The organism is Paractinoplanes lichenicola, from assembly GCF_016785085.1.
Taxonomy (GTDB): domain Bacteria; phylum Actinomycetota; class Actinomycetes; order Mycobacteriales; family Micromonosporaceae; genus Actinoplanes; species Actinoplanes lichenicola.
In genome coordinates, this window is record NZ_JAENHO010000014.1 from 55,684 (window position 1) to 109,848 (window position 54,165).

General features: G+C 71.0%; 59 protein-coding genes, 1 tRNA gene and 1 riboswitch (2 of these 61 cut by a window edge). Of the genes, 30 read left to right on the plus strand and 30 right to left on the minus strand.

From position 1 onward, the window contains the following. The 4 genes from JKJ07_RS39360 to JKJ07_RS39375 all read right to left on the minus strand — a co-directional run. A protein-coding gene (locus tag JKJ07_RS39360; RefSeq protein WP_202997343.1) for a cobyric acid synthase crosses the window boundary here: on the minus strand, positions 1-574 show its beginning. It extends 1,010 nt beyond the left edge of the window; only the first 574 of its 1,584 coding nucleotides appear in the window; its start codon is at positions 572-574; its stop codon lies beyond the left edge, outside the window. A gap of 41 nt (positions 575-615) precedes the next feature. After that, a complete protein-coding gene (locus JKJ07_RS39365; protein WP_202997344.1) occupies positions 616-1,566 on the minus strand; it encodes a cobalamin biosynthesis protein in 951 nt (316 codons plus the stop codon). 235 nt (positions 1,567-1,801) lie between these two features. Next, positions 1,802-2,263, minus strand: coding sequence for a hypothetical protein (locus JKJ07_RS39370; RefSeq protein ID WP_202997112.1), 462 nt, complete (start codon positions 2,261-2,263; stop codon positions 1,802-1,804). A gap of 193 nt (positions 2,264-2,456) precedes the next feature. Continuing rightward, on the minus strand, positions 2,457-3,071 hold the full coding sequence (locus tag JKJ07_RS39375; RefSeq protein WP_202997113.1) for a single-stranded DNA-binding protein: 615 nt from the start codon (positions 3,069-3,071) through the stop codon (positions 2,457-2,459). A gap of 173 nt (positions 3,072-3,244) precedes the next feature. Between JKJ07_RS39375 and JKJ07_RS39380 the strand changes: the two genes are divergently transcribed. From JKJ07_RS39380 to JKJ07_RS39395, 4 genes are all read left to right on the plus strand, one after another. After that, complete coding sequence (locus JKJ07_RS39380) at positions 3,245-4,246, plus strand: alpha/beta hydrolase (protein ID WP_202997114.1); 1,002 nt, start codon at positions 3,245-3,247, stop codon at positions 4,244-4,246. Positions 4,247-4,310: 64 nt separating this feature from the next. Continuing rightward, entirely contained in the window at positions 4,311-6,566 is a 2,256-nt protein-coding gene (locus JKJ07_RS39385; protein WP_202997115.1) for a tetratricopeptide repeat protein, read from the plus strand. Between the two features lie 88 nt (positions 6,567-6,654). Then, positions 6,655-6,727, plus strand: a tRNA-Arg gene (locus JKJ07_RS39390). Between the two features lie 297 nt (positions 6,728-7,024). After that, positions 7,025-7,471 (plus strand): DUF6232 family protein, encoded by a 447-nt coding sequence (locus tag JKJ07_RS39395; protein ID WP_202997116.1) that lies wholly within the window; start codon positions 7,025-7,027, stop codon positions 7,469-7,471. A 7-nt stretch (positions 7,472-7,478) separates the two neighbouring features. On the opposite strand, the gene JKJ07_RS39400 is transcribed toward JKJ07_RS39395, so the two are convergent. Then, positions 7,479-8,387, minus strand: a complete 909-nt coding sequence (locus JKJ07_RS39400; RefSeq protein ID WP_202997117.1) for a helix-turn-helix domain-containing protein — start codon at positions 8,385-8,387, stop codon at positions 7,479-7,481. A 301-nt stretch (positions 8,388-8,688) separates the two neighbouring features. Here JKJ07_RS39400 and JKJ07_RS39405 point away from each other — a divergent pair, with 301 nt between their 5' ends. Then, positions 8,689-8,901: a DUF397 domain-containing protein gene (locus tag JKJ07_RS39405; protein ID WP_307834641.1), complete on the plus strand. Its 213-nt coding sequence runs from the start codon at positions 8,689-8,691 to the stop codon at positions 8,899-8,901. On the opposite strand, the gene JKJ07_RS39410 is transcribed toward JKJ07_RS39405, so the two are convergent. The 6 genes from JKJ07_RS39410 to JKJ07_RS39435 form a co-directional block, all read right to left on the minus strand. Then, positions 8,898-9,497, minus strand: coding sequence for a DUF5753 domain-containing protein (locus JKJ07_RS39410; protein ID WP_202997118.1), 600 nt, complete (start codon positions 9,495-9,497; stop codon positions 8,898-8,900). The genes JKJ07_RS39405 and JKJ07_RS39410 overlap by 4 nt on opposite strands. A 145-nt stretch (positions 9,498-9,642) precedes the next feature. Beyond that, positions 9,643-10,314 carry a DUF998 domain-containing protein gene (locus JKJ07_RS39415; protein ID WP_202997119.1) on the minus strand — a complete coding sequence of 224 codons (672 nt, stop codon included), beginning with the start codon at positions 10,312-10,314 and terminating at the stop codon, positions 9,643-9,645. 30 nt (positions 10,315-10,344) lie between these two features. Next, positions 10,345-11,493 carry an ABC transporter permease gene (locus tag JKJ07_RS39420; RefSeq protein ID WP_202997120.1) on the minus strand — a complete coding sequence of 383 codons (1,149 nt, stop codon included), beginning with the start codon at positions 11,491-11,493 and terminating at the stop codon, positions 10,345-10,347. Between the two features lies 1 nt (position 11,494). After that, on the minus strand, positions 11,495-12,154 hold the full coding sequence (locus JKJ07_RS39425) for an ABC transporter ATP-binding protein (protein ID WP_202997121.1): 660 nt from the start codon (positions 12,152-12,154) through the stop codon (positions 11,495-11,497). 96 nt (positions 12,155-12,250) lie between these two features. Next, complete coding sequence (locus tag JKJ07_RS39430; protein ID WP_202997122.1) at positions 12,251-13,303, minus strand: peptidoglycan-binding protein; 1,053 nt, start codon at positions 13,301-13,303, stop codon at positions 12,251-12,253. Continuing rightward, positions 13,300-13,866: a hypothetical protein gene (locus JKJ07_RS39435; protein WP_236030674.1), complete on the minus strand. Its 567-nt coding sequence runs from the start codon at positions 13,864-13,866 to the stop codon at positions 13,300-13,302. Before JKJ07_RS39435 ends, JKJ07_RS39430 begins: the two co-directional genes overlap by 4 nt. Before the next feature lie 125 nt (positions 13,867-13,991). Here JKJ07_RS39435 and JKJ07_RS39440 point away from each other — a divergent pair, with 125 nt between their 5' ends. Both JKJ07_RS39440 and JKJ07_RS39445 read left to right on the plus strand, forming a co-directional pair. Continuing rightward, positions 13,992-14,648, plus strand: coding sequence for a response regulator transcription factor (locus tag JKJ07_RS39440; protein ID WP_202997123.1), 657 nt, complete (start codon positions 13,992-13,994; stop codon positions 14,646-14,648). Next, positions 14,645-15,748, plus strand: a complete 1,104-nt coding sequence (locus JKJ07_RS39445; RefSeq protein ID WP_202997124.1) for a sensor histidine kinase — start codon at positions 14,645-14,647, stop codon at positions 15,746-15,748. The genes JKJ07_RS39440 and JKJ07_RS39445 overlap by 4 nt, the downstream gene beginning before the upstream one ends. Here JKJ07_RS39445 and JKJ07_RS39450 read toward each other — a convergent pair. Next, complete coding sequence (locus JKJ07_RS39450; protein WP_202997125.1) at positions 15,743-16,600, minus strand: DMT family transporter; 858 nt, start codon at positions 16,598-16,600, stop codon at positions 15,743-15,745. The genes JKJ07_RS39445 and JKJ07_RS39450 overlap by 6 nt on opposite strands. Before the next feature lie 78 nt (positions 16,601-16,678). Between JKJ07_RS39450 and JKJ07_RS39455 the strand changes: the two genes are divergently transcribed. Beyond that, on the plus strand, positions 16,679-17,590 hold the full coding sequence (locus tag JKJ07_RS39455; RefSeq protein WP_202997126.1) for a phosphotransferase: 912 nt from the start codon (positions 16,679-16,681) through the stop codon (positions 17,588-17,590). 211 nt (positions 17,591-17,801) lie between these two features. After that, positions 17,802-19,016, plus strand: coding sequence for a phosphoglycerate dehydrogenase (gene serA / locus JKJ07_RS39460; RefSeq protein WP_202997127.1), 1,215 nt, complete (start codon positions 17,802-17,804; stop codon positions 19,014-19,016). A 60-nt stretch (positions 19,017-19,076) separates the two neighbouring features. On the opposite strand, the gene JKJ07_RS39465 is transcribed toward serA, so the two are convergent. Then, positions 19,077-20,450, minus strand: coding sequence for a hypothetical protein (locus JKJ07_RS39465; RefSeq protein ID WP_202997128.1), 1,374 nt, complete (start codon positions 20,448-20,450; stop codon positions 19,077-19,079). A 311-nt stretch (positions 20,451-20,761) separates the two neighbouring features. Continuing rightward, a complete protein-coding gene (locus JKJ07_RS39470) occupies positions 20,762-21,418 on the minus strand; it encodes a response regulator (protein ID WP_202997129.1) in 657 nt (218 codons plus the stop codon). 220 nt (positions 21,419-21,638) lie between these two features. On the opposite strand from JKJ07_RS39470, the gene JKJ07_RS39475 reads away from it, so the two are divergent. The 5 genes from JKJ07_RS39475 to JKJ07_RS39495 all read left to right on the plus strand — a co-directional run bounded on the left by JKJ07_RS39475 (position 21,639) and on the right by JKJ07_RS39495 (position 25,570). Further along, on the plus strand, positions 21,639-22,115 hold the full coding sequence (locus JKJ07_RS39475) for an AfsR/SARP family transcriptional regulator (protein WP_202997130.1): 477 nt from the start codon (positions 21,639-21,641) through the stop codon (positions 22,113-22,115). A 36-nt stretch (positions 22,116-22,151) separates the two neighbouring features. Beyond that, positions 22,152-22,751 (plus strand): class I SAM-dependent methyltransferase, encoded by a 600-nt coding sequence (locus tag JKJ07_RS39480; protein ID WP_202997131.1) that lies wholly within the window; start codon positions 22,152-22,154, stop codon positions 22,749-22,751. A gap of 102 nt (positions 22,752-22,853) precedes the next feature. Next, positions 22,854-23,288 carry a MarR family winged helix-turn-helix transcriptional regulator gene (locus JKJ07_RS39485; protein WP_236030675.1) on the plus strand — a complete coding sequence of 145 codons (435 nt, stop codon included), beginning with the start codon at positions 22,854-22,856 and terminating at the stop codon, positions 23,286-23,288. After that, positions 23,285-25,009, plus strand: coding sequence for an MDR family MFS transporter (locus JKJ07_RS39490; RefSeq protein ID WP_202997132.1), 1,725 nt, complete (start codon positions 23,285-23,287; stop codon positions 25,007-25,009). The genes JKJ07_RS39485 and JKJ07_RS39490 overlap by 4 nt, the downstream gene beginning before the upstream one ends. A 243-nt stretch (positions 25,010-25,252) precedes the next feature. Continuing rightward, positions 25,253-25,570, plus strand: coding sequence for an antibiotic biosynthesis monooxygenase family protein (locus tag JKJ07_RS39495; protein WP_202997133.1), 318 nt, complete (start codon positions 25,253-25,255; stop codon positions 25,568-25,570). 122 nt (positions 25,571-25,692) lie between these two features. Here the strand turns inward: JKJ07_RS39495 and JKJ07_RS39500 are convergent, their stop codons facing one another. After that, complete coding sequence (locus JKJ07_RS39500; protein ID WP_202997134.1) at positions 25,693-26,385, minus strand: GAF and ANTAR domain-containing protein; 693 nt, start codon at positions 26,383-26,385, stop codon at positions 25,693-25,695. A gap of 129 nt (positions 26,386-26,514) precedes the next feature. Continuing rightward, on the minus strand, positions 26,515-26,712 hold the full coding sequence (locus JKJ07_RS39505) for a hypothetical protein (RefSeq protein WP_202997135.1): 198 nt from the start codon (positions 26,710-26,712) through the stop codon (positions 26,515-26,517). A 325-nt stretch (positions 26,713-27,037) separates the two neighbouring features. Here JKJ07_RS39505 and JKJ07_RS39510 point away from each other — a divergent pair, with 325 nt between their 5' ends. Together JKJ07_RS39510 and JKJ07_RS39515 are read left to right on the plus strand one after the other, a co-directional pair. Beyond that, positions 27,038-27,238, plus strand: coding sequence for a hypothetical protein (locus tag JKJ07_RS39510; protein ID WP_202997136.1), 201 nt, complete (start codon positions 27,038-27,040; stop codon positions 27,236-27,238). Positions 27,239-27,251: 13 nt separating this feature from the next. Then, positions 27,252-27,407, plus strand: coding sequence for a hypothetical protein (locus JKJ07_RS39515; RefSeq protein ID WP_202997137.1), 156 nt, complete (start codon positions 27,252-27,254; stop codon positions 27,405-27,407). A gap of 17 nt (positions 27,408-27,424) precedes the next feature. Here the strand turns inward: JKJ07_RS39515 and JKJ07_RS39520 are convergent, their stop codons facing one another. Further along, positions 27,425-27,667, minus strand: coding sequence for a DUF6158 family protein (locus JKJ07_RS39520; protein ID WP_202997138.1), 243 nt, complete (start codon positions 27,665-27,667; stop codon positions 27,425-27,427). Positions 27,668-27,756: 89 nt separating this feature from the next. Here JKJ07_RS39520 and JKJ07_RS39525 point away from each other — a divergent pair, with 89 nt between their 5' ends. The 3 genes from JKJ07_RS39525 to JKJ07_RS39535 all read left to right on the plus strand — a co-directional run bounded on the left by JKJ07_RS39525 (position 27,757) and on the right by JKJ07_RS39535 (position 29,778). Then, positions 27,757-28,155 (plus strand): hypothetical protein, encoded by a 399-nt coding sequence (locus JKJ07_RS39525; protein WP_202997139.1) that lies wholly within the window; start codon positions 27,757-27,759, stop codon positions 28,153-28,155. An 11-nt stretch (positions 28,156-28,166) separates the two neighbouring features. After that, on the plus strand, positions 28,167-28,487 hold the full coding sequence (locus JKJ07_RS39530) for a DUF3817 domain-containing protein (RefSeq protein WP_202997140.1): 321 nt from the start codon (positions 28,167-28,169) through the stop codon (positions 28,485-28,487). 166 nt (positions 28,488-28,653) lie between these two features. Further along, a riboswitch (cyclic di-AMP (ydaO/yuaA leader) is annotated at positions 28,654-28,803 on the plus strand. Positions 28,804-28,860: 57 nt separating this feature from the next. Next, positions 28,861-29,778: a C40 family peptidase gene (locus JKJ07_RS39535; RefSeq protein WP_202997141.1), complete on the plus strand. Its 918-nt coding sequence runs from the start codon at positions 28,861-28,863 to the stop codon at positions 29,776-29,778. Positions 29,779-29,860: 82 nt separating this feature from the next. Here JKJ07_RS39535 and JKJ07_RS39540 read toward each other — a convergent pair whose 3' ends face one another. Beyond that, positions 29,861-30,865 carry a sigma-70 family RNA polymerase sigma factor gene (locus tag JKJ07_RS39540; protein WP_202997142.1) on the minus strand — a complete coding sequence of 335 codons (1,005 nt, stop codon included), beginning with the start codon at positions 30,863-30,865 and terminating at the stop codon, positions 29,861-29,863. A gap of 587 nt (positions 30,866-31,452) precedes the next feature. On the opposite strand from JKJ07_RS39540, the gene JKJ07_RS39545 reads away from it, so the two are divergent. Next, a complete protein-coding gene (locus JKJ07_RS39545; protein WP_202997143.1) occupies positions 31,453-32,148 on the plus strand; it encodes an SDR family NAD(P)-dependent oxidoreductase in 696 nt (231 codons plus the stop codon). A gap of 11 nt (positions 32,149-32,159) precedes the next feature. Here the strand turns inward: JKJ07_RS39545 and JKJ07_RS39550 are convergent, their stop codons facing one another. Next, positions 32,160-32,858 (minus strand): dTMP kinase, encoded by a 699-nt coding sequence (locus JKJ07_RS39550; RefSeq protein ID WP_202997144.1) that lies wholly within the window; start codon positions 32,856-32,858, stop codon positions 32,160-32,162. A gap of 169 nt (positions 32,859-33,027) precedes the next feature. Here JKJ07_RS39550 and JKJ07_RS39555 point away from each other — a divergent pair, with 169 nt between their 5' ends. The 7 genes from JKJ07_RS39555 to JKJ07_RS39585 all read left to right on the plus strand — a co-directional run bounded on the left by JKJ07_RS39555 (position 33,028) and on the right by JKJ07_RS39585 (position 38,204). After that, the gene (locus tag JKJ07_RS39555) at positions 33,028-33,609 is read left to right on the plus strand and encodes a nucleotidyltransferase (RefSeq protein ID WP_202997145.1); all 582 of its coding nucleotides are present in this window, start codon (positions 33,028-33,030) and stop codon (positions 33,607-33,609) included. 15 nt (positions 33,610-33,624) lie between these two features. Beyond that, positions 33,625-33,873, plus strand: a complete 249-nt coding sequence (locus tag JKJ07_RS39560; protein WP_202997146.1) for a hypothetical protein — start codon at positions 33,625-33,627, stop codon at positions 33,871-33,873. Continuing rightward, on the plus strand, positions 33,870-34,616 hold the full coding sequence (locus tag JKJ07_RS39565; protein WP_202997147.1) for a metallophosphoesterase family protein: 747 nt from the start codon (positions 33,870-33,872) through the stop codon (positions 34,614-34,616). Before JKJ07_RS39560 ends, JKJ07_RS39565 begins: the two co-directional genes overlap by 4 nt. A gap of 39 nt (positions 34,617-34,655) precedes the next feature. Further along, positions 34,656-34,799: a GPGG-motif small membrane protein gene (locus JKJ07_RS39570; RefSeq protein WP_166661129.1), complete on the plus strand. Its 144-nt coding sequence runs from the start codon at positions 34,656-34,658 to the stop codon at positions 34,797-34,799. Positions 34,800-34,973: 174 nt separating this feature from the next. Continuing rightward, positions 34,974-35,855 carry an MHYT domain-containing protein gene (locus JKJ07_RS39575; protein WP_202997148.1) on the plus strand — a complete coding sequence of 294 codons (882 nt, stop codon included), beginning with the start codon at positions 34,974-34,976 and terminating at the stop codon, positions 35,853-35,855. A 20-nt stretch (positions 35,856-35,875) separates the two neighbouring features. Next, positions 35,876-36,592 (plus strand): HD domain-containing protein, encoded by a 717-nt coding sequence (locus JKJ07_RS39580; RefSeq protein WP_202997149.1) that lies wholly within the window; start codon positions 35,876-35,878, stop codon positions 36,590-36,592. Between the two features lie 10 nt (positions 36,593-36,602). Continuing rightward, positions 36,603-38,204, plus strand: coding sequence for a glycoside hydrolase family 13 protein (locus JKJ07_RS39585; RefSeq protein WP_202997150.1), 1,602 nt, complete (start codon positions 36,603-36,605; stop codon positions 38,202-38,204). On the opposite strand, the gene JKJ07_RS39590 is transcribed toward JKJ07_RS39585, so the two are convergent. Genes JKJ07_RS39590 through xylA form a run of 3 tightly spaced genes read right to left on the minus strand, consistent with a single transcriptional unit; the run spans position 38,112 to position 42,196 of the window. Further along, positions 38,112-39,578, minus strand: a complete 1,467-nt coding sequence (locus JKJ07_RS39590) for an MFS transporter (protein ID WP_202997151.1) — start codon at positions 39,576-39,578, stop codon at positions 38,112-38,114. The two genes, JKJ07_RS39585 and JKJ07_RS39590, sit on opposite strands and share 93 nt — an antisense overlap. Positions 39,579-39,587: 9 nt before the next feature. Continuing rightward, positions 39,588-40,988, minus strand: a complete 1,401-nt coding sequence (xylB, locus tag JKJ07_RS39595) for a xylulokinase (protein ID WP_202997152.1) — start codon at positions 40,986-40,988, stop codon at positions 39,588-39,590. Between the two features lie 20 nt (positions 40,989-41,008). Beyond that, positions 41,009-42,196 carry a xylose isomerase gene (gene xylA, locus JKJ07_RS39600; protein WP_202997153.1) on the minus strand — a complete coding sequence of 396 codons (1,188 nt, stop codon included), beginning with the start codon at positions 42,194-42,196 and terminating at the stop codon, positions 41,009-41,011. A 74-nt stretch (positions 42,197-42,270) separates the two neighbouring features. On the opposite strand from xylA, the gene JKJ07_RS39605 reads away from it, so the two are divergent. After that, complete coding sequence (locus JKJ07_RS39605; protein WP_202997154.1) at positions 42,271-43,389, plus strand: ROK family protein; 1,119 nt, start codon at positions 42,271-42,273, stop codon at positions 43,387-43,389. Here JKJ07_RS39605 and JKJ07_RS39610 read toward each other — a convergent pair. Beyond that, positions 43,377-43,856: a MarR family winged helix-turn-helix transcriptional regulator gene (locus JKJ07_RS39610; RefSeq protein WP_236030676.1), complete on the minus strand. Its 480-nt coding sequence runs from the start codon at positions 43,854-43,856 to the stop codon at positions 43,377-43,379. The two genes, JKJ07_RS39605 and JKJ07_RS39610, sit on opposite strands and share 13 nt — an antisense overlap. 50 nt (positions 43,857-43,906) lie before the next feature. On the opposite strand from JKJ07_RS39610, the gene JKJ07_RS39615 reads away from it, so the two are divergent. After that, positions 43,907-45,040, plus strand: coding sequence for a PP2C family protein-serine/threonine phosphatase (locus JKJ07_RS39615; RefSeq protein ID WP_202997155.1), 1,134 nt, complete (start codon positions 43,907-43,909; stop codon positions 45,038-45,040). Between the two features lie 48 nt (positions 45,041-45,088). Here the strand turns inward: JKJ07_RS39615 and JKJ07_RS39620 are convergent, their stop codons facing one another. From JKJ07_RS39620 to JKJ07_RS39630, 3 genes are all read right to left on the minus strand, one after another. After that, complete coding sequence (locus JKJ07_RS39620; protein WP_202997156.1) at positions 45,089-46,798, minus strand: substrate-binding and VWA domain-containing protein; 1,710 nt, start codon at positions 46,796-46,798, stop codon at positions 45,089-45,091. 239 nt (positions 46,799-47,037) lie between these two features. After that, complete coding sequence (locus JKJ07_RS39625) at positions 47,038-48,090, minus strand: lactonase family protein (protein ID WP_202997157.1); 1,053 nt, start codon at positions 48,088-48,090, stop codon at positions 47,038-47,040. Positions 48,091-48,164: 74 nt separating this feature from the next. Further along, on the minus strand, positions 48,165-48,953 hold the full coding sequence (locus tag JKJ07_RS39630) for a hypothetical protein (protein ID WP_202997158.1): 789 nt from the start codon (positions 48,951-48,953) through the stop codon (positions 48,165-48,167). Between the two features lie 112 nt (positions 48,954-49,065). Here JKJ07_RS39630 and JKJ07_RS39635 point away from each other — a divergent pair, with 112 nt between their 5' ends. Next, the gene (locus tag JKJ07_RS39635) at positions 49,066-50,205 is read left to right on the plus strand and encodes an AfsR/SARP family transcriptional regulator (protein ID WP_307834642.1); all 1,140 of its coding nucleotides are present in this window, start codon (positions 49,066-49,068) and stop codon (positions 50,203-50,205) included. Here the strand turns inward: JKJ07_RS39635 and JKJ07_RS39640 are convergent. The 4 genes in view from JKJ07_RS39640 to JKJ07_RS39655 are tightly spaced (each overlapping or abutting the next) and all read right to left on the minus strand, a layout consistent with a single transcriptional unit that may run on beyond the window. Further along, the gene (locus JKJ07_RS39640) at positions 50,182-50,781 is read right to left on the minus strand and encodes a GTP-binding protein (protein WP_202997159.1); all 600 of its coding nucleotides are present in this window, start codon (positions 50,779-50,781) and stop codon (positions 50,182-50,184) included. The genes JKJ07_RS39635 and JKJ07_RS39640 overlap by 24 nt on opposite strands. Then, the gene (locus tag JKJ07_RS39645; protein ID WP_202997160.1) at positions 50,762-51,148 is read right to left on the minus strand and encodes a DUF742 domain-containing protein; all 387 of its coding nucleotides are present in this window, start codon (positions 51,146-51,148) and stop codon (positions 50,762-50,764) included. The genes JKJ07_RS39640 and JKJ07_RS39645 overlap by 20 nt, the downstream gene beginning before the upstream one ends. Further along, entirely contained in the window at positions 51,138-51,557 is a 420-nt protein-coding gene (locus tag JKJ07_RS39650) for a roadblock/LC7 domain-containing protein (RefSeq protein ID WP_184953320.1), read from the minus strand. The genes JKJ07_RS39645 and JKJ07_RS39650 overlap by 11 nt, the downstream gene beginning before the upstream one ends. Then, a protein-coding gene (locus tag JKJ07_RS39655; protein WP_202997161.1) for a nitrate- and nitrite sensing domain-containing protein crosses the window boundary here: on the minus strand, positions 51,558-54,165 show its 3' portion. It continues 326 nt past the right edge of the window; only the last 2,608 of its 2,934 coding nucleotides appear in the window; its start codon lies beyond the right edge, outside the window; its stop codon occupies positions 51,558-51,560.

Sequence of the window (54,165 nt, forward strand, 5' to 3'; positions counted from 1 at the left end):
CGAAGACGCCGCCGCGGTCGATGTCGCCGACCACGATCGCCGGGAAGTTCGCGTGCCGGGCCAGGCCCATGTTGACGAAGTCGCCGTCGCGCAGATTGATCTCGGCCGGGCTGCCGGCGCCCTCACAGATCACGGCGTCATATTCCGTACGCAGCTCGGCCAGGGCGGCGTACGCGGTCTCGGCCAGCCGCGGCTTCATCGAGCGATAGTTGCCGGCGGTGACCGTGTCGATCGCCTCACCGAGCAGCACGACCTGACTCGACCGGTCGCTGCCCGGCTTGAGCAGCACCGGATTGAACCGCAGGTCAGGCGTCACGCCGGCCGCCGCGGCCTGCATCGCCTGCGCCCGCCCGATCTCCCCGCCGCGACCGTCCGGGCCGACGACGACCACCGAGTTGTTCGACATGTTCTGCGCCTTGAACGGGGCCACCTTCACCCCGCGGCGGCGCAGCCAGCGGCAGATGCCCGCGGTGAGAATGCTCTTCCCCGCATCCGAGGTGGTGCCGGCGACCAGCAACCCGCCACGACTTTTCGCAGCGCCGTCAGACCCGCTGCTCATCGCCCCGCTGCTCATCGCCCCGCTGCTCATCGCCCCGCTGCTCATCGCCCCGCTGCTCATCGCCGCACGGCTCCGCGCAGCGCCGCCAGGCTCACCGCTATGCCGGCGGCGGCGAGACCGACCGTGCCCGAGGCGCGGGCGGCCCGGCGCAGGTGAACGGCCGACGGCCGCGGCCCGTCCCCGAGAAAGGGCCTGGTCTCACTACGTCCGAAGTAGACATTTCGCCCACCCAGCCGGACCCCCAGCGCCCCCGCCATGGCCGACTCGCACTGCCCGGCATTGGGCGACGGATGATCGTTGCGATCGCGCCGCCACACCCGCAACGTCTCCCGCGGCGACCCACCCGCCACCGGCGCGGCCGCCACGGTCAAAATCCCCGTCAGCCGCGACGGCACCAGATTGAGCCCGTCGTCGAGCCGCGCCGACGCCGTGCCGAACCGGGCATAACGGGCCGACCGGTGCCCGACCATCGCGTCGAGCGTGTTGGCGGCCCGATAGGCGAGAAGCCCCGGCAACCCGAACAGGCCACCCCAGACCAGCGGCGCAACCACTGCATCGGACGTGTTCTCGGCCACTGACTCCACGGTCGCCCGGGCCAGCTCGAGCTCGTCCAGCCCCGACGGATCCCGCCCGCACAGATGGTTGAGCCGCCCCCGCGCCGCGTCGAGATCGTCGCCGGCCAGGTGCTCGGCCATGATGCGCGATTCCCGCCGCAGGGTCCGCCCGCCCAGGACAGTCCACGTGACGCCGGCCACCAGCGCGGTCCGGGCCAGCGGCGCCCGCTTGGTGGCCGCGGCCGCCACCACCCCGACCAGGGCCGGAGCCCCGACCGCGATCGCCGTGAACGCCGTCCCGGCGACCCGGTTGTCGCGGTAGATCCGCTTCTCGAGGGCCGCCGCGGCCGTTCCGAACCCGGCCACCGGGTGAAACCGACGGGGATCCCCGAACACGGCGTCGAGCAGGTAGCCCGCCGCCAGCCCGGCCGCGTCCGCCGTACCGGGCCGGATTGCCGCTCTCCCCCAGGATCGCCCCGCCGTGCCGGCCAGGCTCGCCGCCGTCCCAGCCACTCGCGCCGCCGTCCCAGCCACTCGACCCGCCGTCCCGGCCACTCGACCCGCCGCCCGAGCCGAAGATCCCGCTCCGCGGGCCGCGTACCCGATCAAGGACCCTGTCCAGGGCCCCGCCCCCGCCCCCGCCACGCCTTGGATCCTTTCAGTGAGCCTTGCTGGTCCGGTCAGTCGATCATGCGCGCAGGTCGCAGACCCATACCGGGATTTCCGGCGACCCCGCGTCGGGGCCGTCCGGGATCGGCACCGGGTCGAACTCACCCCAGACGATCGCGCCCGGCGCCCGGTCCTCCAGGAACTCGACGACGATGGCCCGCAGATCCTCCGTCGCCCGGTATTTCTCGGTGAACGGCAGCTCGTCACGCCCGCACGAGGCCGTCGAGCAGCGCAGCTGCCCCGCCTGCAGGTCGTGCCACACATAGAACGTCGCCGGCCCGGCATGCCCCATGCCGGCGACCTGGCCGCGCAGTTGCGTGACCGTCTCCTCGAAGGCGTTGACCACCTCCTCGGCCGACAGGCCCATGCGCTCGTGCGGCGGTGCGCCGAACCAGCTGGTGTTGGCGGTCTCGGTGTCCTGGTCGTGCGGGGCGAGCACCAGTGTCTCGTCCGCGATCGCGCGGATCTCCTTCAACAGCACGCGCCCCAGTCTGCCGGTCGACCCTGCCCGGGGACCAACCGGGCAGGTCGGCCGGGCGGCCGAATACGTGGGCACGATCGGACCACCCCATTCGGGGGGCCGTGTCATCCGTCCGTCGTACTCGTCCCCGGTGGGAACGATTCAGCCCGGGGCGGTCCGGCCGCCGCGCGACGGCCGGGCCACCGGGCCGGGGTCAGGCGGAGACGGACTCCTTCCTTGTGCGTCGGGCCCGCCGCGCCGGGGCGGGCTGCTCGGCGGTCAGCCGCTCCACCTCCAGCGCGATCTCCTCGTCGGACGGCACGTCACCCGGCCCACTTTCGGAATCGGAGTCGGGAGCGGAGTCGGGAGCGACGTCCGATACCTCGGCGAAGGCCGGCGCCTCATCAACGGCGAACAACTCCTCCGCGGACTCTTCGGGCGTGCTCGCGCCCGGCCCGGCGGTGTTGCGGTTGCGCGTGAAGCTGCCCTGACCCCGGGCGAGGTCATGACCGATCGAATACGCCTCCATCTCGTACGTGATCCGGGGGTTGCCGTCGTCATCCTTCCAGTCGCGGGTGTAGAGCCGCCCGTACACGATCACGGGGTCGCCGACGGAGATCGACGAGATCACTCCCTCGGCCAGCTTGCGCCACGCGGTGACGCGAACCCGCAGGCTGTTGCCGTCGACCCAGCTGTTGCTCTCGCGGTCGAAGCGGCGCGCTGTCGACGCGATCCGGAAGTTGGCGACGACCGAGCCGGAGCTCTCGAAACGCCGCCATTCGGGGGCGGCCAGGACGTTGCCCACGACGACGAGGTTGGTGTCGAACACTTGTGACCTCCAGTTGTGTGTCGGTGAGGCCGGAAGCTTCCCGCTCGGCGGCCGGGCGCGGGGGATCTCGGGGCCGGGGCTGTGGACAACGCGGGGGCCTGTGGACAACGGGCGCGGGCCGGGGCGTTTCTGATATGGCGCGCGAGCGCGTACCGGTCGGTAGCCTGGGGCGCGTGGAGATCGACGTCCTCGGGCCGCCTTACGAGCGGCACACCATCGACCTGGGCCGCGACGACGAGGGCGAGGTGGTGGCCACGCTGGTGCGGCGGCGGGCCGACCGGCCCTCGCGCCGGGCCGTGCTCTACGTCCACGGTTTTGTGGACTATTTCTTCCAGACCCATCTGGCCGACTTCTTCGTCGAGCGCGGCTGGGATTTCTACGCGCTCGATCTGCGCAAGTACGGCCGGAGCCTGCGCCCCCATCAGACGCCGAACTTCGCGCGCAGCCTGGCCGACTACTTCCCGGAGCTGGACGAGTCGGCGCGCATCATCCGCGAGCAGGACGGCCACGATCAGTTGCTGGTGGGCGGCCATTCCACGGGCGGCCTGATCACGTCGTTGTGGTCGCACACGCGGCAGGGCCGGGGCATCGTCGACGGACTATTCCTGAACAGCCCGTTCTTCGATTTCAACGTGCCGTGGCTGGTGAAGCGCCCGCTCATGGCGGCGACGATCGCGGCCACCCGGCGGATGCCGTATCGAAAAATCCCGATGGCGTCGCTGGGCCTTTACGGGCAGAGCCTGCACAGCGAGCATCGTGGCGAGTGGACATACGACCTGGAATGGAAGCCGGTGCTCGGTTTCCCGGTCACGGCCGGCTGGCTGGAGGCGATCCGCCGAGGTCAGCAGCGGTTGCGGGCCGGGCTGGGGATCGACGCCCCGATCATGGTCGCCTGTTCCACCCGTACGTTCCGAGGCCGCGCCTGGCACGACGATCTGCGCACCACCGATTCGGTGCTCGATGTCGAACACATTGTGCGCTGGGCGCCCCGGCTGGGGCCGCGGGTCACGATCGCCCGGTTCGACGGCGGCATGCACGATCTGACGTTGTCCGGAAAGGAAGTCCGGGTCGAGGTCTTCCGGGAGCTGGCCCGGTGGATCGACGCTTTCCTGCCGCCGGTGGGCACGCCCGAGATCGAGGTTCCTCGCGCGCCGGAGGACAAGCAGGACATTTAACAGTCCGGGTCAGGTGGCTGGGAAAATCCGAACGATTCCGAACATAGATTGCTATCGTTCCGGAATGCTCGAGGATCCGCCCGACCCGGCCGGTTGCCGCACCCTCGACGAATTGGCGGCCGCCCTGCGTTCCCTGAAGGCCTGGGCCGGTGATCCCTCGTACGACACGATCACGAAGCGGGTCAATGCGAGTCACGGTCCGACGGGCCGGGGCACGATCGTCGACTGCTTCCGCGACGGCCGCCGCCGGGTCAATCCGGACTTGGTGGTCGCGGTGGTGGCGGCGCTGCACGACGACGGGGCCTACCTGTCGCGCTGGCGGCAGGCGATCCGGGTCACGCTGGCCGAGAAGCAGGCCGCGGCCACCGTACGGGTCCTGGCCGGGCTGCCCAGCGAGGCGTCCTCGTTCGTGGGCCGTGAGCCGCATCTCGCCTCGCTCGAGCGGGCGGCCGGCGTCTGTGTGATCACGGGGATGGCCGGTGTGGGCAAGACTCAGCTCGCCGTTCATGCCGGTCACCGGCGTACGGCGGAAACGACGCTCTTTGTCGATCTTCGCGGTTTCCACCCCGACGAGAGCCAGCCCCCGGTCGAGCCCGGCGCCGTGCTGGACGGGTTCCTGCGCGCGCTCGGGGTGCCCGCGCGGCAGATTCCGCACGATCTGAACTCGCGCTCGGCGCTGTTCCGCGACCAGGTCGCCGGCCGCCGGGCACTGGTCATTCTGGACAATGCGGTCGACGAGGAGCAGGTGCGCCCGCTGCTCACGCCGGACGCGTTGACGCTGGTCACGTCGCGCCGCGACCTCACCGGCATCGGCCCGGCGACCCGGATCGACCTCGACGTGTTCTCCTCCGACGAGGCGTCCGAGCTGCTGGCCGGGGCGGTGCCGGCCGATGCCGACTCGGCCGCAGTCGAGCGGGTCGCGCAGCGCTGCGGTTATCTGCCGCTGGCGCTGACGGTGGTGGCCGGGCAGATGGCGGCGACGCCGGGCTGGTCGGTGGCCGACCACGCCGACCGGCTCGACGAGCGGCACCGCAACCATCGCCTCGACGACGGCGTGCAGCTGGCCCTGCACTTGTCGGAGCAGGGCCTGCCCGAGCGCCGGCGGATCCTGCTGCACCGGCTGGCCGGTCATCCGGGTCAGGATCTCGACGTGTTCGCGGCGGCCGCCCTGCTCGACGCCGAACTCGACGAGACCGAGGAGCATCTGCGCCGCCTGACCGCCGAGCATCTGGTGCAGCAGCCGGTGCCGGGCCGTTTCGTGCTGCACGACCTGGTCCGGGCGTACGCCACCGAGCGGGCCGCCGACGAGGAGCGGCCGGCCGAGCGCCGCGCGGCCCTGACCCGGCTTTTCGACCATTACCTGTACGCCGCCGCGGCCGCGATGGACGCGCTGCACCCGGCCGAGAAGCACCGCCGTCCCGTGCTCGACCCTCACGACGTACGGGGGCCTGATCTGTCTGATCCGAAGGCGGCGCTGCACTGGTTGGACACCGAGCGAGCCACCCTGGTCGCGACCTGCTTGCACGCGGCGCGCCACGGCTGGCCGGCCCATGCCGTACGGCTGGCCGCGACGCTCTACACCTATCTCGACAACGGTGGTTATCCCGCGGACGCGATCGCCGTACATTCGGAGGCCCGTCATGCCGCGGCCCGCTCCGGTGATTCCGCGGGTGAGGCGAATGCGCTGGTCAACCTGGCCGTCGTGCACTGGCAGCTGGGCCGGCATCCGGAGGCGCTCGAGCAGCTGACCGAGGCGCTGGCATTGTTCCGCGATCTGGGCGACGGTCGTGGTCAGGCGCGGGCGCTGGGCAACCTGGGTGTGGTGCACAACGCGTTCGGCAACCACGCGGAGTCGGCCGCCCATCATGCGCGGGCGCTCGACCAGTTCGTCGCAATCGGTGACCGGGTGGGCGAGGCGAACACCCTGACCAACCTGGGCGACGTCTACGTCCGGATGAACCGCGTGCCGGAGGCGGCCGAGCATCACCGGCGGGCCCTCGCCCTGTTCCGCGACCTCAGCCACCGCGGCGGCGAGGCGACGGCCCTGACAAATCTCGGAGACGCCGACACCCGGCTCGGCAACTACGCGGCGGCACTCGACTCGTACGACCGGGCGGTCGCCATCTTCGGCGAACTGGGCGAACGCTACGGACAGACGTGCGCCCTGAACGGCCGCGGCGAGGCCCTGGCCGGCGCGGGCCGCACCGAGGAGGCGCGCACGAGTTTCCAAGTCGCCCTGGGCACCGCCCGCCTGATCGACGACCCGGCCGAACAAGCCCGCGCCCGCGCCGGCTTGGCCGCTCTCCCGGAAGCCGGTTGACACCCCTGTTGACGAGCCGCCAACATAATCCACCGGACGACTGCGTTACCCTCGGCCCGCCCCCGGCAAGATAAGCTGTGGGCCCCATGCGCTCGTAGCTCAGCGGATAGAGCAACGGACTTCTAATCCGTCGGTCGCAGGTTCGAATCCTGCCGGGCGCGCTTGAGTCTTCCTGGGGCCCGAGCCCCAGACCCCCAACGCCGTGGGGGCAAGCCTCCCGGATCCCCCATCGCCCGCCGTTGCCGCTCCTTGATCGCGATAAGCGGGTAGCGCTGCATTCAGCGTCGCAAGTGACGAAACGGCTGTTAAGGGTGCAAATACCGCTGGCTTAAATCGCCCAAATGCCTGCAGAGTGCCGTATCTGCGTTCGGCAGATAGCTGGCCGCCGACGGCGAGGGCTGGAGAGAGGGTTGCTGATAGCCGACAGACGCCTGACGATAACAGTCAGGAGGATCGTCATGACACTGAACTCAGACACCTCAGAGACCGGCCGCCCCGTCTACTACCCGGGCCCAGGCATCGTGGTCACCCGCACGTACATCGAGACCGAGGACTCGATCTACCGAGTTCGCGATCTCGTCGTCGAGGATCCGTCCTACCTCTACGTCCACCCGGCGCGTGCCGTGGCCCTCTACACCGGAGCCTTGGAGCTGGTGCTGTCGGTCGGCGTCGCCGCCGTGAGCGGTTCGGCCTGGCTGCCTTGCGCGGCCGGTGTGCTCGCCGCGATGGGTGTGGGTGGGGCGGTCTGGATCGACGACTACCGCAATCCTCGCAACATGGAGCTGACCGCCCTGCACCGGGGACGCCGGGTGGTGCTGTTCACTTCGGACAATCAGCGTGTGTTCGAGCAGGTGCGCCGGGCGGTCGTCCGGGCCGTGGAAGCCAACAGCCGGCCGCGACCTTGACCGAGGATCAGCCGGCCCGCATTTCGTCCCGGATGGATCGGATCGTTTGCAGGGCCCGGTCACCCGTCCGGCCGTAGTCGAGCAGATCTTTGAAGAGCGCGTTGTGCCGGTCGGTTTCTTCGCGATTGACGACCAGGAAGTCGTATCCGGCGGCAGCCTCGACGAACATCACGTCATCGTGCGTGCCGGCGAACTTGAGCAGCTCGAATGAGCCGCCGAGACCCGAGTGATGTTCGAGGTCGAGCGGCGCCACGCCGAAGACGAAGCGTTGAGGGTCTTCGGCCAGCGCCAGAAGGTGGTCGAGTTGACGGGCCATGACTTCGTGTCCGCCGAGTGGTCGCCGGAGTGCGGATTCGTCGAACACCACCGTCACCCGGGGAGGGCTGTCACCACGTTGCCGCTCGAACAGTGCCTCCTGGCGGTCCATTCGCAGGTCCACTCGGGCCTTGACCTGCTCGTCGTTCGGATCGGTGCGAAGAGTGCGCGCGGTGATGGCACGGGCGTAGTCGCGCGTCTGCAGCAGTCCGGGAACGAAAAGCAATTGCCAGACATGGATTTCGGCGGCCTCGTTCTCGAAAGCGACGAAATCAGCGAAGGCACCGGCCAGCCGATGCCGGCTGTACCACTGACGAGAACGGGAAAGACGGGCAAGCCGGGACAGTTCCGCGACGACGTGCTCATCGGAGATGTGGTAGTGCCCGAGAAGAGCGCGGACCTCCAGAGGCTGAACAGTCACCTCGCCCTTTTCGATTCTGGTCAGTTTCGAGACCGACCAGTCCATGGTCTTGGCCACCGCCGCAGCTGACAGGCCCAACCCATCACGCAGCGACTTCAAGCGCAGGGCCACATTCGCCCGGGCGATCTTCGGGCCGACCGTCTCGGTGGGCACGACGGATCGGTCAGAGGCGTCCGACATGCCATGCACCTTTCACCGCGGCGGGACCGAGTGCCGATCTGCAATTTGCAGGTGGCCAAAGCCCACCCGCAGAATCCTACCGCATGGGATAGATGTCAATTATCGCCACGGGTCTAATAGGTCCGCCATGGCGGCGCCGGGGGATCCAGAACACTGAATGTCAGGTACTGTGAGTGATCAGCCGACTCCGATGGGGCAGTTCGGCTCGATTCACGGCTCGGCGCGTTCAGCCGCGCCGCAGCGCCGCCCATGCGACTTGGCCGTTCTCCATGGGCGACAGTTCGCCGCTCCAGGAGGCACAGTGGACAACGAGATGAAGACTGGCTGGCACAAGAGCACCAAGAGCAGCGGAGCGAACTGTGTCGAGATCAGGCGGGAAGGCGACCAGGTGTTCATGCGCGACACCAAGGATCGTTCCGGCCCGGTGCTTGCGTTCGACGTCGACACGTTCCGGGCTTTCATCGCCGACCTGAAGGAGGACCGGTCGGACCTGCCCGCTCATGGCTCCGACTAGTCGCTGACCAGCTTCGCCAGCAGGGCGCGACCCTCTTCTCCAGTCGCGGCCGCGTTCATCAGAGAACGCACCTGTTCCCGAACCAGGTCCACCCGGTCGCCGTCGGTGATGATCGTGTCTCCGAACGGACCTTCGGCGAACGCCAGGCTGCCTGCTGCCGTGTCGAGAACTTCGTAGTTTCCCAGCAGGCCGCGATGCCAACGCCGTTCGAGCGGCACGACTCCGACCCGGACCGTGGGCCGGTCGGAGAGTGCGAGAAGGTGCTCGATCTGCTCCCGCATCACCGCCGATCCAGCCGGCGCCTGACGGAACACGGTTTCGCTGAGCAGCACATGAACCTGAGGCGGAGCATCGCTGTCGAGCCGAGCCAGGAACGCCTTGCGGCGCTCGTCCCGAACTCGCAGCCGCTGATCGTCCATGCTCGCCGACGAAGCGGTGCTCTCGATGATCTCCCGCGAATACGCCGGCACCTGAAGCACGCCGGGCACGAAGCTCGGCGCGTTGTAGAAGATGCTTTGGGCGACCCTCTCGACATCTCGCAGACGCCGGAAGGCATCCGAGTCGTGCAGGTCGTCCACCATCTTCGCCATCGCCATACCGTCCGATGCTAGTGAATGTGCCTTGGGCAGTCTGCAGAACGCAGTTTTCCGAATGCGGATTGCAGAGTACACTCAGCCGCCGAGCATCGAAAGTCGATCTGAGGCGCGTGTCATCGCCTGCACCGCGCGGTCCTGCGGCACCTCAACCGCGCGACGGCAAAGACGATCCGCAGGGCGGCACCCGGCCGGATTTCGGTCCATGCGTCCGGCGGCGCACTGCCCAGCCTGCGATCAGCAGCAGAGTCACCACCTCGGCCAGCCCCAGCAGCCGTTCCACCGTGCCGAGCGGGATGGCCCGCCACCACCGCACCCCCGTCCACGGCTCGGACAGCACGGCCCACAAGATCGGGGTGAAGCACAACAGTGAGACCACGCCCCCCGCCGCCACCCAGCGAGCCCCCCGGTCCCGCAGCGACCGGGCCGAGGCCAGCAGCGCCGCCACCGGCAGACTCAGGAACGCCACCACGCTGGCCACCCGGTGGATGTCCCCGCTCGTCGACGGTCCCGTCGCCCAGTTGTGCTTCTCGAACCAGACGACCCCGACCAGTCCCAGGGCCCACAGCAGCAAGGCCACCGCCGCGCCGCCGCGGACGATTCCGGCTCGGCGGGCCGCCGCCAGCACCGCCACCGACCCGGCCGCGAGCAGCAGCGTGGCCGCGTCGAACCACCAGCCGTTCTCCAGCAGCGCGTACTGGCTGATGGTCCGCCGGCTCCAGTCGAGCGAGGCCGACGGCGGCGCGACGTGCAGCGCCGCGTAGAAGCCGAGGGAGGCCGCCACGCAGGCGGCCCCCACCCCGGCGAGCACCCGAATCATGCGCACCAGGCTGCCCGGTCAAACTGTGAATCAGCCGGTCAACGCCTCGGTCGGGGACAGCCGGGCCGCCCGTACGGCCGGATACCACCCGGCGATCGCGCCGATCACGAGTGTCGCCCCGACCCCGCCGCGCAGCACCCACATCGGCACCACCGCCGGCCAGTCCTGGGTGACCGCGTACAGGCCGGTCACCAGATAGCCGAGCAGCACCCCGGCCGCGCCGCCGAGCAGCGAGAGCAGCAGCGACTCGGTGACGAACTGGGTGCGGATCTGCCCCCGGGTGGCCCCGAGGGACCGCCGCAGCCCGATCTCGGCCCGCCGTTCCAGCACCGAGATCACCATCGTGTTGGCCACCCCGATCCCGCCCACCAGCAACGCCACCGCGCCCAGCCCCAGCAGCAGGGCCGTGAACGCGTCGTTGGTGGCCCGCCGCGCGGTGAGGGCGTCCGACGGCTTCGACACGTCGACCTCGTCGGGGCTCCACGGGTTCGCGGTCGGCGCCAGCACCGCCCGTACGGCTTCCACCAGCGCATCCGCCGACCGCGTGTAGACGGTGGTCGGGTGCCCGTCGAACCCGAGGTACGACGCCGCCGACTCCCAGCCGATCAGCACCGACTGGTCGAGCTCGGGCGCCAGCGGCACCGGGTCGAGCACGCCGGTCACCGTCCACCAGCGTCCCCCGAGGTAGACCGACGGCACGTCGCCGAGCCGCCGCGCCGCCGTCGATCCGAGCACCACGGTCGGGTATTTCGCGTTGAGCCAGCTGCCCCGGGCGAGGTCGCCGCCGACCGTGGGCAGCAAGTCGGCCGAGGCCGCCAGCACGCTCAGCCCGCCTGTCTCCCCCACCGGGATCTTGTCGGTGCGATAGACCGCCGCGTCCGGCACCTGACCGGTCGCCGTGGCCGACTGCACCGGCCCGATCCGCTTGATCATCGACGGTGCCGAGTCGGGCAGCACGGCCTCCTCGCCGAACATCGTCTGCCCGGGGGTGACGGTGAGCATGTTGGTGCCCAGGGCGGCCAGCTCGCGGTCGAGCTCGGCCCGGCTCGACGACGAGATGCCGACGACCGCGGTCATGGCGGCGATGCCGATCGCGATGCCCAGGGCCGACAGGACGGCCCGCAGCGGGCGCGATCGGAGCCCGTACGCGGCCAGGCCGAGCAGATCCGAGGGCCGCATGTCAGATCACCCGCCCGTCGCGCATGGGCACCTGCCGGGGCAGGCCGCCGGCGATCTCGTGATCGTGCGTGATGATCAGCACGGTGGTGCCCGCCGCGTTGAGCTCGCGCAGCAGCTCGACCACTCCGGCGCCGGAAACGGAGTCGAGGTTGCCGGTCGGCTCGTCGGCCAGCAGCACGGCCGGGTCCCCCGCCACCGCCCGCGCGATCGCGACCCGTTGCCGTTCCCCGCCGGACAGCTGGTGGGGCCGATGTCCGAGCCGGTCGCCGAGGCCGACCCGGACGAGGGCGGCCTCGGCGCGCCACTCCCGCTCCTTGCGCCGTACGCCGGAGTAGAGCAGCCCGTCGGCCACGTTGGCGATCGCCGTCCGCCCCGGCGCCAGGTGGAACTGCTGGAACACGAACCCGATCCGCCCGGCCCGCAACGCCGACAGCTGCCGGTCGCCGAGCGTGGCCACGTCGTGCCCGTCGATCCGCACCGAGCCCTGCGTGGGCCGGTCGAGCGTGCCGATCAGATGCAGCATCGTCGTCTTGCCGGAACCGGACGGCCCGACGATCGCCACCAGCTCGCCGTACTCGACGGACAAGTCGACGGACCGCACCGCCGTCACCCCACCCGGATACGCCTTGGTCACGCCGGCCAGCTCGATGACCGCGCTCACGAGATGCCCCCCGAAGTCACGCCGGGCGGAACTTCGATGACCGCGCTCACGAGATGCCCCCCGAAGTCACGCCGGGCGGAACTTCGATGACCGCGCTCACGACGGCATCCCCACCTTCACCCCGGGCCGGATGCCGTCGCCGGACACCTCGACTCGCCCGTCGGCGAACAGCCCGGTCTCGACGGCGACGATGCGGGTGGCGCCGGACTCGACGACCTCCAGCCCGTAGCCGCCCTCGGCCAGCGCGAGCAGCGCCGCCACGGGTACGGTGAGCACGTCCGGCCGTTGCGAGGCGACGAAGCCGACGGCGACGGCCGCCTCGTCCAGGCCCTTCGGCGTCTTGGCGAACGCGACCGTCACCTCGATCTTGGTCGTGTCCTCCTCGTTGCCTTGACCCGGCTCGACGACCGTCTCGACACCGGTGATCTTCCCCGCCGCCGTGCTCCCGTCGGGCATCTCGACCTCGACCGCCGCGCCCTTGCGGGCCAGCCGCTGATCGTCGACGTCGAGCGCGACCGTCGCCACCATCGTCGTGCCGGTCGTCTTGAACAGCTCGGTCCCCGGCTGCACCACGGCGCCGGCTTCCGAGCTGAGCGAGTCGACCCTGACCTGCCCTTTCCCGTACGCGATCTGGCCCGTCCCGACCCGTCCCGTCTCGCTCAGCCCGAGGTCGTCCTGCCAGTCCTCGACGGCCTCGGCGGTCGCGGACGTGTATTCGTCGTCGACGGTGAAACCCGTGTAGCCGAGCGCGCGCAGGTTCTTCTCGAACTGCAGCACGTCGGCCCCCTCGACGCCGGGCTGCAGCGTGCGATAGGCGGGCAGGGTCCCGTACAGGAGGGGAACTGGTTTGTTGTCGAGACGATAGAGCGGCTTGCCCCTGATGATCACCGCGCCGCTCGCGGGCAGGGCGGTGAGCGTGCCCGATTCACGCGCGGCGACGGTGCTGGTGTCGCCGTGACCGAGCGTGCCGGGGTGCGACTCGCGGTCGATCAGCGTCTGCTTCGTGACGTCCGCCGTCTCCGCGGGTCCGCTGCTGGTCGTGCCGTCGCCGCTCTCCGTCGCGGGCAGGTTGATCACGGTGACCGCGGCGGCGACCGCACCGATGGTGAGCACGCCCGCGATCACGCCCGTCGTCCGTCGGCGGCTCACGCGTTCACCCCGCTGCCGACGGGACGCTTCTCACTGCGGGTCCCGCCGCCGGGCATGTACTTCGAGCACTTCTCCTCGGCCTTGTCGAATGTGGGGTCGCCCGGCTTGACGCTCAGCTTGCCGGCGTCGAGCCGCAGCGAGCCGTCGCTCTGCGGGTCCGGGAATTCCGGAACGCCGTTCTCGCGCATGCACTTGGCCATCTGCCGGGCCATCTCGATCATCTCGGGGTCCGGTTTCCGGGCCTCGCCGCCGTCCGGCGCGAACTTCTGGCACGCCTGCTGCGCTTCCTCGAACTTCTTCGGGTCCATGCCCTTCGGCGTCTTGATCGTCATCCGCCCGCCCGGGTCCGGGTCGGGGAACCACGTCATGCCGTGCTCCCGCATGCACTGCGCGAACTTGAGCGGGGCGTCCTCGTCGAATGTGGACGATGCCGACGCCGACGGGCCGGCGGTCGCGCCCTGCCGCGCCGTCGCCACCCCGTCCCCGTCGCTGTCCTTCGCCGCGCAGCCGGCCGAGACCAGCACCATCATCAGGCCGGCGATGACAACCTTTCCCGTACGCATATCAGCTCCTTCACCGGGCAGCCGGAGCGCTGCCGTCGGGTCGAAGTGAAGCGAGCGCGACGTTTCCCGGCCGTCACGAAAAACGGTGACGCCCACGTGACACCGCGGCGCGGGAGGATGGGCGCATGCGGATCCTGGTGGTCGAGGACGAACCGCTGCTCGCCGATGCCGTGGCTCAGGGTCTGCGGCACGACGCGCACGCGGTCGACGTGGTCTACGACGGCGGCGCCGCGCTCGAGCGGGTCGGCGTCAACGACTACGACGTGGTGGTGCTCGACCGCGATCTGCCCGGCGTGCACGGCGACGACGTGTGCCGGGCGCTGGTCGAGCGCGAGGGCGATACCCGGGTGCTGATGCTGACCGCCGCGGCCGGGATCGACGACCGGGTGACCGGGTTGTCGCTGGGCGCCGACGACTATCTGCCGAAGCCGTTCGCGCTGCGCGAGCTGAGCGCCCGGGTCATCGCGCTGGGCCGGCGTGCGCGTTCGGCCGCGCCGCCGGTGCTGCGCCGCGCGGGCATCAGCCTCGACCCGCACCGGCGCGAGGTGCACCGCGACGGCCGGTACGTGCCGCTCTCCCGCAAGGAGTTCGCGGTGCTGGCCGAGCTGCTGCGCGCCGACGGCACGGCGGTGTCGGCCGAGACGCTGCTCGAGAAGGCGTGGGACGAGAACGCCGACCCGTTCACCCACGCCGTACGGATGACGATCTTGAAGTTGCGGCGCAAGCTCGGCGAGCCGGCCGTCGTGCTGACCGAACCGGGAGTGGGGTATCGCATCCCATGAGACTGACCGTGCGGGGCCGGTTGACGCTCGTCTACGGCGGCCTGTTCGTGCTGGCCGGCCTGGTGCTGCTGGGCGCGACGGCCGTGCTGTTCTCGCAGCGGCTGCCCACCGTGCTGGCCAAGGTGGACACGACGATGCCCGCCGCGGGCGTGACCACGAACCAGCGGTTCCTCTCGGCCCAGAGCGAGGACACCCTCACCACGCTGCTCTCCCAGGGCGCGATCGCGCTGGTCGTGGTGAGCGCGGCGATGATCGCGCTGGGCTGGCTGGTCGCCGGGCGCATGCTCCAGCCGTTGCAGCAGATCACCGCCACCGCCCGCCGGATCGCCGACGCCCCCGACGCCGACCGCGGCCTGCACGAGCGGATCGCCCTGACCGGCCCCCAGGACGAGATCAAGGAGCTGGCCGACACGTTCGACGTCATGCTGGCCCGGCTCGACCACTCGTTCGACGGGCAGCGCCGGTTCATCGCCAGCGCCTCGCACGAGCTGCGCACGCCGCTCACGCTCAACCGCACCCTGCTCGAGGTAGCGCTCACGCCCGAGACCGCGTCGGCGGAGGTGCGCCAGCTGGGCACGACCCTGCTGGCGATCAACGACCGGCACGGGCGGCTGATCGACGGGCTGCTGCTGCTGGCCCAGTCGGAACGACCGGTGACCGAGCGGTCCTACGTCGACCTGGCCGACATCGTCGATCACGTCGCCGTCTCCGACACGGTCAAGGTGCTCACCGAGCCGCAGGAGGCGACGGTCGCCGGCAACCCCGTGCTGCTCGAGCGCCTCGTGCAAAACCTGGTCGAGAACGGCGTACGGCACAACGTGCCGGTCAACGGCTGGGTGCGGGTGCGCTCGGGCACCCGGCTCGACGGCTGGGTGGTGCTCGAGGTCAGCAACTCGGGCCCGGTGATCCCGCGCTACGAGGTGCCCGGCCTGTTCGAGCCGTTCCACCGTTTCGGCACCGACCGGCTGCACTCCCCCGGCGCCGGTCTGGGGCTCTCGATCGTGCGGGCGGTCGCGCGGGCCCACGGCGGCGACGTCCGCGCCGACGCCCGCGACGAGGGCGGCCTGGTCGTGACGGTCACCCTGCCCCGGGCGCTATGAGAGGTCGGCCGTGCGCCGATCGTCGCGGCTGTCGGACGGTGAGGTCGCGGCGGCCCGGCGGGCCAGGCCGAGCACGCCCAGGGTCATGACCGCGGCGGCGAACCCGACCATCAGCAGGCCCGCCGGGCCGAAGCGGAAACTCTCGTCGAAGACGACCACGCCGGCCGTCGCGGCCACGATCGGGTTGGCCACGCTGACCGTGGCCAGCGGGGCGGCCAGGCCGGCCCGGCCGTAGGAGAGCTGGCCCAGCACATAGCCGCCCGTGGCGAAGACCAGCACCGCAACGCCGGCGAACGGGGACACCGCGCCGGCGCCGCCGTCGGTGAACGCGGCCAGCACCGCCTTGGACAGCACCGAGGCGATGCCGAAGGCGACGCCGGCCGCGGCCGCGAGCAGCACCGACCGCACCCGGGGACCGGCCGGCCAGGCGGCCAGCGTCAGCACGGCCACCACGGCCAGCGTGATCAGCGCCAGATGCCGGTCGTCGGGCGGGGCCAGCACGGCCGGCTCGGACGACTCGACCGACAGCGACAGGATCAGGGCCAGGCCGAGGACCGTGAGGATCGCGTCGATCCAGGAGGCGCGGCCGATGCTGGTGCGATAGCGCACGGCGGCGATGGGGAGCGCGAACAACAGCGTGAGCGTGCCCAGGGCCTGCACGACGGCGACCGTGCCGAAATTGAGCGCCACCACGTGCAGCACGACGCCGCCGCCGGTCAGCAGCAGCGCGACGGCCCACCGGGTCAGGCCGCGCTGGCCGTGCTCGGCCAGGCGTTCCTGGGCGACCGCCGCGGCCGCGTAACTGGCCGCGGAGAGCACCGACAACGTGACCGCCCACCCCAGCGATCCCATGTGCACCCCCGCTACAAGAGTCTGCCACGACAGAAAACTCCCTCGCCCGGGAGCGCGCCCGGCTGCCACGATCACCCCATGGCGCAAGCAACGGGAACCCGGATCGGCTGGCGCGACCTGCCCACCGGAGTCCGGCAGCGGATCGAGGGCATCGTCGGCGGCCCGGTCGTGGCGGCCGTCTCGCAGACCGGCGGCTTCTCGCCCGGCACGGCCGACCGGGTCGTCACCGCCGACGGCCGGCGTGCCTTCGTCAAGGCGGTCACCCCGGCCCTCAACGAGCGCTCCGCCGAGCTCGCCCGCGAGGAGGCCCGCATCAGCGCGGCCCTGCCCGAGCACGCACCCACCCCGCGCGTGCTGGGCTCGTTCGACGACGGCGACTGGGTCGTGCTGGTGCTGGAGGACGTCGAGGGCGTCCCGCCGCGGACGCCCTGGGTCGAGAGCGAGATCGACGCGGCCGTGGCCGCCCTGGCCGAGCTGGCCGACGCCCTCACCCCGGCGCCCCTTCCCGTGCCCGCGGTCACCGACCACCTCGCCGAGGGCTTCGGGGGCTGGCGGCGCCTGGCCGCCGACCCGCCCGCCGACCTCGACCCGTGGGCCGCCGCCCACCTGCCCGCCCTGATCGCGGCGGCCGAGCACGGGCTGGCCGCGCTGAGCGACGGCGACACCCTCGCGCACTGCGACATCCGGGCCGACAACATCCTCGTCCGGCCCGACGGCCGCCTGGTCATCGTCGACTGGCCCTGGGCCGCCACCGCGCCGCCCTGGCTCGACCGGGTGCTGCTGGCGCTCAACATCATCGTGCACGGCGGCGATCCCGAACGGGTGATCGCGGACCTCGACCGGCGGAACGTGGTCGGCGTGATGGCCGGTTTCGCCGGGTTCTTCCGCGACATCTCCAGGCTCCCGCCGCCGCCCTCGCTGCCGTCGGTGCGCTCGTTCCAGCGGTGGCAGGCCGACGAGCTGCTGCCGTGGCTCCGTCGCCATCTGTGACGAGAAGCCGCACGTGGTGACGCGGAATTCATCGGCCTGAACCGAAGAAAGGTCACCTCCGTATCTCAGCGCGCCGGCACCGGGGCGGGCCGCTGATGGGAGGTCGAGCACACTGCTCCGGGGCGCGCAGGTCAGGGCACTAGGCTGGGTGGTCGGGCTTCGGCGTGGCGGCCCGGACCGGCCACAAAACTCGAACACGGATCGGATCAAGATGAGCGACCAGGCCAAGGTGCGAGTCCTTCTGTTGGAGAGCATCCATCCCGACGCGGTGTCCCGGCTGGAGGCCGAGGGCTACGAGGTCGAGTCCGTTCGCAACGCCCTCGACGAGTCCGAGCTGATCGCCCGCATCGCCGGCGTCCAACTGCTCGGCATCCGGTCCAAGACCAAGGTCACCGCCAAGGTGCTCGACGCCGCCGACAGCCTCGTCGCGATCGGCGCGTTCTGCATCGGCACCGACCAGATCGACCTCACTGCCGCCTCGGCCAACGGCGTGGCCGTGTTCAACGCGCCGTTCTCCAACACCCGCTCGGTCGTCGAGCTGGCGATCGCCGAGATCATCTCGATGACCCGCCGCCTCACCGAGAAAAACTCGCTCATGCACGCCGGGGTGTGGGACAAGTCGGCCGACGGCGCCCACGAGATCCGCGGCCGCCGCCTCGGCATCATCGGCTATGGCAACATCGGCACCCAGCTGTCCGTGCTCGCCGAAAACCTCGGCATGTACGTGTCCTTCTACGACACGGCCGACAAGCTCGCGCTGAGCAACGCCCACCGCTGCGCCACGATCGAGGAGCTGCTCGAGACCAGCGACGTCGTGACCCTGCACGTCGACGGCCGCCCCGGCAACGCCGGCTTCTTCGGCGCCGAGCAGTTCAAGCGGATGCGTGAGGGCGCCCTGTTCCTCAACCTCTCCCGCGGCATCGTGGTCGACCACGTCGCCCTGCGTGAGGCCCTCGAGAGCGGTCACCTGGCCGGCGCCGCGGTCGACGTGTTCCCGACCGAGCCCAAGGGCCGGGGCGACGAGTTCGTCTCCGAGCTGCGCGGCCTGCCCAACGTCATCCTCACGCCGCACATCGGCGGCTCGACCGAGGAGGCGCAGTCCGACATCGGTGACTTCGTTGCCAACAAGCTGCGGGCCTTCCTGCAGGAAGGCAACACCACCCTCAGCGTCAACCTGCCCGGCGTCGCGCTGACCGAGCAGTCCGGCCAGAGCCGCATCGGCCACGTGCACATCAACACCCCGGGCGTGCTGGCCAAGGTCAACAGCATCCTGGCCGAGCACCACGTCAACGTGGAGGGTCAGCTGCTGAGCACCCGCGGCGAATACGGCTACCTGATCACCGACATCGGCGGCGGCTTCAGCAACGAGGTGCTCGAGCGGCTGCGGGCGATGGAGCAGACCGTACGGTTGCGCGTCCTGTCCTGATCCTCGGCACGAAAGAGGGCGCCTCCCGCGTGGGGGGCGCCCTTTCCCGTACGGGGCGGGTCAGCTGTTCTCGACGGTCAGGGTCGTGATCGGGGCCCCGGCGCCGATGTCGTATCTGTTCTGCACCGCCCAGTTCTTGGGGGTGAGCGTCGAGCCGGGGGCCACGTCCTTGATCGTGCGGCTGCCGGCCACGACGGTCTGAGCGCCGCCGCCGACCTTGATCCGCACCGGGCTGCCGGTCGGCGAGGCCACGACCAGCTTCTCCACCGCGCCGTTGACCTTGATCGGCACGGTGCCGGTGGGGCGGGCCAGGCTGATCTGGGCCGTCCGCATGCCGCCGACCATCTCGAGCCCGCTGATCTGCCCGCCGCTGAGGTTGATGGCCTGCTCCTCGGCATAACCCGAGAAACGCAGGGCCCACCGCACCTTGGCCGCCAGCACGATGGTGATCTCGCCGCTGGTGCCGCCGTCGCCGTCCTTGGTGACCTGCAGCTTGACGTCGTCGGCGTTGATCACCGGGTCGGGCAGGATGCCGGAGTCGTCGGGCGTGGAGATGCGGTAGAGGTCGTCGCCCAGCTCGCCGATCGACACGTTGACCCGGTTGGTCGCCGCGAGCAGCTCGAAGCTGGCCTGGTTGCGGTTGTCGAGCGGGGCGGTGACCGTACGGTCGCCGGATTTGTTGCCCGCGCCGAGCTGGAGCACCGAGTCGAGCTTGTCGTCGGTGCCCGTGAAGTAGGCGACGCCGACGATGCCGCCCGCCACCAGCACGACCAGGCTGAGCAGCACGATGCCGACCGTGACGGCGCGGGACTGGCGCGGGGGCGGCGGCACGGCCACGGCCACGCGCTGCTCGCCGGGCTCGGCCGGGCGGTCGCTCGCCTCGAGGAAGCGCCGGAGCTCGCCGGTGTCGGCGCCGCGGCCCTCGGAGGCGCGCAGATCGGCCGGGCGCGGGTCCAGCGTGTGGGCGTCGAGGGCCCGCGCGTCCATCACGCGCCGGAACTCGCTGGAATCGGCCCTTGCGAAACCACCCGTGTCGGACAGGCGACGCTGCTCCCCCGTGTGCGTCGAGACCCGGCGCTGCTCGCCCGTGGGCGTCGGCATCCGGCGCTGCTCGCCCGTGGGCGTCGGCACCCGGCGTTGCTCGCCCGTGGGCGTCGGCACCCGGCGTTGTTCGCCCGTGTGCGTCTCGCCTGTGTGTGTCGACGCCCGGCGCTGCTCGCCCGTGTGCGTCGAGGCGCGGCGCACCGGCAGGTCGGGCGCGCCCAGGCCGGTCGGCGACAGTGGCTCGACGGGCTCGGGCGCCGGCGCGGCCGGGGCGGCGGGCGACGTCGGTGACGCCGGGTGACGCACCGGCGAGATCGGGCTCGACGTGAAGCCGAACGAGATGCGGCTGCCCCCGCTCGGCGTGGCCGGACCGTAATCCGGCGCCTTCACCGCCGGGGTCTCGCCTGTCGATGACGGCTCGGACGACCCGAACCACGGCGGGTCGTCAGCCGTCGGTCGGGCCGGCGGCCGCCGGTACATGGTGTCGCGGGAGCCGCCGCCTGGCGATCCCGTAGTCGACGGCTCGGCCACCGCCACATCGGACGGTGTTCCGCCAGCCGCTGCTCGGTCAGCTGCTGTCCGGTCCACGTGAAGCCCTTCCCCTGATCCCTAGATCGGCGCCGCGGTGCGGCAGCCCATCCCCACGAACAGGTACGGATTTCATGTCTTCCCGGATGAGTACCGAGGGGAACTACTTACCGTTACTGCCGGCCGGGCCGCACCAGGCCACGCCGGGTGGCGATCGCGACCGCCTCGAGCTGGCTGTGCGCGCCCAGCTTGGCCAGCACGGCCTTCACGTAGCCGCGGCAAGTGTGCAGGCTGATGCCGAGCCGCCGGGCGATGGCGCGCGCGTCGAGACCGGCCGCCATCAGCTGGAGCACCTCGTCCTCACGCGCGGTGAGGCCGCCGCCCCGCGGGCCGACCACCGGGCTGGTGCTGCGCAGCAGCCGGGCCAGGATGTCGGTCGAGACCGTCATGCCGCCGCCGTGGGCCGTGCGCAACGCGTTCAGCACGTCACCGAGCGCGCCGTTCTTGGACAGGAAGCCGGCCGCCCCGGCCGCGGTGGCCCGCCCGACGAGCGCCGACTCATCGCTGGCAGTGAGGATCACCACACGTGTGTCCGGCTGGCGCACGCGGAGCAGCTCGGCGATCGCAATTCCGTCCGCATCGGACAAATCGGGGTCGAGCAGGATGACGTTGGGACGCAGCTCGGCGGCCAGCCGGAGGGCCTCCGCACCGGTGAGCGCGTGCCCCACGTACTCCAGGTCGGGCTGGCCGGCCAAAGCGTGTCCGAGCAGCTCGGCAAACGTCTGGTGGCCGTCGACGACGAGCACGCTGATCGCATCGCCGTTAGTCATGCGCCACCTTTCCCCGATCCGACCCGTGGAAGTCTAAGGAGTACCCGCACTCATCTTTGCCGTACCAACAGGCGGGTGGTGCACCGGCCCGGATCCGATCCGGCGGTACGCCCGATGATCGGATGAGGCCGAGCGGCCGCTATAACCAATCTTTCGGGTGAGGTCACCCCCCGCATTGGGGCTTGCTGGTTTTACCCTCTCACCAGCAGAGTTCCGAAACATGTTCGACATCCAGCTTTTCGGCCGGGTCGAGGTCCGGACCAGGGGCGTCCTGCTGGCCGGCACCGACTTCGGCGGCGACCACCCGCGCCGCATCCTGGCCCTGCTTGCGCTGCGGGGCGAAATGTCCACCTCGGAGCTGGCCGGCGTGCTGGGAGAAAAGAAGAAGAGCGTCGAAAGCGACATGTCGGTCCTGCGCGATCACCTGGAGCCGGGCACGAGGCCGCGCGACTCCGTGGTGCGCCGCCGCGACGGCCGCTGGTCGCTCGACCCCGACCGCGTCCGCATCGACGTCGCGCGCTTCGACGAGCTGATCACCGCCGCCCTCGGCCGTCCCGCCGAACGCCGGGTCAAGCCGCTGACCGCCGCCTCCTTCGTGGCGTGCCGTCCGCTGCTCGAGGAGGAGGACCTCCCGTGGGCCGCCGAGGCCCGCGACGCGTATCGCACCAAGCTCGCCGATGTGACGCAGGTCAATTAGCGCGCGCGAGCGGCCCGGCGGGCGCAGAATCGCGGCGTGCCGCAGCCCACGACGCGACTCCGCAAGGTGCCCCTGGCCCCCGAGCTCTCCCTGCATCTGGCCGCCGACTCGGCCGGGCTGTTCGACTCGGCCGGCGGCGAGTTCCGCAGCGACGAGCCGCCCCCGTTCTGGGCCTTCGTCTGGGCGGGCGGCCAGGCCCTGGCCCGATTTCTGCTCGATCATCCGGAGACGGTCGCCAGCCGCCGCGTCCTCGACCTGGCCACCGGCAGCGGCATCGCCGCCATCGCCGCCGCCCGGGCCGGCGCGGCCGAGGTCGGCGCGAGCGATCTCGACCCGCGCGCGGTCGCCCAGGCCGCGTACAACGCCGCCGCCAACGGGGTCACGCTGAGTCACTCGATCGAGCGACCCGAGGTGCTGCTGGCCGGCGACGTCTTCTATACCCCTACCGTCGCCGCCGAGATGACCCAGCGCCTGCGGGCGGCCCGCCGAGACGCGGCCGAAGTCCTGGTTGGCGACCCCGGACGGGGGTATTTCCCCGAACGGCTCTTCGAGCGGATCGCCGAATACGCCGTGCCCGTACCGGCCGCCCTCGAGGAAGCCGAGACGCTCGTCACAGGAGTCTGGCGCATGCGCTAATGCGTTCACCACCCAAGAAGTTGTACGGTGCACGCATCTTCACCCGGACCCACGGAACGGCAGATCGTGCACGAATGTGACATTCAGGACACCATCCCGCAGTTGTCCGACGAACTTATGCGGTTCGCCCGTGTCGTCGCGCGGGCCAAGAGCATGCTGAATGTCGGCGACCTCGGGGCCGAGTTCTCGGCACTGATGTTGCTGTTCCCGCTGCGGTTCCGGGGCCCGCTCCGGGCCACCGATCTCGCCGAGATCAAGCAGGCCGACCCGTCCACGGTCAGCCGCCAGGTCGCGCAACTGGTCAAGGCCGGTCTCGCCCGCCGCGAGGCCGACCCGGTCGACGGCCGGGCCTCACGGCTCGCGATCACCGAGGCCGGCGTGGCTGCCGTCGAGCGGCTCCAGCAGGCCCGCCAGGCCTGGCTGCGCGAGGCGCTCGCCGACTGGCCGGCCGACCGGATCGCCGCCTTCGTCGATCTCTTCGCAGAATTCAACAGCTCGGTCGAGGCTCAACTCGCCACACCACGGGAGAACGCGTGAGCACCTCCAACCCCACCGCGCCGCCCGCCAAGGCGTCCACGGAATTCACCCACCGCCAGATCCTCACGATCCTCGGCGGTCTCATGATGGGCATGTTCCTGGCCGCCCTCGACCAGACGATCATGGCCACGGCGACCCGCACCATCGCGGACGACCTGAACGGCTTCAACATCCAGGCCTGGGCCACGACGGCCTTCCTGATCACGTCGACGATCTCGACACCGCTCTACGGCAAGCTCTCCGACATTTACGGCAGGCGGCCGTTCTTCCTGTTCGCGATCGGCATCTTCGTCGTCGGCTCGTTCCTCTGCGGCCTCTCGCAGAACATGTACGAGCTGGCCGCGTTCCGGGCCATCCAGGGCATCGGCGCCGGCGGCCTGATGTCGCTGGCCCTCGCCATCATCGGCGACATCGTGCCGCCCCGGGAGCGGGCCAAATATCAGGGCTACTTCCTGGCCGTCTTCGGCACCGCCAGCGTGCTCGGCCCGATCCTGGGCGGCTTCTTCGCCGGCGCCGACCACATCCTGTGGGTCGACGGCTGGCGCTGGGTGTTCTACCTGAACGTCCCGATCGGCATCGCCGCCATGGTCGTCGTCGCCCGCGTGCTGCACCTGCCGCACCAGCGCGTCGACCACCGCATCGACTGGCCCGGCGCCGTCGCCCTGATCGTCGGGCTGGTGCCGCTGCTGACCATCGCCGAGCAGGGCCGCGCCTGGGGGTGGGACTCGCCGCGCGCGATCGGCTGCTACGTCATCGGCGCGATCGGGCTGGCTGCGTTCGTGTTCGCCGAACGGGCGTACGGGCATGAGGCTCTGCTGCCTTTGCGCCTGTTCCGCAACCGCACCATCGCCGTCGGCGCCACCTCGAGCACGATCCTGGGCATGGCGATGTTCGGCGGCCTGATGACCGTCCCGCTCTACCTGCAGATCGTCAAGGGCTCCACGGCCACCATGGCGGGCCTGCAGATGATCCCGTTCGTCTTCGGCATCATGTCCGGCTCGATCATAAGCGGCCAGCTCATTGCCCGTACGGGTCGTTACCGCATCTTCCCGATCATCGGGAGCACCCTGATGGTGGCCGCGCTGGGCCTGTTCGCCACGATCGGCGCCGACACCCCGCTCTGGCGCGTCATGCTGATCATGGTGCTGATGGGCCTCGGCCTGGGCGGCAACATGCAGCCGATGATCACCGCCGTGCAGAACGCCGTGTCCCCGCGCGAGATCGGCGTGGCGACCAGTTCGGTCACGTTCTTCCGCTCGATGGGCGGCACGCTCGGCACCGCGATCTTCCTGTCCGTGCTCTTCAACGTGCTCCCCAGCAAGATCGGTGGCGCCTACCAGAGCGCGCAGGGCACCCCCGAATTCCAGCAGGCGCTGCAGTCCGACCCCTCCCAGGCACAGAAGCTCCAGCAGATCCAGGGCGGCGGCGACCTCAGCGACACCTCATTCCTGAACACGCTGAGCGACGCCGTGGCGCACCCGTTCAAGGTCGGCTTCTCCGACGGCATCCAGGTCGTCTTCCTGCTGGCCCTGGCCGTGATGATCGTCGGCCTGATCGTGGTGCTGTTCCTCCCCGAGATCCCGCTCAGCCTCCGCTCGGCCCAGCAGCAACGGGCCGACGACGCCCTGGCCGCCGAGAACAGCAACGGCGTCCCCGGCGAGGTCGGCGCGGGCCCGCTCAAGGACGAGCCGGTCCCCGCCACGAAGGACCAAACCCAGTAACCGACCACCCACCAAACGCCTGCGCCGTCCCCGTGACGGCGCAGGCGTTTTTTCATGCCCGCCCGATTTGCCGCAATCACCAAGATCGCTGAGCAGCCACCGCCTCCCCCGCCCACCCAGGGAAATGCCAGGACGGTACGCCCCTGTCAAGCCCGAGCCGGGGTTTTCCACAGGGCGTGGGGTTGTCCACAGGGCGGGGCTCGGGCCGCACGGGTGGCGGCCGGGAGGCACTAGCTTGGCGGAATGGCTGTTGTGAAGATCAACGCGATTGACGTTCCCGAGGGTGGCGGCGCCGAGTTCGAGCAGCGGTTCGCCGCTCGCAAGGGCCTGGTCGAGCAGGCCCCGGGCTTCCTGGCGTTCGAGCTGTTGCGGCCCGTGGCCGGCGAGACGCGCTACTTCGTCTACACCCGCTGGGAGTCGGAGGAGGCGTTCCAGGCGTGGTCCAGCGGCAGTGGCCGGGCCGCGCACGCCGGGGAGGGGCAGCGGCCGCGCCCGGTCGGGGCGAGTGCGTCCCTGCTCGAGTTCGAGGTGATCCAGCACGTCGACAAGCCCACCGACTGACGGCCAGGCAGCGGCGACGGGTCAGGCGTCGCGGGCAGCCCGGCGATGGGTCAGGCGTCGCGGGCAGCCCAGCGGCGGGTCAGGCGTCGCGGGCGGCCCAGCGGCGGGTCAGGCGGCGGCGGTCAGGCGTTGCGGGCGGCCACGGTGATCAGGCGGTCGGCCACGACGTGGCGGTCCAGGCCGAGGCGCTGGGCCGTGTCGCGCAGCACGGTGTAGGCCTCCTGCACGCCGCAGCCGCGCTGGGCGATGATCACGCCGATGGCCCGGTCGACCGTGGCCCCGGAGCTCAGGGCGTCCCGGCGGCGCAGCTCGTCGAGCAGCAGCTCGGCCTGGTTGGCCAGGGCCAGCGCGGTCAGCAGGTGGTCGGCGCCGGGCGCCCCGGTGGTGTCGAAATACAGGCTCAGCGCGCCGACGTCGGCCCGGGGCAGGTCGAGCGGGATCGCGGCCACCGCGTGCACGTCCTCGGCGCGGGCGGCCGCGGCCAGGTCGGGCCAGCGGGCGTCGGTGGCCAGGTCGGGCACGGTGACCGTCGAGCGCGTGCGGGCGGCTTCGAGGCCCGGCCCGGTCGTGCCCGCGGCGTACTGGATCTCGTCGACCGCCGCGCCGGCCGGTCCGTGGCCGACGTGGGTGAGCGGACCGCCCTCGCCGATCAGGACGATCGAGCACCGTACGGCGCCCGGCACCGCGGCGGCGGCGTGGGCGGCCAGCCGTTCGAGCGCCTGCGGGAAGCTCTCGGCCGAGAGCAGGCTCGCCGTGAGCTCGTGGAGCAGGCCGGCCAGCTCCACCGGGTGCGGACCGGCGGCGGGCACGGTCATGGAGCGGGTGCGCCGGGGACGGGTCACTACTCGGGCGGGACCACGATCCGGCGGCGAAAACCGGCGATATGGGGCAGACACGCGGGGCATCCTGCCACGACCATTGACGATCACGTAAGTCTTGTGCCCCTACCGGGTGGTTTCGACCGTCTGGTCGGAGCGGCGACGCTCCAGGAACGAGTCCGGCGCGGCGCCCGGGTCGGCCTCCCGCTCGTCGGACTCCGCGAGGATCGCCTCGGCCTGGGCTTGCGGGTCCGCGCTGCCGCCGGCCGCCTGCTCCTCGGGAAGCAGTTCGGCCGCCCGCTGCTCAATCCGATCGTCAGTCATGGAGATCAACTACCCAGAGTGAGCGCCTTGGAAACCCCGAAGCCGTGAGCGCCGAAAAAACCCCGAAGCCGAGAGAGCGACATGGAAACGCCGCCCCCGGGTGAACCCGAGAGCGGCGCCGATGTCGGTGTGCAGGTCGCCTCGCGGCGAGTGGCTCAACACGGCTCCAGCCGAACGGTATTCCGTGAAGGCAATGGGTGAGGCCCGGGGACACTAGGCACACCGACATCTGTCATCAACGGTCGGCCCCCGGCCACGATTCCGTTAGAAAATGTGACGTCGACCACAGAGTTTCGGCACTCCACGGCCGGGTAGCCGGACAGCCGTGACTGATGAGATTCGTGAGCTGGACGCCTTCCTGGACGACGCCTTCGACGGCCAGGAACGGCTGAGCAGCGCCGACCTGCAGCGCCGGGCGGTCGCGACCGGCCTGCCGGCCCTGGCCCTGACCCGCGTCGACGCGCTGCCGGAGGGCGAGTACGCCCAGGACGAGGCGGCCGAGGCGCTCCGCGCTCTGGATGTCTGAGAGAGGAAGCCGCATGGAACCGATCGGGGACCCGGACGAGCAAGAGGACTTCGCCGGCGAGCACAGCGACACGGCTGTCGACAAGGACGTGACGGCCGATCAGGACGACGACGCCGAGCCGGAGAGCCCGGACGGCTGGGGCGGCCTGGAGCCCGAGGGCCCACCGTGACGAGATGAGAACAGCTGTCAGAAGTCCTGGGTGAGCCGGCTCGGGTCGACCTCGCGGCCGGGGTAGCGGGTGATGTATTCGGTCTCCAGCTCGGCGGTGCGCTTGAAGTGGTTGTCCAGCGCCGCGTCCGGGCCGTGCCGGAGCGTGGCCAGGCGGGCGCGGTAGAGGCTGGCGAGCTCTCGGAAGAGGTCGTCGTCGCCGAGGGTGGCCGGGTCGATGCCGGTCTCCATCAGCGGGGCGTCACCACGGGCGTCAGTCATCACGCACCTCGTTCTCGTTTCGGGTCACAACGCCTCCTCGGGTTGCCCGTGCTGACGACCAGCAAACCCCGCCGGTACGCTTGGTGGCCATGAAGGGCCTGTGGACTCCGGCGTGGATCGCCCGGCACGTCCTGGCAGTGGTTCTCGCCTCCGGCTGCCTGGTGCTGGGCTGGTGGCAGTTCAGCCGCGCCCAGGAGGGCAATTCGATCAGCTGGGGCTACATGTTCGAGTGGCCGGTGTTCGCGGCCTTCGTCGTTTTCCTGTGGTGGCGCGAGGTGCAACTGGCCCGCAAGAAGGGCCTGGCCGAAAAGCCCGCCGAAGAGCAGGCGGAGAGGCTCCCAGGTTCGGCTGTTACGGTCGGCCGGCCGGTGCGCGTGGCCACCAACTCCGCCTCGGCCGAGGACGATCCCGAGCTCACGGCTTACAACGACTATCTCGCCTGGCTCAACGCCAACCCCGGCGCCCGCCCGAGCGACTATCCCGGATAGGAAACACGAACGTGCAGGGTGCTCTGACCCGATACCGGATCATCGCGTGGATCGTCGGCGTCTGCCTGCTCGCGCTGGTCGTGGTCGGCATGCCGCTGAAATACCTGGCCGACAATCCGGTCGTGGTGGCCGCGGTCGGCCCGGCGCACGGCTTCCTGTTCATGGTCTATCTGGTCGCCACGTTCGACCTGTCCCGCCGCGCGCACTGGCCCTTCGGCCGGATGCTGCTGGTGATGCTCTCGGGCACGATCCCGTTCCTGTCGTTCTGGGCCGAGCGTAAGGTCACCCGGGAATGGGTCCCGGCCGAGGAATCGGTGAAAAGTCCAGTTTGACAGCCGACTTCGACGCATTGCTGCCGTCGAATTACTAGCTGTTATGGGGATCATTCACACAAAGTGGTCCATTGCCTTAAATCACTCTGTGACCCCTTGCATTTGAATCTTTCGCCGATAGGTTAATCCGGTTGGTTCGGTCCGCAGCCACTCCCCTCGGTGGCGCCGGCCAACGCTGCCGAATCCCAGCCGCGTCCCCCGACACGGCGACAAGAACCGGGGAACCAAGTTTCCGGGGCTAATCCGCGTCCGCGCGGTAGGGGCATCTTCCTCCCGAGCCCGTCAGCTAACCCGGTAGGCGGCCAGGCGGAAGAAAGGCCACTGACCGGTGCCCCACCCCCGTACGAGGCTTCGGGTCCTCGTCGTCGCGGCGATGGCTGCCGCGATCACCGGCTCCTTCGTGACGCCCGCGCAAGCGGCCCCGTCCGCCACGGAGCTCAAGAAGCAGATCGAGGAGGCGTCCAACAAGCTCGAGGACGTCACCGAGCAGTACAACGCGATGCGCGTCAACCTGAAGAAGACCCAGGACGACCAGAAGAAGCTCCAGGCGTCCCTGGCTCCGGCCCAGGCCGCGCTGAAGGCCGCGAGCGCCCAGGTGGGCAACCTGGCGAGCACGTCCTACAAGCAGGGCCGCGTCGGGCCGATGAGCGCGCTGCTCTCGGGCACACAGGACGGCCTGATGGACCGCATGGGCTACCTCGACATGCTGACCCGGTCCAACCAGCGTGACATCGACACGTTCACCGAGGCGACGCAGAACTTCAGCGAGCGTCAGGCCGCCCTCAAGGCGACCCAAAACAAGCAGAACGGCCAGCTGAAGGCGCTCACGACGCAGAAGACGGCGATCCAGAAGGACCTCAAGAAGCTGTTCGCCATGCGGGAGGCCGCGTACGGCCAGCCGCAGGAGACGGGCGGCAGCTACGACGGCCCGATCCCGCAGATCTCCGGCAAGGCCGGCCTCGCGGTCACGTTCGCCTACAACCAGATCGGCAAGCCGTACCTGTTCGGCGCGGACGGTCCGGGCAGCTTCGACTGCTCCGGCCTGACCTCGGCGGCGTGGCGGGCGGCCGGCAAGTCTCTGACCCACCAGACGAAGTCGCAGTGGAGCGAGACGAAACGCATCAGCCGGGACGACCTGCAGCCGGGCGACCTGGTGTTCTATCGCAGCCTCGGGCACGTGGCGATCTACGTCGGCGGCGGTCAGATCATCGACGCGCCGCACTCCGGCACGGTGGTCAAGAAACGCACGATCAACATCATGACCCCGTACGGGTTCGGACGAGTCGTCTAGTTCCCGCGCACGGAGAAGGCCGGTACCCGACTGGGTACCGGCCTTTCGCGTCTGTGAGTAACGGGGGGTGAAGCGGGGAACGTCAGGCGGCCTGCAGGCCCTCGGCCCGGGCCAGCTCGCGCAGCCGGCCGAGCGCCTGGATCTCGAGCTGGCGGATCCGCTCGCGGCTCAGCGAGAAGCGGGAGGCCACCTCGGTCAGCGAGTGCTCGCGACCGTCCTCGAGGCCGTAGCGGGCCCGCATGATGCCGGCCGACCGGTCGTCGAGGTGGTTGAGCAGACCCTCGATGCGCTGACGCTCCAGCGCGGTCAGCACGATCTCCTCCGGGGAGGGGGCGTCGCTGTCGGCCACCAGGTCGCCGAGGTTGGTGTCGCCGTCGTCGCCGACCGGGGTGTCGAGGGAGACAGTGTCCTGCGCCCAGCGGGTGAGCTCGTTGACGCGCTCGACGGTCACTCCGAGGGCGGCCGCGACCTGCTCGGGCTCGGGGTCGCCGCCCAGCTCACGGACGAGCTGGCGGGTCACGTTGCGCATCCGGTTGACGTCCTCGACCAGGTGCACGGGCAGTCGCACCGTGCGCTCCTGCTGGGCGATGGCCCGGCTGATCGCCTGGCGGACCCACCACGTGGCGTACGTCGAGAACTTGTAGCCGCGCTCGTAGTCGAACTTCTCGACGGCGCGGACCAGGCCGGTGTTGCCCTCCTGGATCAGGTCGAGCATCGGCATGCCGGAGCGCACGTAGCGCCGGGCGATCGACACGACCAGCCGGAGGTTGGCCCGGATGAACAGGTCCTTGGCCTTCTGGCCCTCGGACACCAGTCGCTCGAGCTCTTCCCGGCTCACTCCACGCCGGACCTCGCCGCTGTCGAGCAGGTGCTCGGCATAGAGGCCCGCCTCGATTGCCTTGGAGAGCTCGACCTCCCGTGCGGCGTCCAGCAGTGGCGTCCGGGAGATCTCGTGCAGGTAGACGCCGACAAGGTCACGCTCTTCGGCGACCTGATCGGTCCGCATCACGGTGTTCTTCTCCACGTTGCCCACGGTCCCCTCATTGCCATCACTACTAACCCCGTTACGGGTGATACCTGTATCCATCAGTTCCTCCCCGTAACGTCCGCAGTTCGCACATTGCGGTTACTGGCATCTACACAACAAATGGCTGCCTGCACTGATTCCGGCTGGTGAGTCGAAAGTGTCACGAATGTCTGGGGGCTAGCTGAGAGCCGCGTGCATACTTCCTGTACAGGGCTTCCGTACTAGCGAGCTCCCGCGCCCCGGCATTCGGTCGTACGGCCACTGGTGGCAGCACTGACAGAGGCATACCCGTTGCAACTCTCATGACACCATCGGCCCCTCGTCCCTCACAGCGACGTCCATCACCAATGACCTTGGGACGTCCGTCACCACCCAGTACGTTCCTTGGGCGCGCCAGGTTCACGGGCTGGATCGACAGCTTCAGGACGGGCTTGAAACAAAAGCTGTCAGCAAAAAGATCCCGCACTGCACCGAACGGGACCACCTGCCACAATGCGGCACGTGGCGGCGCAGTTCACTAGCCCGCCCGGGTGACCATCGACTGGGTGACGCCCCTCTGACAACGGTTCGGAGCCGCCGCGCCATCCGCTGGGCGAGGTGACGAACAACACAGTGCCGGCGATCTCGGGAGAGGCACGATGGGCGGCATGCAGAACGGGCGCACAGCTTTGATCACGGGCGGCACGGGTGGCTTGGGGGTCGCCGTGGTCGAGGCGTTCGTCGCCGACGGCTGGCGCGTGGTCACCCCCGTACGGGCGGGATCGGTCGACAAGCTGCCCAAGGGCGCCGTGCCGGTGGTCGCCGACCTGACGGATGAGACCGAGGTCACCACTGCCGTGTCCACCGCCGTGGCCGCCGGCAGCCCCGGATCCCCGCTGCGGGCCGTGATCAACCTCGTCGGCGGGTTCGCGAGCGGCCCGCTGATCGCCGACGCGCCCTATGCGGGCCTCGAGGCGCAGCTCGCCGCCAATCTCCGCCCGACCTATCTGGTCACTCAGGCGGCCCTGCCCCACCTCGTCGACGCGGGCGGCGGCAGCATCGTCTGCCTCTCTTCCCGTACGGCGGTGGCGCCCTTCCCCGGCGGCTCGGCGTACGCGATCTCCAAGGCCGCCGTGCTCGCCTTCGCCGCCTCGGTCGCCCTGGAGTACAGGTCGCGCAACGTGCGCTGCAACACTGTGCTGCCCAGCGTGATCGACACCCCGGCCAACCGGGCCGCGATGCCCGACGCCGACTTCGCCAAGTGGGTGCGGCCCGACGAGATCGCGCCCACGATCCTCTTCCTGGCGTCCGACGCCTCAGCACCCACCAGCGGCGCCCAGATCCCCGTCTACGGCCGGGCTTAGGCCTCGGGCCCTCAGAGCGCCTCCGCGAGCTGATAGCCGGCCACGGCCAGGGCGGCGACGAGCGGGCCACCGGCCAGGATCATGCCGCGGACCGAACGGCCCGGGGCCGGCATGCCGCGCCGGGCGAGCTCGGTGTGGATGGCCGCGGAGACCTCGTCGGGCGTGCCGTTGGCGTCGATCACGACGAAGCCGGCGAGCTCGGGCAGCGAGTGATAGGCGGCGCGGGCCGAGGCGAGATAGTCCATCGTCTCGCTGTCGTAGCCGCGGGCCTCGATGCGGTCGTGCGCGACCTCGGGCGTGACGTCGAGCAGGAACGTCACGTCGGGGCGGGGGAAGAAACGGTAGGCCAGGCGGGCGCGGCGCTCGGCGGCCGGTTTCGCCCCGCGGGCCCGCAGGCTCGCGTACTGGCAGTACGCGTAGCGGTCCATCACCACGGTGCCGCCGGTGAACGCGCGGCGCAGCAGGGTGCGCAGGATGGCCAGCCAGCGCAGCACCGCCTCGACGAAGAGCATCGTGCGCCGGCCGAGCAGGTCGTCGGCGTCCGCACGGCCGAGCCGCACGGCGACCCGGCCGAACCAGTGCCGGCCGCCCGCGTTGCGCCGGTAGGAGGCGTTCACACCCGCGGCGCGCAGCTCGTCGGCCAGGCGGTGCGCCTGGGTCGTCTTGCCCGAGCCGTCCATGCCGACCAGCGCGATCGTCCGAGGGGTCATGCCAACCAACGGTAACTGGAGGGCGCACGCGCCGTTCTCCGGCGGCGGCCCCGCCGGCGTACCAAAATGGGGTTTTGTCCGGTGACTCGCATGGCTGGCGATTCAACGAGAGACGGCCCGGGTAGTCGTATCCGACACACAACCGCACACGTCGACAGGGGGAATCACCATGCCGCACCGGGTGGACGAGGGCCTGGCCGGCACGCTCAAAAAGGTCGCCTCGACCTTGAAGGGCGCCGGCATACCGTTCGCGCTCGGCGGCAGTTTCGCGGTCTACGCGCACGGCGGCCACTCCAGCGACCACGACGTCGACTTCCTGCTGCGCGAGCAGGACAAGGAGCAGGCGCTGGCCGAGCTGGCCAAGGTCGGGTTCCGCACCGAGCAGCCGCCGGAGGACTGGCTGGTCAAGGTCTACGACGAGGACCGGATGGTCGACCTCATCTATCGGCCCGTCGAGACCCCGGTCACCGACGACACCTTGAACGACACCGAGCAGATCTCCGTCGAGGCGATCTTCATGCCGGTGCTGTCGGCGACCCAGCTGATGGTGCACAAGCTCCTCAGCTACAGCCAGCACTACTGCGACTTCGCCACCGGACTGCCGGTGGCCCGCTCGCTGCGGGAGCTCATCGACTGGCCCCGCGTGCGCCGCGAGACCGAGAAATCACCGTACGCCGAGGCCTTCCTGATCCTCCTGGACCGGCTGGACGTCGTGCCGTTCCCGGACGACGAGGAAGCCCTCACAAGCTGACAGGAGGGGTTGGGGATGACGACCGACACCGATCTCGAGGCCGAGATCCAGCGCCTGCTCACCGAGCACGACCGGATAGCCGAGCAGGGCATCACCGTGCAACGCCGCGATCACCTGATCGTGCTCGGCGGCGAGGTGGAGAGCGCGCAGCGCCGTGACGAGATCTGCAAGCAGATCTCCACCCACTTCCCGGACGTGCAGATCACGTGCGACATCGGGATCACCCGGGCGCAGGCGCCCAGCGAGGTGGAGGAGATTTCATGATCCGGATCGCCGCCGTGGGCGACGTCCACGTGGACAAGGACGTGGTGGGCCGTTACCGGCCCGCCCTGGAGGAACTGCCCGACCAGGCCGACGCGCTGCTGGTGGCCGGCGACCTGACCCGGCACGGCACCCCGGAGGAGGCCCGCTGCTTCGCCAAGGAGTTCGGCGGGCTGGCCGTGCCGGTGGTGGTCGTGCTGGGCAACCACGACCACCAGAGCGACCAGCAGGAGCAGGTCACCGAGGTGCTGACCGACGCCGGGATCACCGTGCTGGAGGGTGCCGCGACCGTGCTCGAGATCCGCGGGCACCGGCTCGGCATCGCCGGCACCAAGGGCTTCGGCGGCGGGTTCGCCGGGGCCTGCGCGAGCAACTTCGGCGAACGCGAGATGAAGGACTTCGTCGGCACCACCGAGCGCTTCGCGACCGTACTGGAAAACGCTTTGAATTCTGTGGAGTGTGACGCCCTGGTGGCGCTCACCCACTACGCCCCGGTGCCCGAGACGCTGGTCGGCGAGCCGCTGGAGATCTACGCGTTCCTCGGGAGCTATCAGCTCGGCCGGGCCATCGACGCGGCCCCGACGGCGCTCGCCCTGCACGGGCACGCGCACCACGGCTCCGAGCGCGGCCGTACGCCCGGCGGGGTGCCCGTCCGCAACGTCGCGCACCCGGTGATCAAGCAGGCGTACAACGTCTACCAGCTGTTGTCCGATGAGGTCGATGCCACACTTGCGACCGCTCGATAACCAGGTTTCCGATTTTCACGCACCGGGTATCCGATCTGCATGGACCTAATCCTTTGGATTCTCGCAGTCATCCTGGTGGTCGCCGGTATCCTCGCGCTCTTCCGGCGGCAGCTGCTCTGGGGCATCGTGCTGATCATCGTCGGCCTCCTGGTGGGCCCCGGCGGCGTCAGCATCTTCACCTGATCGGCGCCTCGCATCCCGCAACCATCCCCCACGAAAAGAGAACCGGGTCACCCTCCAACGGGTGGCCCGGTTCCGTTTGTCCGGTCTGCCGCACTCGCGGTGCGATGAACCGATCCGGATCGCTGACTGAATCACTCGCGGAAACCCGTCGATCTTCTTCCGCGAGGAGTGCCGGTGGCCGAGGTCCATCACTTCACGTACGGCGTCTTCAACCCGATCGCCGCCTTCCTGCTCGCCTTCCTGGGGTCCTTCTTCGGGTTGCTGAGCACGGCCCGGGCCCGGGGTGCGCGTACTCGTAGCCGCCGCAACCGCTGGCTGCTGATCGGCGCGTTCGCGATCGGGGGCGGCGCGATCTGGCTCATGCACTTCGCGGCCATGCTCGGCTTCGAGGTGCCGGCCAGCCCGGTGCGCTTCGACGTGCCGATGACCGTGGGCAGCCTGGTGCTGGCCGTCGTGGCGGTCGGGGCCGGCCTGCTGATCGTCGGGCACGGGCGGCGCACCCCGCCCAAGGTGGTCGCGGCCGGCGTGCTGACCGGCGGCGGCGTGCTCGCCATGCACTACACCGGCATGCGCGGCATGCACGTCTCGGGCCAGATGCGCTACGACCTCACGCTGGTGGCCGCCTCGGCCGTGATCGCCGTCGTGGCCTCCACGGTCGCGCTGTGGTTCACCGTCTCGGTGCGCGGCTGGGCGCCGATCAGCGGGGCCGCGGCGATCATGGCGATCGCGGTCTGCGGCATGCACTACACCGGGATGGCGGCCATGTCGGTGCATCTCGACCCGGGCCTGCCGGGCCAGGTGTCGGGGCTGCGGCCGCTCACCATGATCGTGCCGATCACCCTGATCACGGCGGCGACGATCGTCGGGGTGGCGCTCAGCGCGCTGCAGGCGATGACCGAGGAGGAGTTCACCAACGGGGCCGGCACCCCGAGGCGCGGGGCGCACGCCGAGCCGGGCGGCAATCCATGGTCGCTCAAGCAGGCCACGGCGGCCGCGACCGCCGCGCGCCGGCCCTCGCCTCGCCCGGTTCCGATGCGTACGCCCACCAACAGCTGAGGCTCCGGTACGTTCTGCGCATGGCGCCACGGATGCTGCTGTCGATGCCGCTGCACGCGATCACCGAGGTGTACGGCGAGGCCGGCCTCCGCGAGCGGTTGCTGCTCGAGCTCGAGACGTTTCCCGAGCCCGAGCGGGAGCAGCTGACCGAGGCGCTCGACCTGGCGGCCCGGCTGCACGCCGACGACCGCCGGGTCCGCGAGCCCTACCTCAACCACCTGCTCCGGGTGGCCATCCGCATCATCAAGTATTACGGCGTACGGGATGTGGACGTGCTGACCGCGGCCCTGCTGCACGACGCCGTGGAGGATCACCCGGGCGAGCTGGCCGGCCTGGCCTCGGGCACCCACGCCGAGCTGACCGACGCGGCCATCGCCGAGCTGGCCCGCCGATTCGGCGCCCGGGTGGCCGAGCTCGTCCACTCGGTCACCAACCCGGAGTACGACCCCCTGCGCGACCGCCACGAGCAGTATCGGGCGCACGTGGCGGCCAGCCTGGAGCGCGACCCGTGGGCCCGGGTGATCAAGGTCTCGGACTTCACCGACAACGGCGTGGGGGTGGTGCACACCACGCTCGACAAGGCCGTCCGGGCCGCCACGAAGTATCGCCCGCTCGTGCCGAAGCTGCGTGAGCTGGTGGGACGGCCGGACACCCCGCTGTCGATCGCGGCCAAGGACCACATCATGGATCAGCTCGACCTGGCCGAGGAGCGATTCGCCGCCATCCTCGATGACTAGCCTTACGGGCATGGTCCAGAACGACGAATGGTGGCGCGACGCCGTCATCTACCAGGTCTATCCCCGCTCCTTCGCCGACAGCGACGGGGACGGGATGGGCGACCTGCCCGGCATCACCGGCCGCCTGCCCCACCTGCGGGAGCTCGGCGTCGACGCCGTCTGGCTCTCTCCGTTCTATCCGTCGCCCCAGCACGACGCGGGCTACGACGTGGCCGACTACCGCGGGGTCGACCCGCGCTTCGGCGACCTGGGCGACGCCGACAAGCTGATCGCGGAGGCCCACAACCTGGGTCTGAAGATCATCGTCGACCTGGTGCCCAACCACACCTCCAGCGAGCACGCGTGGTTCCAGGCCGCCCTCGCGGCCGGGCCGGGCAGCCCCGAGCGGGAGCGTTACATCTTCCGCGACGGCGACGAGCCGCCGAACTCGTGGCAGAGCGTCTTCGGCGGCAGCGCCTGGGAGCGGACCCCGGACGGGCAGTGGTATCTGCACCTGTTCGACGTCAGCCAGCCCGACCTCAACTGGGACAACCCCGAGGTGCGGGAGGAGTTCCTGGCCGTGCTGCGGTTCTGGCTCGACCGCGGCGTCGACGGTTTCCGGGTCGACGTCGCCCACGGGCTGGTCAAGGACAAGAACCTGACCGACTGGACCACCGCCAGCACGATCCTGGGTGGCCTCGACCCGGCCGGCCCGCCCCCGCCGATGTGGGACCAGGAGGGCGTCCACGAGATCTACCAGTCGTGGCGGCAGGTGCTCGACCAGTATCCCGGCGGCCGCATCCTGGTGGCCGAGGCGTGGGTGGCCCCGGCGAGCCGGTTGGCCCGATACGTGCGCCCCGACGAGATGCACCAGGCGTTCAACTTCCCGTACCTGGAAGCTCAGTGGACACCGGCGGCGCTGCGCTCGGTCATCGACGAATCGCTCGCGGCCAACGACGCCGTCGGCGCCCCCACCACCTGGGTGCTGTCGAACCACGACGTCGTGCGGCACGCCAGCCGGCTCGGCTTCCCGGTCGGCACCCCGCGCATGCCCGGCATCGGCGCCGGCGACCCGCAGCCCGACGCCGCGCTCGGCCTGCGCCGGGCGCGGGCGGCCACGCTGCTGATGCTCGCGCTGCCCGGCTCGGCCTACCTCTATCAGGGCGAGGAGCTGGGGCTGCCCGAGCACACCACGATGCCCGACGAGTTCCGGGAGGACCCGGCCTGGGAGCGCTCGGGGCATGCGGAACGGGGCCGCGACGGCTGCCGGGTGCCGCTGCCGTGGGAGGCCGACGCCCCGTCGTACGGGTTCGGCCCGGCCGACGCGTCCTGGCTGCCCCAGCCGGCGACCTGGGCCGAGTTCGCGCTCGACCGGCAGCAAGGGGTGGCCGGCTCGACGTGGGAGCTCTATCGGACCGCCCTGGGCCTGCGGCGTGAGCACGGCCTGGGCCGCGGCGGCGTGACCTGGCAGGACGGCGCGTTCGCCTTCCGCAACGGCGACGTGCTCGTGGTGACGAACTTCGGGGCCGACGCGGTGGCGCTACCGGCCGGCGCCCGGGTCCTGCTGAGCAGCGAGCCCCTCGACGACGACGGGCGGGTCCCCACCGACGTCACCGTCTGGGCGGCCCTCTAGCGCGGCGGCCCGGCTCAGCAGGGCGGCGTGCGTGTCTGCCATGTCGCGCGCGACCGTCCTGCTGGCCAGCCAGAACATGACGCCGGTGGGCAGCCAGAAGAGCTGGAAGGCGGCCAGCCCGACCGCGTAGTTGAGCGGGGGCGGGAAGGCGCCGGCCAGCCCGCGGAAGGCCGCCGCGACCATGATGTTGCCGCCCGCCCGGCCGAAACCGTTGACCAGGTTGCCCAGGCTGTAGACGGTGCCGCGGTGCTCGGGCGGGTTGACGTCGGCGATCAGGGCGAACCAGTTGGGCGAGTTGGCCGACGTGAGCATGAGCGCGAAGACCGCGACGGCCAGGCACAGGCCGACGGTGGGCTCGGTGAAGACGTCGGCCAGCACCGCCGAGACGACCCCGCCCGTGGCCGCGCCGTCGGGCACGTCGATGCGCATCGGCACGAAGAACAGCACGATGTAGAACGGCACGGCGGCCACGACCCCGACCGCCGCGACCAGGGCCCGGCCCCGGGGCGTACGGCGTTGCAAGCGGTCGCCGACGAGGCCGCCCAGGATGGACAGGGCGCCGCCGGCCTGGAAGAGCGTGGCGAACACGCTGCCGATCACGATCGCCGTGCCGGCCGTGTAGCCCTGATCCTCGGCGCGGGAGCGGAACAGCACGGGCAGCCAGACCAGCGAGCCCAGGGCGATCTGCGCGGTGCTCCCCTGCAGGATCAGCCAGATGTTGGTGCGCCGGCGCAGGATGAGCGGCAGGTGGTCGTGGTGGATGCGCTCGTCGTAGTCGACCCCTGCCAGCTCGGGCTGCGAGTCGCCGCGGGGCACGTTGTAGGTGAACAGGTAGGCCACCGTGGCCACGCCGCCGGCGATCGCGGTGATCATGAACGGCCGGCGCCAGTCGTCGTGGCCGATCAGCCCGCCGACCAGGGTGCCGGCGAGCGTGCCGACCCCCTGCGAGAGGCCCCAGAAGCTCATCACGAGCCCGCGCCGCTTGGGTGAGATCAGATCGCTGACCACGGCGAAGCTGACCGAGGCGACGGCGCCGAGACCGAACGCGGCGATCACCTGACTGGTCAGAAAGCTGGGGTAGCTGCCCGAGAAACCGGACCAGATCGTGCCCGCGATCCAGATCAGCGTGCCGAGGACGAGCACCGGCTTGCGGTCGGTGCGATCCCCGGCGTACGCGAAGCCGATGGCCGCGATCGCGCTGATCAGGAACATGATCGTGGTGGCGAGCGCGATGTGGCCCTCACCCACCCCGAACGCGTCGCCGATGCTGCCGTAGAGCGGCGGCACCAGCCCGATCGCGACGTTGTCGAGCGAGGCGAGGACCACGAACACCACCACGCTGTAGGCGCGGTGGGCGGTTCCTCCCCTGGTCACCCGGAAAGGTTAGCGGGGGCGGTCGATGACCGCGTCTCTGGCCGCGGCGTACTGCTCGCGGATCAGCGGCACCGGCGTGGCCTCGTACGTCTCGGGCTGCTCGGCCGACCACACCGGGGGCTCCGCGCCACCGCGGGCGACCCAGGCGGCCTGACGGGCGGCGCCGTCCGCGACGTACTCACCCGGCGGGGGCACCAGCACCGGCAGCCCGAACAGCTCGGGGGCGATGCGCCGGACCGCCTCGCTGCGGGCCCCGCCGCCGACCAGCACGATGCGGTTGGCCGTGGCGCCGTTGGCGACCAGCGCGTCCAGGCCGTCGGCGAGCGCGCACAGCATGCCCTCGACGGCGGCCCGGGCCAGGTGCGCCGGGTCGGAGGTCTTGAGCGTGAGGCCGTGGATGGCGCCGGTGGCGTCGGGGCGGTTCGGCGTGCGCTCGCCCTCCAGGTACGGAATGAGGACGAGGCCGTCGGCGCCGGCCGGGGCGCCCAGCGCGAGCTGGGACAGCTTGTCGTGGTCGACGCCGAGCAGCTTGGTCGCGGCGTCGAGCACGCGGGCCGCGTTCAGCGTCACGACGATCGGCAGGAAGCGGCCGGTGGTGTCGGCGAACCCGGCCACCGTGCCGGTCGGGTCGTTGGGCGACACGTCGGAGGAGACGAAGACCGTGCCGGACGTGCCGATCGAGACGATGACGTCGCCGGTGCCGGCGCCCGTGCCGAACGCGGCCGCGGCGTTGTCGCCGGCGCCGGGGCCGAGCGGGGCGCCGTTGGGCAGCCGGCCCGCGATGCCGGTGGGGCCGAGCACCTCGGGCACTCCGATGACCCGGCCGAAGCCGAGCTCGAGCAGGTCGGGACGGTACTCGTTGGTCTTGGCCGACCAGTAGAGCGTGCCGCTGGCGTCGCTGCGGTCGGTCCTGATCGCGCCGATGTCCGTCGACCCGGAGAGCTTCCAGGTCAGCCAGTCGTGCGGCAGGCACACCGCAGCCACTCTCGCCGCGTTCTCCGGCTCGTTGCGGGCGAGCCAGCGCAGTTTGGTCAGGGTGAAGCTGGCGACCGGCACGATGCCGACCGCGTCGGCCCACTTGTCGCCGCCGCCGAGCTCGGAGATCAGGTCGGCGGCCGCGCCGGCGCTGCGGGTGTCGTTCCACAGCAGCGCCGGGCGGACCACTTCGCCGTTCTCGTCGAGCACCACCATGCCGTGCTGCTGGCCGGCCACCGAGGCGGCGGCCACGTCGTCCAGGCCGCCGGCCTGCTCGATCGCTTGTTGCAGCGCGGCCCACCAGGCGTCCGGATGCACCTCGGTGCCGTCCGGATGCGAGGCCCGGCCCTGCCGGATCAGCTTGCCGGTCTCCGCGTCACGGATGACCACCTTGCAGGACTGGGTGGAGCTGTCGATCCCGGCTACGAGAGTCATGTCGTCCCTTATACGGAGGGTCAGTTGGCCCGGAGAACGTGGTCGATCATCAGCTGGTGCAGCTTCACGAAACCGTAGCCCTGCGCACCGGCCGCGTCGACGTCGAACTCCTCCCAGGCGCTCTTGTCGTTGAGCAGGTCCTGGTAGGTCTCGCCGGGGTTGAGCGTCGGCGTCTCGAGCTCGAGCACCTTGCTGGCGCGCAGCGCCTCCTGCACGGCCGGCGCGGCCCGGAACTCCTGAGCGCGCTCCTTGAGCAGCAGATACATCCGCATGTTGGCGGCGGCCGAGTCCCACACGCCGTTGATGTCCTCGGTGCGTGACGGCTTGTAGTCGAAGTGCCGGGGGCCGTCGTACTTGGGGCCGCCGCCGATCGGGCCGTTCTCCAGCAGGTCGACCAGCGAGAACGCGTTGAGCAGGTCGCCGTGGCCGAAGACCAGGTCCTGGTCGAACTTGACGCTGTGCTGGCCGTTGAGGTCGATGTGGAAGAGCTTCTTCTGCCACAGGGCCTGGGCGATGCCCTGGGTGAAGTTGAGGTTCGACATCTGCTCGTGGCCGACCTCGGGGTTGATGCCGAACAGCTCGGGGCGCTCGAGCTCGTAGGTGAACGCGATCGCGTGGCCGAGGGTCGGCAGCAGGATGTCGCCGCGGGGCTCGTTGGGCTTGGGCTCGATGGCGAAGCGCAGGCCGTAGCCCTTGTCCTCGGAGTACTGCGCGACGAGGTTGAGGCCCTCGCGGTAGCGGTCGAGGGCGGCGTTGATGTCCTTGGCCGCGTCGTACTCGGCGCCCTCGCGGCCGCCCCAGAGCACGAACGTCTCGGCGCCCAGCTCGGCGGCGAAGTCGACCTGGCGCAGGACCTTGCGCAGCGCGTACCGCCGGACCGAGCGGTCGTTGCTGGTGAACGCGCCGTCCTTGAACACCGGGTGGCTGAAGGTGTTGGTGGTGACCATCGGGACGACGATGCCGGTCTCGTCGAGCGCCTTCTTGAAGCCGGCGACGATGCCGTCGCGGGTCTGGGCGTCGGAGCCGAACGGCACCAGGTCGTCGTCGTGGAACGTCAGGCCGTACGCGCCGAGCTCGGCCAGCTTGTGCACCGCCTCGACCGGGTCGAGCGCCGGGCGGGTGGCCGAGCCGAAGGCGTCCTGAGCCTGCCAACCGATGGTCCACAGGCCGAAGGAGAACTTGTCTTCACGGGTGGGTTGGACCGACACGGTTACCTCCACGCAACATCTGGGATTTGTTTATTGGTTGAATTATTTGGGCGGCCTGTGGCATTGTCAAGGCCATGAACGGCCGCATCCTCAATGCTTCCCGGGCCCCCGTCCGGCAATCGAGCGTGCGTGCCCACAATCTCGCGCTCGTGTTGCAGACAGTGGCAAACAGCGCGAACCGGCCATCCCGGGCGGCCATCGCGGGCTCGACCGGGCTCACCCGGGCCACCGTCTCCGCGCTCGTCGACGACCTGATCGCGGGTGGTTTGCTCACCGAGCACGACCCCGCCCCCCGTACGGGGGCCGGCCGCCCCGCCGCCGGCCTGGCGCTCTCCTCCGAGGGCCCGGCCGGGCTCGGCCTCGAGATCAACGTCGACTATCAGGCCGCCTGCGTGGTCGATCTGACCGGAGTCGTGCGGCACCGCTTCGTCGCCCGCGGTGACCAGCGGCTGCTCTCCCCCGCGGCGGCCCTGGCCGAGCTGGACGTGCTCGCCGTGCGGGCCCGTTCGGCGGCCGAGGCCGACGGGCTCACCCTGGCCGGCGCCGCGCTCGCCGTGCCGGGCCTGGTCGCGCCGGGCGGTCTCGTGCGGGTCGCGCCCAACCTGGGCTGGCAGGACGTCCGCGTGCCCGAGCTGGCCGGGCTGCCGATCACCGTCGACAACGAGGCCAACCTGGCCGCGCTGGGCGAGCTGCGGGCCGACGGCACGGAGCCCAGCTTCGTCTACGTCTCCGGCGAGATCGGCATCGGCGCCGGCATCGTGCTCGACGGCGTGCTCTATCGCGGCGGCCGCGGCTGGAGCGGCGAGATCGGGCACGTCACGGTCTATCCCGACGGGCGGCCCTGCCGCTGCGGGGCGAACGGCTGCCTCGAGCAGTACGCGGGTCAGGAGGCCGTGGCAGCCGATCCCGACCTGGCCGCGGCCGCGCTCGGGATCGCGCTGTCGGCCGTGGTGAATCTGCTCGATCTTGGGGTAATCGTGCTCGGTGGTGGCTACGCGCCGGAGTTCGCCCGGCTGAGCGAGGGCATCGAGGCCGAGTTACGCCGCCGGGTGCTGACCGCCGGGCTCGCCCCGGTGACCGTGCGCCCGGCCGCCCTGGGCGCCGACGCGGCCATGCTCGGCGCGGCCGACGCGGTCATCCGCGACGTGCAGGAGGACCCGGCGGGATGGCTGGCGCGCGCTCAGGCCGTCTGAGCCGAGGCGGAGCCGTTGCCCTCCTCCGCCGCCGCGGCGAACTCGGTGAGCCCCCGCAGCAGCGCCGCCCGACCGCCGGAAGACATCTTTTCCAGGACGCCCGTGAGCGCGCGACGCCGGATGCGGCGCAGCTCGGCCAGCAGGGTGCGCGACGCCGGAGTGAGATAGAGGGCGATCTCGCGCCTGTCCGCCCGGCCCGGCACCCGCTCGACCATGCCCGAGGCCACCAGGCGGTCGCACAGGCGGCTGGCCGAGGAGAGCAGCATGCCCAGCTCGGCCGCCAGACCGCCGAGATTGAGGCCCTCGGAGCGCTCGACGGCGAGCAGCGCGTTCAGCTGGACCGAGGACATCCGCGGCGTGACCTGTTCGCGGGCCACGTCCCACGCGAGCAGCAAGGCTTTCGCGGCGTCGTCGATCGCCGCGGCGTGCATGGGGTCAGGCCCGTCCGACCCATGGTAAACGGCCATGGTGCAGCAGAGACTACTCGTACGTCCGTGTCTGTTCGAGGAGGTCGTCATTGATCGACAGGCTACTGACGGTTCGGCGGATTCTCACCGACGCGGCCGCAGACATCGTTCCGGACCGCCTGGCCGAGGGACTGGCCAAGGAGTACGGGGCCTCCCGCACCGAGTTGTACCTGGTGGATTACCGTCTGGCCGCCCTCGTGCCGGTCTTCGGCGACGACAGCCGGACCCGTCCGGGCGACCCGGCCTGGCGCTGCTTCGACCACCAGGCCCCGGTGCCGGAAAACGATGTGATCTTCGTGCCGGTCTCCGGGCGCGGCGAGCGGATCGGAGTGCTGGCCTGCTCGCCGGCCCCGGATGACGACTCGGCGGTGGCGGAGCTGGCCGAGATCGGGGTCGCGCTGGCCCACGAGCTGCAGTCGGCCGGGTCCGGCACCGACCGCTATCAGGCGATCGCGCGCACCCGGCGGCTCACGCTGGCCGCCGAGATGCAGTGGGAGCTGCTGCCCGGGCGCAGCCGCATGCGCCCGGCGTTCGGCCTGGCCGGGCAGCTCGAGCCGTCCTACGACGTACGGGGGGACAGCTTCGACTGGTCCGACGAGGACGGCCGGCTGTCGCTCAGCGTGCTCAACGGCATGGGCGACGGCGTGTCGGCCTCGCTGCTGACCGCGCTCGCCACCTACGCCCTGCGCAACGCCCGCCGGGCCGGGATTCCGCTGGCGGACCAGGCCGCGCTGGCCGACCAGGCGATCTTCGCCGAGCACCGGGGGGTGGCCCACGTGTCGGCCCTGCTGCTCGAGCTCGATCTGGTCACCGGCGAGGTGCAGGCGGTCGACGCGGGCTCGCCCCGGCTGTTGCTGCTGCGCGACGGCGAGGTGCGCGAGCAGACGCTGGAGCAGGAGTTCCCGCTCGGCATGTTCGACGAGACGGACTATCAGGTGCAGCGCTTCCGGCTCGAGCCCGGCGACCGGCTGATGCTGGTGAGCGACGGGGTCTACGAGGCGGTGGCGGCGACCGGACGGTACGGCGACGCCGCGCTGGCGCGATTCGTGCGGCGTACCGGGCCGCTGGTGCCCTTGCAGGCCGTGCGCTCGCTGCTGGGTGATCTGCGGGTGTTCGTGGGCGACGCCGAGCTCGAGGACGACGCGGTCGCCGTCTGCCTGGACTGGAACGGCCCGCGAACCTGAACGGGGCCGCCACCTCGCGGTGACGGCCCCGATCGGGGAAAGCGCGGACTAGCTGCCGGACGCGCCGGTGCGGCGGCCGATGGCCTCGACGAAGATCTGGCTCATCTTGGCCGGGTCCTTGGTGACGAAGACACCACCGGCGGGGGTCTCCTTCACGACTTCCTGAAGCTCGTCCTGGTCGACCTGGTCACCGATGCCGATGATGACCAGACGCACGGGCTCCTTCGGGTCGTTGAGCCGCTTGAGCTCCGCCTTCAGCTGCTCGAGCTTGATCTTGCTGCCCTCGTCCTTGCCGTCGGTGAAGAGGATGAGGGAGTTGACCTTGCCGGGCTCCCACGTCTTCTTGACCTCTTTGTAGCCGGCCAGCACCGTGTCGTAGAGGCCGGTGTCACCGTTCTGCTTCGGCACGATCTGGCTGATCGAATCCTGGAGCTGAGGCCGGCCCGACGCGAGCGGGGTGATCGGCACGATCTCCTTCCAGGGTCTCGAGCCGACCAACTCGGTCGAGAACAGCCACACGCCGACAGCCCACTTGTTGCTGAACATGTTGAGACCGGCGGCCGCCGCCTTGCGGGTCACCGCGGCGCGGGTCTGGTTGTTGGCCGTCGGCACCTTGGTGTTCATCGAGCCGGAGACGTCGAAGACCGCGAGCACCCGGCCCGGCTGCGTGATGGCGGTCCAGCTGCCGATCACCTGGCTCAGCGCGCTGGCGTCGAGGCCGGCCGCGGCCGTGCCGCCGTTCTCACCGTTGCCGCCGACCGAGTTGCTGGCGGGCGGGGACGCGTCGGGCGCGCCCAGCGGGCGGGCGAAGCCGGAGCCGAACGAGCCGTCCGGCGCGCGCAGGCCGGCCGCGCCGAGGGCGTTCTTGAACGTGCCGCTGGACAGCTGCGCCCGCAGACCCGCGGCGGCCTGCTGCTTGGGCAGGTCGGTCTCGGGCATGACGGCGAACGGGTAGTCGAGCGGCATCGGGCTCGGCTCGAGGTAGAGCCCGACCAGCGGCACCGGCGGCTTGGCGGCGTTGTAGGCCACCACGTTCTGCTCGGAGATCGGCGCCGCGCTGAGGCCACCGCCGATGTCCGACGGGTCGGCCGAGCGGGGGAAGGTCTCGATCAGCTCGTCGCGCAGGTTGGACGCGTTGGTCGCGAGCGCGGACAGGGCCTTGACCTTGACCTGCTGGCCGGTGTCGCCGGCGCCGGCCGCCTGGCCCAGCGCGAGCAGGCCGGACAGACCGGCCGCGTCGCGCTGCGGGTTGGCGATGCCGGTGTTCAGGCGGGTGTTGGTCAGCATCTGCTGGAGCAGCTGGGCCCAGCCGAGCTTGTTGTTCGGCCAGCCGATGGTCTTGGCGACCGGCTCGGGCATGGCCACGACGACCGGGCTCTGCGCGATCGGCTTGCCGTCGGAGGGCACGAAGCCGGGCGCCTCGGACTTGAGCCGCAGGATCCAGGTGGAGGAGTCGGGGATCCAGAGGTCGGGCACCTTGACCGCCTGGGCCGCGGTGCCGACACCGGCCAGCTGCACCTTGTGCTCGCCGGCCACGGCCGCGGCCATGGTCATGGAGTTGACGTCGTCGACAGCGACGGCGACACACGTGCCGTCGACGTTCGCGCCGTCCTGCACCCAGCGTTGCGCGACCTGGTCGATCGCGGGGGCGATCTCGGGAGTCGCGGCGACGGTCAACCGGATCGAACCGGAGCACCCGTCGTCGGAAAGCTGCTGGTATCCGAAGTAGGACCCCGCCACTACGACGACTATCGCCATCGCAGCTCCGACGATGCCCGCTCCTCTTAGATTGAAGTTTCTACGATGGCGGCCTGACACGCGCTCCATAGTGCGCATCTGCGTACCCGAATGCCATATACGTTCGGGCGAAAGTTACTCGGATTGGAATTCTTGGCATCATGCGTCACTGCGCGTGGTGACGTCATCTCGATCAGTGGCGGCCTGTGCCGGATTTGTCCCCGGCTCAACGATGATCACCATCTATCCCGCTCTGTACGTTACCTGCCGCCGACGGCATTCCAGCGCAGGACGCATGTCGGGCTGGCGGCGGACACGGAGTCACCCGGCGCCGCGGGCACGCCGGTCTCGGGATCGATCCGGAAGATCGTCACGCTCTGTGATCGCTGATTGGTTACGTAGAGGTGATCCCCGACCAGGATCATGTGCCTTGGCCAGTCACCCCCGGCAGGCGTCTCGGCCACGAGCGTCGCCGCCTCGCCGTCCCACGCGAAGGTCGCCACCGTGTTCGCCCCGCGGTTGGCGACGTAGACGAAACGGCCCTCGGGGCGCACCACGATCTCGGACGGGTAGTTCTCCCCCTCGGCCGTGGTGGACGCGGCCTGACCGGCCAGGTCGAGCGAGCCCTCGGCTCCGGGGCTCCACCAGGTCAGGTCGCCGGAGAGCTCGCCCACCACGAACAGTGCGCCGTCGGGCGAGAAGCGGACGTGCCGCGGGCCGGTGCCGGGCTGGGCCGAGACCGCGGCCCCGTGCAGCGTCAGCCGGCCCGAAACCGGATCGAGCCGGGCCCGCCACACCTTGTCGGAGCCGAGGTCGGCGATCAGCACCTCGTCGCGCACCGGGAACACCATGTGCGCGTGCGGGCCGGCCTGGCGGTCGGCGACCGGGCCGCTGCCGGTGAGCGTGAGCAGGTCGGTGCGCTCGCCCGGGGCGCCGTCGGCGTCGAGCGGGAAGACGGCGACCGAGCCGGTGCCGTAGTTGGCCACCAGCAGGTGCCGGCCGTCGGCGGTGACCGCGAGGTGGGCCGGGTCGCTGCCGCCGGTGGGGCGGCTCGCCAGCGGCGTGAGGTCACCGGTGGCATCGACCGTGAAGGCGCTGACCGTGCCGCCGGGGTCGAGCTCGTTCACGGCGTAGAGGACCGGCAGCGCCGGGTGCTGGGTCAGGAACGACGGGCTCGGCGTGCGGGTCACGACGGCCGGCCCGGTCAGCTCGCCGGTCGCGGGATCGCGCCGCAGCCGGACGATGCCCTCGCCGTCACCACCCTTGTCCGCCGTGTAGCCACCGACGAAGACGTGCTCATCACTCGCGCCCATGGGGCTGATCTCATCACACCCGGCGGCCGGGGCGCGGACCCCCGTCGGTCCCGCGCCCCGGCCCCCGCCGCCCCTCAGCTGTTCAGCAGGTCGTAGACGACCGGGGTGGCCTTCATCTGCTCGGCCGCCGTCGGGGCGACCGGCGTCTTCGTCGCGCCGAAGCCGGTGTAGCGGACGTGATAGGTCTCGGCCTTCGCCTTCCCGGCCGCCGGGATCTTGACGAGCAGCGAGGTCAGGCGCCCGTCGCCGTCGACGTCGGCCTCGAACGGCACCGTCTTGGCCTTCGGGCCGAGCGCCTTCAACCGCGCGTCGGTCACGATCTCGGCCTCGGTCGAGGCGGTGAGGTCGGTGGTGCCGGTGTAGTGGCCGTCGCCGGCCCGGGCCACGGCGGCCGCGGCCCGCAGCACCGACGCGGCATAGCCGGGATCGGTGTCACCGTCGTAGCCGGACGGCGCGACCTCCGGGTCCTTGACCTTTGCCGGGTCGACGACCAGCCACTTGCGGGGCACCTCCGGCAGGCCCGGCACCTTCGCCGGCTTGAACAAGATCTTCATCCAGGCCTTCTCCCGGACGGTCAGCGCATACATGGTCATGGAGAAGCCGGCGTCCGGCTCGGTGTGCACGACCTGCACCCGGAAGGTCTCGCGCGGGGCGTCGAGCACACCGGAGATCGGCGTGACGCCGCCCTTGACGTCGAAGGCGAAGGCGGGCGTCTTCTCGTCCGGCACGGCCTGGAGGAGTTGTTCGCGCGGTGTGGCCGGCGGCGCGGTGGTCCCGGCGGGGCCGGCCGCTCGGCCGACCAGGCCGCAACCGGCGGTGGTGGTAAGGACAACAAGGACGGTGATTCCAGCGAGGCGCTTCATGGCGACGACGCTGCCGGGCGTCGCTGCCATCGCCCTGCGGCTATGCTGCTGCCGCTGCCGTCGCGCTTCCGTTTCGCTGTTTGCGCAGGCCAGCGCATCGGGGGGAGTTTGCGTGCGGTTCGAGATGCTCGGCGAGCTGCGGGTGCTGCGCGACGGGGTGCCGGTCGACCTCGGCCCGGCCAAGCAACGCGCCGTGCTCGCCGTGCTGCTGGTCAACGCCGGCCGGGCGGTGCCGACCCACCAGATCGTCGACGCGGTCTGGGGCGACGAGCCGCCCGAGAACGGGGCGAACGTCGTGCAGAAGCACATCGCCGGGCTGCGGCGCGTGCTCGATCCCGACCGCGCGCCGCGCACGCCGGGTGAGCTCGTGGCGCTCACCCCGGCCGGCTACGTGCTCCGCCTCGACGGGCACACCGTGGACGCCCACGAATTCACCGAGGCGGCCACCCGGGCCCCGACGGCCGAGCTCGTGCGCGCCGGTCTGGGGTTGTGGCGTGGTGAGGCCCTGGCCGGGCTCACCGGGCCGTTCTTCGACTCGGCGCGGGCCCGCCTGGCCGAGGGGCACGCGACCGCGTGGGAGCGCTGGGCCGAGCTCGAGCTCGGCCGGGGGCGCGACGCCGCGCTGGTGCCCGAGCTGGCCCGGCTGGTCGAGCAGTTCCCGCTGCGCGAGGGGCTGCGGGCGCATCTGATGATCGCGCTGTCCCGCAGCGGGCGGCAGGCCGAGGCCCTGGCCGCCTTCCGCAGCGCCCGCGACTACCTGGTCGAGCAGTTCGGCACGGAGCCGGGTGAGCTGCTGCAGGAGACGCACCGGCGCGTGCTGCGGGGCGACCAGGCGCCTCTTATGCCGGCCGCCCCCGCGCCGGCCTATGTGGTCGACGACGGGCCGCCGGTGCGACTGCGGATCCCGTACGTCGAAGTGCTCTTCGCCGTCCTGACGCCGCTGGTCACCTTCGCCACCGGCGCGTGGATCTACTTCGTGTACGCCGCGGTGCACCACCACGCCCGGCGGCTCTTCGCGGCGGCCGGGGTGTATGCCGGCCTGCTGGTGATCGCGTTCGTCTTCATGGCCGTCGACCCGTCGCCGCTCGACGACGGCGACGCCGTCAGCGGGGCCGAGGCGGCCGGCATCTCGATCTGGTTCGGGACCGCGCTGCTGGCCGCGATCCACGGCGCGATCATCGCCACGCACCAGGCCGGCGTGGCCGCGCTGGCCGCCGTGGCACAGCGGTCAGCGCGAGGCGGCGGTCGCTAGCTGCCTGCGGGCGACGTATTCGACCAGCTCGATCAGGACGTTGCGGGCGCCGGTGGGCTCGCGGGCGTCGAACAGCACGACCGGCACGTCGGGGTCGAGGTCGAGCGCCCGGCCCACGGCCTCGGAGCCGAAGCGCTGCTCGGACTCGAAGCAGTTGACCGCGACGACGAAAGGGGTGCCGCGCTGCTCGAAATAGTCGATCGAGGGGAAGCAGTCGGCCAGCCGGCGCGTGTCGGCCAGCACCACGGCGCCCAGCGCGCCCTGCGACAGCTCGTCCCAGAGGAACCAGAACCTGTCCTGCCCGGGGGTGCCGAACAGATAGAGCTGCAGATCCTCGGTGATGGTGATGCGGCCGAAGTCCATCGTCACGGTCGTGGTGGTCTTGCCCTCCACGCCGCCGGTGTCGTCGGCGCCCTCGGCCCCGGTGAGCACCTCTTCGGTCTGCAGCGGGCGGATCTCGCTGACCGAGCCGACCATTGTGGTCTTCCCGGCGCCGAAGCCACCGGCAATCAGGATCTTGAGCGCGACCGGGATGCGCGACGATGCGCCGTTGCGGTCAGAGCGCACGGAGTCCATTGACAACCGCCTTGAGTACGTCGACATCGTGCGGCTGGGACGCCGCCGGGGGTTCGTACAGCGAGATGAGTCCCGCCGAGCGTAGATCACCGAGCAAGACCCGGACGACTCCGATCGACAAGTCGAGGGCCGAGGCCAGCTCGACGACCGAGATCGGCTCCCACGAGGCGGCGACGATCGCGTGGTGCTCCGGCTGCAGCGCGGCGCCTCCCGGATCCTCGCCGGCGGTGGCGACCACGAACGCGACCAAGTCGAACTCGCCGCCCTCGGGGGCCACCCGGCCCTGGGTCATCGCATACGGGCGGACGACCGGGCCGGCGTCGTGGTCGAGCCAGTCGTGCGCCGCCCGCGGCGGGTCAGCCGGCATCGGGCATCGCGGCTGACCGCCCGGGTGCGCTCATGTTCTGGCCCACCCGGGTGACGAGCATGGCCATCTCGTACGCGATCAGGCCGAGGTCGGCGTCGGCCGAGGCCAGCACGGTCAGGCACGCCCCCTGGCCGGCCGCCGTGACGAAGAGGAACGCGTCCTCCATCTCGACCACGGTCTGGCGGACCGGACCGGCCCGGAAATGCCGGCTCGCGCCCTTGGCCAGGCTCTGGAAGCCGGCCGCCATGGCCGACAGGTGCTCGGCGTCCTCGCGGGCCAGCCCGGCCGACGCTCCCATGAGCAGACCGTCGGCGGACAGCACGACCGCCTGCTGCGCCGTGGGCACCCGCTCCACCAGATCGTCGAGGAGCCAGGTGAGATGCGCGCGCTGGTTCGTCGTCTGTGTCACTTATGCGTCCTTTTCCGGCCTGGTCACGTCTTCGCCCCCGGTTGATGGCCCGCCATTGGCCGCATCCCCGTGTGCCTCGTCCCGCGTTGCTGTGTCTTGCCGTGCTGCTGTGTCTTGCCGCGCCGCGTTTTCGTCCCGGGCGAGCGTGAGGTTCACGATCGCCGGGAAACTGACGGTAGCCGCATCCGCAAAGGATCCGGCGCTCGCGGGACCGCCAATGCCCGTGTCATCCGCATTAGACCGATCTTCATGTGCGGAATTGGCACGTGTATGACGTTCACCACCACCGACCCCCTCGCCGGGCGCGGCAGGGTCGTTACTCGGAGTGAACCTGCCACCCGACTCAAGGTAACGATCGGCGTCAATGCGGCCGCGGGTGGTGCCGAGCTGCAGCGCGCTCATGATGCTGCGCACCTGCTCCGGCGAGCGCAGCTGGGGCTCGGGCTCGGCCGGGGCCTCACCGGCCGGGCGGCGCAGCTGCGGCACCAGGTTGGCCTGACGGACCCGGCGGGGCAGACCGTCCTCCGTGGTCTCGCCCCGGGCCGGTGGGGGCGGGGGCGGGGGCATCGGAGCCCCGGCCGGCGCCGAGTTTCGTGGCACCGAGCGCGGCGCCGGGATGCGGGCCCGTTGCGGCAGGTCGGGCGCGGCGTTCAGGGCCTCGAGCTCCGCCCGCACCGGGCCCAGGTCGGCCACCGGCACGGTCGCCTCCGGATCCACGCTCGGTTCGGCCGGGCGACGGACCCGGCGTCGCTGCACCAGGCCCTCCTCGCTCAGCCCGTCGGCCACCGAGCTGGGGGCCGGGCCGCCCGGGAACGCGGGGGCGCGGTGCTGACCGCCGGTGACCATCCCGCGTACGGGCTGGTGGGTCTCGGGGGTGGGCAGCGCGGTGCCGTCGATGATCGGATGACCCGACGCGGTGACCTGCTGCAGCTGCTCGCCGCCCTGCCACTGCAGCGCGGCCAGCGAGCGGGACGGGTCGCCGCGGCCCGAGCCGACCAGCGGACGCTCCCCGGTGGACCCGCCCTCGGGCAGCGCGGCGACCGGCCCGGCCCCGACGATCAGGTCGGCCGGCACCAGCACCATCGCGGTCACCCCGGCGAACGCGGAGGCCCGCAGCGAGACCCGGATGCCGTGCCGATGGGCCAGCTGGGCCACCACGAACAGGCCCAGGCGGGCGCTGTCGGCCGGATCGAACTCGGGCGGCTCGGCCAGCCGGCGGTTCGCCTCGTCGATCGCCTCCGGGGTCATGCCGAGGCCGCGGTCCTCGATCTCGATGCCGTAGCCGTTGGGCAGCACCTGGCCGGAGACCTGGACCCGGGTGTGCGGCGGGGAGAACGAGGCGGCGTTCTCGAGCAGCTCGGCGAGCAGGTGGATGACGTCACCGACCGCGCGGCCCAGCACCGAGGAGGACTCGACCGAGCGGATGTCGATGCGCTTGTAGTCCTCGACCTCGCTGATCGCGCCGCGCACGACGTCGATCACCGGGACCGGGTTGCGCCAGCCGCGGCCGGGGGCGGCGCCGGCCAGGATGACCAGGTCCTCCGCGTGGCGCCGCATGCGGGTGGCCAGGTGGTCGACGCGGTAGAGATCCTCCAGCTCCTGCGGCTCGGTCTCGCGGCGCTCCATGCGGTCGAGCAGCGCGAGCTGGCGGTGCAGCAGGGTCTGGCTGCGCCGGGCGATGTTGAGGAACACCTCGTTGAGGCCGCGCCGGACGTTCGCCTCCTCGACCGCGGACTGCAGGGCCGTGCGCTGCACGTCGTTGAAGGCGTGGCCGAGCTGGCCGATCTCGTCGCGGCCGTACTCCAGCGGCGGCGTCTCGACATCGACATCGACCTGCTCGCCGCGCTGCAGCCGGCGGACCACGGTGGGCAGCCGCTCGGCGGCCATCTCGCGGGCCTCGCCGTGCAGCCGGCGCAGGCGGCCGACGATCGAGCGGCCGACCCGTACGGAGAGGTAGAGCGAGAAGGCCAGCGCGCCGAGCCCCAGGATGCCGGCCAGGCCCAGCCGCAGCAGCACCCGCTCGGCGACCGGGCGGGCCCGATCGGTGAGGGCGTCGGTGGCCGCGACCTCGAACCCGCGCAGCTCCTGCGCGACCGCCACGTACGACGGGCGGAACTCGGCGCTGCTCACCGGGGTGGCCGCGCCGTCGCGGCTCTGCTGCACGAGCTGGTCGAGCAGGCTGTCGAGGCGGTCGAACGCGGTGCCGCCGCTGAGGTCGTTGTACGCCGCGCGGTCGCTCTCGGCCATGTCCTCGACGCCGCGGGCGAGCAGGAAGCGGGCGGTGCCGACGTCCTGGATGAGCTGGCCGCGCAGCTCGGGTGTGAACCGGCCGGCCGCCGTGGCCCCGCCGACCAGCGCGTCGACCCGGCTCAGATATTCCTGGCCCTGGCCGACGGTGGTCAGCGCGCGCAGCTCGCCGTCGATCTGCTGGTCGTTGAAGGTGGCGGTGGCCGCGAACGTCTGGAAGCCGGCGGTGATCACGCTGTTGAACAGGTTTTGCGCGCCGAGCTCGTCCATCGACCGCTTGTCGATGTGGACCCGGTTGCCGGTCAGGCTCTCCAGCTGGACCAGGAACGCGTCGATCCGGTCGCGCAGCGGGCCGCTCGTG

Excerpts from the sequence above, each read along its gene's own strand:
- JKJ07_RS39640 (WP_202997159.1), bottom strand. The coding sequence starts at position 50,781 with ATGGACTCCGTGCGCTCTGACCGCAACGGCGCATCGTCGCGCATCCCG.
- JKJ07_RS39385 (WP_202997115.1), top strand. The coding sequence starts at position 4,311 with ATGCTCGAGGATCCGCCCGACCCGGCCGGTTGCCGCACCCTCGACGAA.
- JKJ07_RS39630 (WP_202997158.1), bottom strand. The coding sequence starts at position 48,953 with ATGAAGCGCCTCGCTGGAATCACCGTCCTTGTTGTCCTTACCACCACC.
- JKJ07_RS39620 (WP_202997156.1), bottom strand. The coding sequence starts at position 46,798 with ATGGCGATAGTCGTCGTAGTGGCGGGGTCCTACTTCGGATACCAGCAG.
- JKJ07_RS39565 (WP_202997147.1), top strand. The coding sequence starts at position 33,870 with ATGATCCGGATCGCCGCCGTGGGCGACGTCCACGTGGACAAGGACGTG.
- JKJ07_RS39505 (WP_202997135.1), bottom strand. The coding sequence starts at position 26,712 with ATGACTGACGATCGGATTGAGCAGCGGGCGGCCGAACTGCTTCCCGAG.
- JKJ07_RS39395 (WP_202997116.1), top strand. The coding sequence starts at position 7,025 with ATGACACTGAACTCAGACACCTCAGAGACCGGCCGCCCCGTCTACTAC.
- JKJ07_RS39570 (WP_166661129.1), top strand. The coding sequence starts at position 34,656 with ATGGACCTAATCCTTTGGATTCTCGCAGTCATCCTGGTGGTCGCCGGT.
- JKJ07_RS39540 (WP_202997142.1), bottom strand. The coding sequence starts at position 30,865 with ATGGATACAGGTATCACCCGTAACGGGGTTAGTAGTGATGGCAATGAG.
- JKJ07_RS39625 (WP_202997157.1), bottom strand. The coding sequence starts at position 48,090 with ATGGGCGCGAGTGATGAGCACGTCTTCGTCGGTGGCTACACGGCGGAC.
- JKJ07_RS39605 (WP_202997154.1), top strand. The coding sequence starts at position 42,271 with ATGAACGGCCGCATCCTCAATGCTTCCCGGGCCCCCGTCCGGCAATCG.
- JKJ07_RS39435 (WP_236030674.1), bottom strand. The coding sequence starts at position 13,866 with ATGCGTACGGGAAAGGTTGTCATCGCCGGCCTGATGATGGTGCTGGTC.
- JKJ07_RS39610 (WP_236030676.1), bottom strand. The coding sequence starts at position 43,856 with ATGGCCGTTTACCATGGGTCGGACGGGCCTGACCCCATGCACGCCGCG.
- JKJ07_RS39400 (WP_202997117.1), bottom strand. The coding sequence starts at position 8,387 with ATGTCGGACGCCTCTGACCGATCCGTCGTGCCCACCGAGACGGTCGGC.
- JKJ07_RS39450 (WP_202997125.1), bottom strand. The coding sequence starts at position 16,600 with ATGGGATCGCTGGGGTGGGCGGTCACGTTGTCGGTGCTCTCCGCGGCC.
- JKJ07_RS39410 (WP_202997118.1), bottom strand. The coding sequence starts at position 9,497 with ATGGCGATGGCGAAGATGGTGGACGACCTGCACGACTCGGATGCCTTC.
- JKJ07_RS39445 (WP_202997124.1), top strand. The coding sequence starts at position 14,645 with ATGAGACTGACCGTGCGGGGCCGGTTGACGCTCGTCTACGGCGGCCTG.
- xylB (WP_202997152.1), bottom strand. The coding sequence starts at position 40,988 with ATGACTCTCGTAGCCGGGATCGACAGCTCCACCCAGTCCTGCAAGGTG.
- JKJ07_RS39545 (WP_202997143.1), top strand. The coding sequence starts at position 31,453 with ATGCAGAACGGGCGCACAGCTTTGATCACGGGCGGCACGGGTGGCTTG.
- JKJ07_RS39535 (WP_202997141.1), top strand. The coding sequence starts at position 28,861 with ATGGCTGCCGCGATCACCGGCTCCTTCGTGACGCCCGCGCAAGCGGCC.
- JKJ07_RS39495 (WP_202997133.1), top strand. The coding sequence starts at position 25,253 with ATGGCTGTTGTGAAGATCAACGCGATTGACGTTCCCGAGGGTGGCGGC.
- JKJ07_RS39515 (WP_202997137.1), top strand. The coding sequence starts at position 27,252 with ATGGAACCGATCGGGGACCCGGACGAGCAAGAGGACTTCGCCGGCGAG.
- JKJ07_RS39555 (WP_202997145.1), top strand. The coding sequence starts at position 33,028 with ATGCCGCACCGGGTGGACGAGGGCCTGGCCGGCACGCTCAAAAAGGTC.
- JKJ07_RS39475 (WP_202997130.1), top strand. The coding sequence starts at position 21,639 with ATGTTCGACATCCAGCTTTTCGGCCGGGTCGAGGTCCGGACCAGGGGC.
- JKJ07_RS39415 (WP_202997119.1), bottom strand. The coding sequence starts at position 10,314 with ATGATTCGGGTGCTCGCCGGGGTGGGGGCCGCCTGCGTGGCGGCCTCC.
- JKJ07_RS39645 (WP_202997160.1), bottom strand. The coding sequence starts at position 51,148 with ATGCCGGCTGACCCGCCGCGGGCGGCGCACGACTGGCTCGACCACGAC.
- JKJ07_RS39455 (WP_202997126.1), top strand. The coding sequence starts at position 16,679 with ATGGCGCAAGCAACGGGAACCCGGATCGGCTGGCGCGACCTGCCCACC.
- serA (WP_202997127.1), top strand. The coding sequence starts at position 17,802 with ATGAGCGACCAGGCCAAGGTGCGAGTCCTTCTGTTGGAGAGCATCCAT.
- JKJ07_RS39560 (WP_202997146.1), top strand. The coding sequence starts at position 33,625 with ATGACGACCGACACCGATCTCGAGGCCGAGATCCAGCGCCTGCTCACC.
- JKJ07_RS39550 (WP_202997144.1), bottom strand. The coding sequence starts at position 32,858 with ATGACCCCTCGGACGATCGCGCTGGTCGGCATGGACGGCTCGGGCAAG.
- JKJ07_RS39580 (WP_202997149.1), top strand. The coding sequence starts at position 35,876 with ATGGCGCCACGGATGCTGCTGTCGATGCCGCTGCACGCGATCACCGAG.
- JKJ07_RS39525 (WP_202997139.1), top strand. The coding sequence starts at position 27,757 with ATGAAGGGCCTGTGGACTCCGGCGTGGATCGCCCGGCACGTCCTGGCA.
- JKJ07_RS39520 (WP_202997138.1), bottom strand. The coding sequence starts at position 27,667 with ATGACTGACGCCCGTGGTGACGCCCCGCTGATGGAGACCGGCATCGAC.
- JKJ07_RS39500 (WP_202997134.1), bottom strand. The coding sequence starts at position 26,385 with ATGACCGTGCCCGCCGCCGGTCCGCACCCGGTGGAGCTGGCCGGCCTG.
- JKJ07_RS39440 (WP_202997123.1), top strand. The coding sequence starts at position 13,992 with ATGCGGATCCTGGTGGTCGAGGACGAACCGCTGCTCGCCGATGCCGTG.
- JKJ07_RS39420 (WP_202997120.1), bottom strand. The coding sequence starts at position 11,493 with ATGCGGCCCTCGGATCTGCTCGGCCTGGCCGCGTACGGGCTCCGATCG.
- JKJ07_RS39585 (WP_202997150.1), top strand. The coding sequence starts at position 36,603 with ATGGTCCAGAACGACGAATGGTGGCGCGACGCCGTCATCTACCAGGTC.
- JKJ07_RS39470 (WP_202997129.1), bottom strand. The coding sequence starts at position 21,418 with ATGACTAACGGCGATGCGATCAGCGTGCTCGTCGTCGACGGCCACCAG.